A 55074-nucleotide genomic window follows, 5' to 3' on the forward strand; every position below is an offset into this window, starting at 1 on the left:
GGACGTGGTCCAGATCCCGGAGAGCTCCCCGAGCATCCTCTGCGTCGCCCATCGCACGGCCAGGGCCGGGGTGGTCCAGATCGAAAGGTTCGCTTGCCATGAAGGCAAGTTACGCAGCGACTTGCCTGTTTGGCAAGCCATACGTATGAAAGCCCAGGAGCATCCGCAAGTCTTAACGCCACGGCATGAGTCGACGCTTGTCAGGCCATACGCGGCAGATGAGTGAGGTTAGCCGAGCCACGCGAGTACGGCTCGCGCTCCAGCTTCTCCACCGTTCGCCAGTTCGAGCAGTGCGGGTCGAAGCTTTGGATTTCTTACGACGGCGACACGCAACTGATCGTTCATCGCGTCTCCACGCTGATCGTCAACGACGGCGTACGCGCCCGTGAAGAGTTCAAGTGCCCTGGTCGTGGGAAGCCCCAGGAGGCAGGCGGCTGCGCGCTCGATGACGCCGAGATCTTCGTCGTTGAGCAGCGCGCCGAGCGCGGCATCGGCTTCCACATCGTCCATCGAACCCAGTGCCTCCGCAGCGACTGCCCGGTCTTCCCACTTGCTGCTGCTAGCGGCCACCAGTGCAGCGCCCTTGTCCATGCTCGGATCGTAGTTCCCGGCGCATGGAGGCATCCGCTCCTCGGCTACTAGGAAACTTCCCGCAGGATCGGTGTCCGGCCAGACTTCGATCCAGGTGATCGGCGGGACGCTCTCTTATCGGCTGCCCACCGATGGTGTGGCTCTCATCTGGACTGCGCCTCGCCGGTCACCGTGACGAGGAGTGGCTCCAGAGGGGTCTGCCCAGCTCGTAGTAGCAATGCCCACCTCGTCGTCCTGCTGGTTCCCAGTTGCGAGGTGAGCAGATGAGCAAGACGCAGGCGGTGATCATCGGGGTCGATCCCCACAAGATGTCGGTGACGATCGAGGTCGTCGACACCCACGAGCAGCTGCTCGGCACGGGTCGTTTCGCTACAGACAGAGCCGGTCACGCAGCACTCCAGCGTTACGTGAAGCAGTGGCCCCAACGCACGTGGGCCGTCGAGGGAGCCAACGGCGCCGGTCGTCCCCTGGCCCAACGACTCGTCGCCGCCGGCGAGCGGGTGGTCGACGTGCCGGCCAAGCTCGCGGCCCGGGTGCGGCTCTTCGACACCGGCCACAACCGCAAGACCGACGCCCTGGACGCCCACTCCATCGCGGTCGTCGCGGTCCGCACCGGGGGCCTGCGGGTGTTGGTCGAGGACGGCGAGCTCGAAGCCCTGCGGATGCTCACCGACCGCCGTGATGAACTCGCCCGCCAACGGGTCCAGACGGTCAACCGGCTGCAGCGACTCCTCAGCGAACTGCTGCCTGGCCAGCGCAAACGCGACCTCTCAGCTACCCAGGCCAAGACCATGCTGGCCACCGTGCGGCCGCGTGACATCGCCGGCAAGACTCGTCGCCGGATGGCTGCCGAGGAGGTCGCCGACCTGGTCGCGGGCGATGCAAAGCTGAAGAAGATCAAGGCCGAACTGAAGGCGACGGTCCTCGCCCGCGGGTCAGGTCTGATGGACATCTACGGCATCGGCCCAGCCGGCGCCGCCCGGACCCTGGCCGACGTCGGCGACGTCACCCGCTTCGTCGACCGCAACCGGTTCGCGTCCTGGACCGGGACCGCGCCCCTGGACGCCTCATCGGGCGAGCAGACCCGACACCGCCTGTCCCGAGCGGGGAACCGGCGGATGAACCACGTCCTGCACGTCGCCGCGATCGTGCAGATCCGCCACGACACCGAGGGCCGCGCCTACTACCGCCGCAAGCTCGCCGCTGGCAAGACCCCGATGGAAGCCCTGCGGTGCCTGAAACGACGGCTGTCCGACGTCGTCTACCGACAGCTCGTCGCCGACGCCCAGAAGCACGATGGAGCGGGCCCGGGAGGGCACTGCGGGGCGACACTTCAATCCAGCGCGGCCGACTCACACCCGCTCATCGACACTTCGGATCAGCCACTTCCCGGACCCGCGCAGCCGACGCTACGCCGACCATCTCCCGGTCGGAAGACCCTCACAACGAGCACTCCTTGACACAGAGGGGTGCCAGATTCGGACGCTTCGCTACGCCGTCACGCGGCGGAAGGACGCGGTCATTGAACAGGGGTCGCACCGGCCCATCTATGCGGGCAGCAGACCTCGCGGCCGGCGAGCCCGAACTGAGGCCGACTCACCACGGTTTGTAGACCACGCGGTATCGCGTCCCGAGCTCTGTGCGAAGCCGCTCCACCAGATCGCGCGCCCGAGCGTCCATGTCACGGTATGCCTGTTCCCACTCGGCATCGGACTTCTGACCCCAACGGGTGCCGTCCAGGTGGTTCATGCGCGATCCCCAGTCGGTAAGCGCCTCTATGAGCTTGTCGCCAAGGCCCAGCTGTCTGCGTAGCCATTCCGGCTCTTCCCGTAGCAGCCCCTCGGCGTCCCACAGTGGAACGTTGACCGTGTAGTCCCACATGAAACGAATGACGTCCCCGATCGGGGGGGCGTCGTAAGCGTCCTCTTCGCCATCAGTGACGGGTTCCACTCGCACGGCCGACCAGTAGGCACCGTTCGGGTAGTCACCGAAGTGCGGACGCAGGACATGGTCGCCGGGGTCACCCATGGAATCCATTGGACCACCCACACGACTTCGTCGACACCTCGTTTGGTCGGGCGCTCTCGACGAGGCTTTCGCGGCGGAAGGACGCGCTGCGACAGCCATCACCCGGCCGTCCCCGTACGACGACTAAGGAAGTAGTTCCAACCACTCCGCCAACTGCTCTGGCTTACGTGGCAGGAAGGTCCTCATCGGCTCCAGTTCTCGTGCGATGGTCAAGGCGTTCCAGACGTGCTTGTCGCTGAACACCGCGTCGCAATATGCAACTGCAGTACTCGCTGCGTCGATGTCATGAACGTCGTTCATCGTCCACATCCGCTGCGGGTTGCGGTGGTATCTGGTCTTCATTGAGATCGCGACACGCGTCGATGGCATCGCCTCCGCGAACCTTCGCGCGCTTTGCGGCTCGTTACCCATGACGTCCTGGACCGAGGCTCCGACAGCGTGAAGTTCCTCTAGGAGAGCGTCGATCCATTCGTGCGCCATCTCGCGTGCGCTCACCGCATCTCTTAATCGTTCCTTGCGGAACTCGCCATGTTCAGGCTTCTTCAGCATCTCGACGAAGTCCGTCTCGAATTGCAGTCTTGTTCGTATCCCGACTTTGAGTTCACTCGCCGCTTGCTCAACGGATGGGGGCAGTTCGCCGTGCTCGGGAGCCAGAACACCACTCAGAACGGACCTGTTCAGGTCTAGTTCGGCCTTGGCCATTTGCCGATCGAACTCCTCGTGTCCGACCTTGGTGCGGGCAGAGGCGGTCACATCCTCGCCCGCTTCGTTCCAGACCTTGAGTCCGCCCTGCTTGCCGAAGGCACGTAATACCCCCGATCCCAATAACGGATACCGATCAAGGGACACATCCAGGCGCAACCGTTCGCGAATAGCTTCCCGCAGTTCTAGGCGCGCCAGGGTAGGTCGGTCGAGAAGCGACGCGAACGCGGTGACGGCCTCCATCATTTCGGCGACGTCGCGTCGGCGGCGGAGATCTTCAATATTCGCCACTTCGACGTAATGCACGCTTGACAACGGGAAGGTCGCCCGTCCGTCTTCCTTTGCACGGAGCACGGCAGCCAGCAACTCGCGGTAGTGTTGAAACGCCCGATGGCCGTGAGCGCACTTTGCCAGATTGATGAAGTGGTTAAGATCCAAGTACGCGATCTTTGCGCGGTGGGGACGTTCCAGTGTCGTCGGCCAGATAAGCGGTAGATCGGCGATCTTATCTCTAGGCACGATGACATCCTGCCGTACCGTTGATGCGAATCAAGCCAGAGCGGGCGTGCCCACGGACTACGAGGTGCCGATTGCTGTACTCCATATGCGAATAAGCGCGTCCTTCGCGCGCTCGTAGCGTCGATCCGCCGGCGTGTGGTCCGGCCACCCAAACCTGATGCGAATCGAGTCGGTGGTGTTGACGACGGTCAACACGACGCCGAGCAGACTGAATGCGAGGGCTGGTGGATCCAGTTGGGCGGGTTCGGGAACTATCACTCCCCCGAGGTACGGGTCAGCCGGCGAGTCGTTGGAGAAGGACTGCAGGACGCCGATCTCAGTACCGTGGACCGAGGCCGAGAGACTGCGCATGGTGAACGCCGGAATACCGCCAGCTCCTCCGGCGGTGTAGATCTCTGCGAGGCTCATGGTTGAGATCCGTCCAGGCGTTCCCTCGACTCGAGGAACTCGAATCTTCTTGCCGTTCGCGCCGAGGTTGGTGATCGTTTCACCAACGGCTGCTGCGCGTTCGTAAGCCTCGTGGAGTTGGTCGGGCAGCGGCAGACCGAGGTCGGCAGGGGTAAGCCCCGCTGTTGCGATGACGTCACTGTTGAGCAGGCCCTGCCTTCTGTGCCCAGCCTCCGTGATGGCGTACAGCCATTCGTTCAAGCGTCGCTGGATGCGCTCGCGTGATGTAGCTGTTTCGTCCAAGAGGTGATGGGTCCGCAGGAGGTGCTCCGTCGCGGTCCTAGCGAGCGTGTGCGGCAAGAGAGCTTTTCCGGCCGTGATGCTCTGTGCCGTGGCCACCACATGCTCGAGTCCTGAGTGGAGGAGGGTGAGGGCCTGCACGTCCGCTTCGGTCAAGGTCCGCGCCCGAATGTCAGTGGCGGCGGAGCGCCATGTCGCGGCCGTCTCTGATTCCCGTTCCGGGCGCCAGCGGTGCGTTTGACCGAGTGCGCGTGCCGCCTCGGCGCAGGCGCGTAGGCTTGATCCAAGTTGAGCACGAGAGGGTGAAGACTCGCTGACCGCTGAGATTGATGGCACGGTAGTCAACGTACGCATCTGATCCGACATTCGCCGATGATCTGGTTTGCCGCGGTCGATCTCTGGCGCTGCGGGACCAAGTTGGCTGGCGCTGCTACTACAACGTCCTGGCGTGCGCGCGGGCGTGGATCCCGGCCCCTATGGTTCTGGACGTGAGCGACCAACGCGAAAGTCGTGCCTGGGGAGAGGACCAGGTGCTTGAGAAGTGGCACGAGATTGGCCCTCTCATTGATGTCTTGGCACAACGAGCGGACACCCCCGGCGAGTGGCGCGCCGCCCCTGGAAGCTCCCTGGCCGGCGACGATCGAGCGTCCGCTCCCTATCAGGTGTCGCATGCGGTACACCAGTGCTTGCTCGCGGCCATCGACCATGCTCACGCAGTCAAGCGTCTGGTTTTTGACCATCAAGAGCTCCATACCTCTGCGCCGGGATCGCTGTCTCGGGGTTTTATCGAGAATGCCGCGACGGCTTACTGGATTCTTCACCCTTCGGGCCGAGCCGAAAGAGTCGCACGGACCCTTAAGTGGCACGTCAAAAACGCCAACGACCGCAGTACTGCTCTGTCCAACGTGCCGGAGATACCTCCACCTCGGCGACCGGTCGGCGAACAGATCCAGTCGATGCTCGATGTCGCGAGACGCGCACGGATCGAGGATCAGGAATACGTGCGGCGCGGCTACAGGCCAAGCCAGCCCGTCGAGTACGCCGATGTGCACGCAGGAGTGCTGGGTGTCGGCGTGCTGTTCTCATGGCAGATCTGTTCGGGGTTCGCACACGGAAGGCCATGGGCCTCAATGGGGGTGCTGGAGCGGGAGGAACTGCCGACGGCTGACCCCGGTGTCGTCGATATGCGATTGTCCAACGACTTCACAAGGACCCTGTTTCCGGTCCTAACGGGCATGCACCTGATGGAGGCAGTGCTGAAGCTTCATCGCGCCAGATCGACGGCCACGTTCACTAGTCGCTGACGTGATACAGACTGGAGTCCAAGCCCCGTCGCACCGCGGCTGGAGGCGGGTCGCGCCTCCGCCGGCTGCGAGTGGTTACCTTCGTCTGACCAATCGCGCACCCGCGTCACAGTGGGCGGTATGCACGTGCAGTCACGGTTCGACGGCGTACCTATCGGGGATTCAACCGTAGCGACAGAAACCATGATCAGGTCGGTCAAGAGCGTGACCACCACCTTCTACGCGGACGTCGTACAACACGTGCGTCCGTGGGCGGACAAGCGCTAAACCCGCGCTCCGCCCACACGGATAGTCCGACGCAGACGAGCGCCCAGCAGGAAAGCCCCCACGAGGCCACGCCTCGCGAGGGCTTTCCGTCAGGAGCTTGTGCCACTCACTCGGTGACCGTGAACTCGATGGTCTCGGTGTTCACCCGGCCGTTGCGGTCCGTGCTGGTGACCTTGGCGGTGTGCCGGCCGACCGCCAGGTCGGTGGGGAGCGCGAGCCGCCACAGGTGCATCGTGCTCTCGGCCGGGTTGCCGCCGTGGACCAGCTGCTCCTGGACTGCGACCGGGTCGGACCACTCCGCCCCCGTGTTCTTCGCCTCGCCCCTCATCTGCTGGGTGCGCTGAGCCGGCCGGGCGGCGCCACCGTCGACCGAGACGGTCACCCGGGTGCCGGTGGAGCCCAGGTAGACGTTGGCGGTGAGGTAGGTCTGCCCGGCGAGGTCAGCCCGGGAGACGCGGGTCGGGTCGGCGAAGACCGGAGCGGGGCGGTTGGTGCGGTGGGCGGCGAACCACTCGCGGTAGCGGGGCGAGTTGACACCGACGGCCATCTGGACCGAGTCGTCCTCACCGGTGATGTTGAACCGCTCGGTGTGCCCGCGGGGACCGGACTGGAAGGTCAGGACGCCGGGTCGAGCGCCGTCCTTCTGGATGGAGGTCGGGAACCCGTCGTCGGTCACCCGGCCGGAGTACCAGTCGCCCGCGATGGCGCCGGCGGTGATGTGGTCGAACGGAAGCGCGCCCACTCCCCAGGTCTGCGTCCAGCCGGCGGTCGAGTCGCCCTTGCGCATGACCTCCGTGGTGTGGCTGTGGCCGGCGAACGAGACCGCGTCGCGTCCGGCGACGATCGCGTGGACCTCCTTGACCTCCTTGACCTGGTGGCGGGTCTCGGCCTGGTCGTGGAAGTTGAGCAGCGGGATGTGGGACGCGAGCACCACCGTCTTGTGCCTCGGCACCCGCGCCAGGTCACGGCGGAGCCACTGGAGCTGCTGCTCCCCCAGCCCGCCGAAGTAGGACTGACCCTGGCGGTACTGCACCGAGTTCAGCGCCACGACGTGGAGCTTGCCGACGTCGTAGGAGTAGTAGTCGGGACCGAACGCCGCCCGGTAGGTGTCGAACCGGTGCTCGCCGGTCGGGTCGTCGTAGTCGAGGTCGTGGTTGCCGGGCAGGAATCGCGCCGGTCCGTTGAGCATGCTCGACAGCTCGCGGGTCTGGGGGTAGAGGGACAGGTCGTCTCCCACGATGTCGCCCAGGAACAGGGCGCCGCAGCCGGTGTAGTCGCTGCGTGCGGCCAGGTCGGCGAACGCACCCGAGCGGGCGTACCCGACCTCCGCCTGGTTGTAGGTCTGGACGTCGCCGCCCATGATGCAGCTCTGCCACGGCGACCAGGTCGCGATGCTGCGCGCCATCGGGAAATTCACCTGGTCCGGCAGCTCGCCGGTCGGCGCGATGCCGCCGTACCGCAGTGCCGGGGAGCCCTGCGGCAGGTGGATGTAGGAGAACTGGGCGACGTTCGCCTCATCCACCGGCACCTGGTAGCCGGCCGGCTGGGTGACGAACACGTTCATGTTGTCGTACGCCGGGAGGCGGTAGCGGCCGCTGCGGTCGGTGGTCACCACGTCCCGGCCGTTGGAGACCGTGACGCGGCTGATGCCGCGCTCGCCACGGTCCTGCCGGGAGTTCTTGTTGCGGTCGTTGAAGACCACCCCGTCGAGGGTGCGCTGGTCCTCATCTGGACCCGCGACGACCTGGACCCGGCCGCGGTACGCCGTGGCCGCCCAGTCCTGATGCGAGCCGCCGGGGCGTGCGGTGGTGTGGTCCGGGGAGGCGAGTACGGCGGTCGGCGTGATCACCGCCGCGACGGACAGGGCGAGCGCCCCTGCGCCGATGGCGGCGAGGGCCCGAGAACGCTGCTGTGGCATGGCTTCCTTCTCTCTCTGTCGTGCGGCCCCTGACTGGGCCACACCTCCACGCTGATGGCGGAAGGTGAATCCCCGGTGGCGACCAGTGCGCCCTTCGGCGACGACTCGCGGTCACCCGCCTGAATGAGCCTCACAACTTTTCGGCCCGCGGTGGCGTCTCACTCGTTGACCTGGGTACGACACCCCTCATCTGTCCAAGGAGCACCCATGCGAACTGCATCCATCACCGTGATCGGTCTCGCGCTCGCGTTGTCGGTGGTCGCGCCCGTCGGCCCCGCGGGGGCAGCACGGCAGGCCGATGAGCCTGCCACCACCTGCGACGGCAAGGTGGCCACGATCGTCGTCCCGGAGGTCGCGGGCCGGGCCCCGTGGGTGGTCGGGACGCCCGGCGACGACGTGATCGTCGGGACCGAGGGGAAGGACCGGATCGACGGCGCCGGCGGCAACGACACGATCTGCGGACTGGCGGGGGACGACGAGATCATCGGCGGACCGGGGGACGACCGACTCTTCGGCGGAGACGACTTCTGGAGCGATGACTACTGGGGGACCTGATCCAGCCGGGCCCCGGCGACGACTACGTCGACCTGGGCGCAGACACCGGCCCCGCCGGCCTCGACCCCACCGAGTGGGTGTACTCCGACAAGGTCTCCTACGCCGACGCTCCCGGTCCCGTCACCGTCGACCTGGCTGCGCTCACCGCCACCGGAGACGGCACCGACACCTTCGCCCCGACACCCGCCGACAAGTACACCGGAATCATCGGGTCTCCCTACGACGACGTCCTCATCGGAGGTCCTGCGCCTGACCAGATCTACGGCGGCGGCGGGGACGACGTCATCACCGGGGGTCCCGGTGATGACGAGCTGAACGGCGATGCCATCGCCGACCCGGCGATATCTCGGGGAGCGCCCGCACCGGTGCCGGGCAACGACGTCGTCAGCGGTGGCCCCGGCGACGACGTGGTCTCCGGCGGCTACGGCACGGACCGGCTCAGCGGCGAGGACGGCGACGACTCCGTCATCGGCCTGCCCGGGGCGATCGACACCAAGCTCCTGGGTGGCCTGGGCGATGACCTGCTCGCCACGGTCGCTGGGACGGTGGCGCGAGGCGGGCCCGGCGACGACATCCTACGCGTCGAGGTCGAGCGGAACTGGCGGGGCCAACCCACCCGGACCCTCGTCGGCGGCCGGGGCAGGGACCGGGTGGAGTTCGACAACTACGGCGGTCGCCGCCGCGCCTACGACATGGTGATCCACGTGCCGAAGCGATTCATCGAGCAGCGCGGAGCTCGCGTCGCGAGGCTGACGGGGGTCGAGGAGTTCGTGCTCGACGGCAACACCGCCCCCGGCATGGTCACCTTCCGCGGGGGTCCCAAGCCCGAGCTGTTCCAGGTGCGGCACGGGAGCGGCTTCCGGGTCCGAGCCTTCGGCGGTGGCGGGAAGGACGTCCTGATCGGCGGCGAGCACGCCGACCTCCTCGTCGGCGGCCCCGGACTCGACCGCCTCAACGGTGCCAGGGGCCGGGACCGCTGCCTGGCCGGCGAGCAGCTCAGCTCCTGCGAGCGGCGCCGCTGACCCGACGTTCGCATGGGGCAAGCGGGACTGTTCAGTCCCACCTGCCCCCACGCGTGTACTGCTCGGCGATCGTCAGCGAGTGACCCGCACGGTGACCTTCCTGGTCGCCTTGCGGGTCGACTTATTGCCGCTGTAGCCGACCTTCACCTTCTTCATGCCGGGCTTGGAGAACTTCGGCAGCACGACGGTGAGGCGGCCCTTGACGAGCTTGCCGGTGAAGCTGCGCTTACCGGCAGGGGCCACGGTGACGGTGCCCTTGGCCAGCCCTGACGGCGTGTTCACGATGACCACGAACTTCGCCCGCTGGCCGATCTTGACCTTGCCCTGGAGCTTGACGACGGAGATGGACGGGGTCGCCTTGGTCGCCTTGGGCGGGACCGGCACCGACGGGGTCGGCACCGCAGGTGTCGGCGTCGGGGTCGGGGTCGGGGTCGGGGTCGGCGTGGGCGTGGGTGTCGGTGTGGCAGGCACCTCGGGCGCCGGCTCGCTGCCCACCAGGCTCGCAACCTTGACCGAGGACGAGAACGCCGCGGCGTTGCGAGCGGAGTCCTTGGCGAGGGCCAGCACGGTGACGGTGTCGGACGGGCCGGTGTCACCGCGGTACTGGTAGCGGTCCATCACGGCGACCGCCTGGAACGTCCCGGGCTGGTCCAGCTCGGTGAGTGTCAGCTCGTCGCCGTTCACGGTGAGCCACACACTGTCGGCGGCGACGTCACCATCGGTGGTGACGGTCACCACCATGCGTGGCGTCGACCCGGTCCAGTCGACCTTCTGCACGTCCACGTCGAGCTCGGGCGCCGTCACATCGGCTCGGTTCTCGGGTCGCTGGGCGGCGTCCGTCGTCACGGTGACGACATCCTGCGGGAGTGCGGGCGTCCGCGGCGCAGGCTGCCGGTTCTTCGTGGCCTGCTCGTAGTCGTAGGCGACGGAGAGCAGCTCGTTGTCGGTGTACGGCATGCCGACGAAAGTGGCGTTCATCGGCATGTCGATGTCCGACAGCAGCCCCATCGGCACCGAGACGCTCGGCAGGCCGAAGATGCGCATGACATGGTCGGTCGCCGATCGTCCGACACCGTAGGCGTGCGCGGCGGTGTTCGAGGCGACATTGACGTCGGCGTTCGCCTTCCCGATGTCGGCCACGGACGGGAACGCGAGAAGGTCCAAGTCGTTCTTGTCCAGCCAGGAGTCGAAGTCCTCCTCCCGGGTCCGGTCCCAGCCCTCGATCGTCTCGGCCAGTCCCTCGACGGCGAACAGGTCCTTCGGCATCCGAGTCTTGATCGCGTCGATGCGGGTGGCGTACGACCTCGTTGTCGAGTCCGGGTTCGCGGGCAGGCGGCTGGGGTACGGGAAGACGGTGGCCGGATCGACGCTCGCCCACGAGGGGTAGCTGCTGTCCTGGTTCGACTTCAGGAACTTCTCCATCCAGAACGACGAGTAGTCGCCGGTCTCCAGGGTGCGCCAGGCCTCGGGCACGTAGCCGCGGGTGTACATGCTCTGGGCGCCCGGTCGATCCTCGAAGTAGTTCTCCACGAGCGGGAAGTCCACCTCGACGACGTCGGCACCTTGGGCGCGCAGGTCCGTGGCGGTGCGCTCCCACAGCTCGATCACGGACGCGCGGGTCGTGATCGGGGTCTTGGAGACCGTGTCCTTGTTGATGTACATCCGGGGGACGCCGATCCGCTTGCCCGCCAGCGCGTTGGTGTCCTTGAGGTCCTGGTAGGACTTCGGACGGACGTCCTCGACGTCGGGGAGGTCGACGAAGGGCTGGGTGAGCCAGAAGTCGCCCTCAGGCGCGACGTCCTCCTGAGCCAGGACGTCCAGGACCGTCAGGGTGTCCTCGACCGTGCGCGTGTGGGGAACGACGACGTCGCGGGTCGGCCACAACGGTGCGTTGCCGCGGATCGAGATCAGTCCGCGAGAGGGCGTGTAGGCGATCAAGCCATTGTTAGAGGCCGGCGAGCGACCCGACGAGACCGTCTCCTCACCCATCCCGAACGCCGCGAAGTTTGCAGCCGTCGAGGTCCCGGATCCGTTCGATGATCCCGAGCCCCAGGCGGCGGTGAGGAAGCGGGAGTTGTACGGGCTCTCCGCACGGCCATACACACCGCGCTGCATGCCCCCGTTGGCCAGCGGCGGCATGTTCGTCTTGCCGATCAGGAGTCCGCCCGACTTGCGGATCATCTCCACGGAGAACGCGTCCTCGTTCGCGACCAGGTTCTTGAACGCCGGCGATCCCGAGGCCACGGTCAGACCCTTGACCTTGTAGCTGTCCTTGACCGTGAACGGAATTCCGTGGAGCGGGCCCAAGATCGTGCCCTCGGCCCGCAGCTGGTCCATCCGGGCAGCCTCGGCGAGCAGCGCCTCGTTCTCCACCACCACCGAGTTCAACGTGATGCCGCCATGGTCGTACGCGGCGATCCGGTTCAGATACATCGCGGTGAGCTCGACGCTCGTCAACGTGCCGGACTCCAGTGCCGCGGTGATCTCGGCGATCGTCGCCTCGTTGACGTCGAACGAGCCGGCCGCGGCGACCCGAACCGGAACGTCGGCGGCCCCGGTCGCCGGGGTGCCCGCGAGGAGGGCGACACCCAGGCTGGCGGCGGCTCCGGTCGCCAGGAGCCTGCGCTGCACCCGCCCTCTGGTGCGGACCTTGGGACGTGTCCCTTGTCGAGACGCGCTTCGTGCTTTCTTCACAGGCTCTCCTTGGTCGAGGTGCAACGAGTTCCGGGCACGCATAGCAGGCGCCCGGTGCCGAAAGACGGCATACTCAAAATGAGGGACGCACTTACCAGGGGCGTGTCGCGTTGATTTCCAAACGATGAACGCGCCTGCTGTGCCTCTGGCCCGCGCCCGCACCGCCCTCTACCGTCGTGACATGACTCTTCGACTCGGCATGGTCAACTTCGACTCCCGCGACCCCGCGCCGCTGGCGCGCTGGTGGGCAGAGCAGGTCGGCGGCGAGGTCGCCGACCCGTACGGCGGCAGCTTCCTGCTGGTCACCGGCGGCCCGATCACGCTGGCCTTCCAGCAGGTCGGAGACCCCACGCCGGGCAAGAACAAGGTCCACCTCGACCTCACCACCGACGACCTCGACGGCGAGGTGGAGCGGCTGGTCAGCGCCGGCGCGACACTCGTCGAGCGCCGCGGCGACGACTCCTTCCGATGGGTCACGCTCACCGACCCCGACGGCAACGAGTTCTGCGTGGCCGACCAGGCCGAGGCGGAGGCTCCCGCCTCGACCTGAGCCGAACCGATCGGGGTCTCAGCGGGGCTTGGCGGCCTTGGAGATCGAGCTGGCTGAGCTCCAGCCGGCCGCGCTCTTCGCCCGGACCGCGAACTTGTAGGTCCCCGCCTTCAGCTTGAGCTGCAGCTTCGCCTTGCTCGCCTTCACGGTCTTGCGGCTCGCGACCACCCGCTTGCCCTTCTTCACCTTGTAGACGATCACCTCGTAAGTGGTGACCTTGCCGGAACCCGCCGACGCGGGCGCGGACCACGCCACGGTGACCGTCTTCGCGCCGCCCTTGGCACCCGGCTTGACCGCAGTGACCCGGGGCGCCGAGGGCGCCTTGGGCACGACCGGGACGGGCTGGGTCGGGACGGGCTGGGTGGGAACCGGTTGGGGTTCGGTCGACGGCCCCGACGGAGGAGCCGGCGGCGTGGTCGGTGAGTCGGTGGGAACGGGCGTCGGCTCGGGCGTGGGCTCCGGCGTGGGCTCGGGTCCCGGCTCCGGCACGGTCACGGCGCACACGACCGGCGGACCGCTGTGGCCGTTGCGCAGGCTCGCGGTCACCTCGATCTCCCATTCGCCCGGAGTGACGGGCTGCTGGTAGACGCCCCGCATGAAGTAGGCCAGGCCGGTCTTCCAGACGGTCCACTCGGTCTCGGGCAGCTGCCGGGCTCGCACGTTCCAGTAGTTGACGTTGTCTTCCGCCGGCCACTCCCACTCCCAGGTGAGCTGGCCGTTGGCAACCGTGTACGTCGTGGGGCAGGTGATCGCCGTGGTGTCGAAGTTGACCGTCGCCATCCCCGGCATCCACGACGGCCCGCCGGGGTTCACCGGCGTGACCGTCACGTAGTGGTTGCCGATGCTCAGGCCGGTCAGGTCGATGAACGGCTCCTCGGTGGCGTCGGCGGTCAGGGCGACGGTGGTGCCGTCGTGGCAGAGGTCGGTCCCCCGGACGGTGCCGTCGCCGAGGCCTGCGTCGCCCGGCAGGCGGATCTCACCCACCACGTCGACGCAGACGTCGTACCAGAGGATCGGGTCGTGGACCGGGTCCGCGGGGATCACCGCATCCCAGGTGACGCGCAGTGAGCCGGTGGCCTTGTCGAGCACCGTTGCCTCGATGGAGTTGCCGTTCACACCGCCCGGGTCGGGGGAGATCGGGGGCATGTCGAAGGACGTGTCGCTGCTGTTGCGCGAGCCCGAGTTGGGGTTCTGCGGCCCCCAGACGTTGGAGGCGGCGAGCAGCACGTGCTTGTGGCCGGTCTTCACCCCGCTGAAGGTGTACGACGTGGTGCCGGGCGGCAGCGTGACCGCCACCGGCTGTCCGTAGATCCCGTCGGTGAGGGTGAGGTAGATGCGCTGGATCGGTTCGCCCCCGTCGAACGGCGTCTCCCAGGTGACGGTCACCGTCCGGGCGTCCCGGTCGGTGGTGATGTCCGGGGTGATCCGCGCCGGCGGGCCCTTCAGCAGCGCCTCGAAGTCGTAGGGCGCGCCGGCCCCGTTGGCGTTCACCGCCACGATCCGGTAGTTGACCTTCTCCCCTGCGACCGGGTTGAAGCAGATGGAGACGCTGTCGTTGCCGCCGGTGGAGCGGAACTCGAACAGCTTCCACCACCCTCCCTCGTCCTCCTGCAGGAGCTCGTACCGCGTGACCGGCGTACCGCCGTTGCTGACCGGAGCGCGCCAGCTCAGCTGGATGCCGCGTACCACCTGCCCGTCGCCGAAGTTGCACGTCACGCCGTCGGTCACGACCTCCACGCCGGTGACCTGGCTCGGGACCGTGCTGGCGTTCCAGGTCGCGCTGGCGGCGGCACCGGACCCGATCGCGTTGACGGCGCGCACCTCGACCGTGACGTTGCCCGCGGCCGCACCGACGAAGGTGTGGGTGGTGACACCGGCGGCCACGTCGACCGCGTCCTGGCCGTTGAGGGTCAGCCGGTAGCCGGTCAGTGCGGAGCCGCCGTCGTTGTCCGGCGCGGTCCAGGTGGCGATCAGGTCGCCGCCCGAGGGGGTGAGCGTCAGTCCGGACGGACGGGCGGGTGCCACCTGCGGGGTGCTGCACCCCTGGACCTGGAGGTGGTAGGCGCCCATGCTGCCGTAGGCGAGGAAGTCCGTGTCGCCCTCGGCGCTGGTCAGGCCGTCGCTGCCGCGCACCTCGAGCAGCCAGGGGCCCCCCTCCGGGATGTCCAGGGCGGCGTCCAGCCCGCCGGCGCTGGAGGAGAGGTAGGAGACGCCCGCGCCGTACCAGGGCTGGTGGTCCAGGCTCGGGACCTTGGTGACCAGTGGGTTGGCGACCGTGACCGGAGAACCGCTGTTGCCGCTGGGCCTGGCGAGGGTGAGGCTCACGTCGAGGTTCGCCGGGAAGCCGGCCGTGACCGCGGCCGCCCGGGCACCGGTGGTGCACTGGTCGACCAGGTAGACGTCCCGGTCGTAGGACGCGCCGACGTAGGCGGTGCCGTCGGTGAGGCGCAGCGGGGACGACCAGCCGTCGCCGCCCTCGTCGGTCCGGTGGCCGGCAATCGCGCCGATGATCGCGACGTCGTCCTCAATGTTGGTGGCGCCGCTGTAGAAGCCGTTCGACCACTGGCTCACCGGCGCGTCGGCAGCAGCACCCATGATCGGCGCCCAGGTCCCCCGACCGGTGTAGTACTCGTCCCAGTCGGTCTCGCTGCGGGCGAAGCCGTCGTGGCTGAGGTTGAAGGTGTGACCCACCTCGTGGGAGGCGGCCTCGGCGATCGCCTTCGGCGACTGCGCGTTCAGCTCGGCGAAGACCCACGCCGGCTCGACCACGCTGGCGGGCCGGTCGATCTGTCCCATCCACGCGACCCCGCCGCACTCGCTGTTGCACAGGGACGCGCCGGCCTGGGCGCTGTCGGTGACCACCAGGCGGGTCCCGAACTCGGTGTCGCCGGGGGCGTTGACCCGCAGCGCGTCGTCCCCGGGGTCGGCGGTGGTGACGTCCACGTCGAACGGCGCGTAGTCCTCGGCCACGCGGGCCCAGATCTCCTGGATCGCGGTGCGCTCGGCGGCGGAGAAGACAGGGCCGTCGTTCATCGGGTCCCAGCCCTGGTAGGCCCCCGCTGGAAGGCCCGCGGGCCCGGACCACGAGCTCGCGGCGGGCACGTCGACCCCGTCGAAGTCGAGGTAGATCACGTGCCGCGAGCCGGGCAGGCTGTGCAGCGCGAAGGTCTGGTCCAGCGGTGCCACGCGGGCCGCGACGTCGCTGGAGAAGGACTCGCCCCAGCGCGCCTCCTCCTTCACGAAGAGCTGGCCGGACGGGGCGACCCACATCGTGGAGTCGTTGCGCAGCGTGGTGCGGAGCCGACCCGCGGTCATGTCGTGGGCTCTCGCGACCTCGGGCAGGTCGTCGCCGAGCCGGCGTACCGCCGCGTCGCCGTGCGCGGGGCTCTGCAGCGAGGTCGCGGGAAGCAGCTGCGCCTCGACCGGCTCGGCGGCCTCCGGTGCCGTGGTGGTCGCCGGCGACTCGCCCGACCCGACGCCTGCCTCGACGCCCGTCTCGACGCGGGGCGCGGCGACGGCCGACGCGACCGGTGATGCCTCGGCAGGCTCGCCGAGGGGCAACGAGGGGGTGGCGGCGAGCAGGAGGCCGGTCAGGCCCAGAGCGGTCACGCGGAGAGAAAGCACCGCCTCAGGCTAAGTAGGCTCCGCCGCCCAGGCGGCCGAATGCCGAAAGTTCGGCCGCCTGGGCGCGAGTCGCCTCAGTGCGTGGCCGGGACCGCCGGCTCCGACGCGACCGGGGCGTCCCCGGTCTTGGCGCCGCCGATGAGCAGGAACGCTGCCACCGCGCCGAGCACCATCACCCAGGCAGCGGCGAACAGGGTGTCGCCGTACGCACCGGCCAGGGCGGGCAGCTGGTCCACGCCCTGGGCCAGGGAGTCGGTCATCGAGGAGGTGTAGATGGCGGTGAAGACCGCCACCGCGATGGAGCCCCCCACGTGCAGCGAGGCGTTGGCGAGCGCCGAGGCGACCCCGGCGTCGTGCGGGTCGACGCCGGCCAGTGCCAGGTTCTGCACCGGCACCAGGATCAGGGAGAACCCGAGACCCATCACGACCACGCCGGGCAGCACCTCGGTCCAGTAGCTGCCGCTGGCGATGATCCCGCTCAGGTAGAACAGGCCGGCCGCGACCAGCAGCGGCCCGACGGTCAGCACCACGCGGGGCCCGAAGGTGGTGAAGAGAGACGTCGAGATCGGGGCGGTCACCATGATCACGACCGTCATCGCGACGCTGGCGAAGCCGGCGACGACCGGGCTCATGCCGAGCACGATCTGGAAGTGGAAGGTCAGGTAGAGCAGCGCCCCGACCATCACCACGCCCACGCAGGCCTGCAGCAGGAACGCCGCGCCGCGCACCCGGCTGCTGACCACGCGCAGCGGGAGCAGGGGGTGCGAGCACCGGGCCTGCCACCACAGGAAGACGGCCATCAGGATCGCGCCCGCGACCAGGAAGCCGACGGTGTCCGCCGAGCCCCACCCGTGCTCGGCCCGCGCGAAGCCGTAGATCAGGGAACCCAGCGACAACGCCACCAGGGCGGCCCCGACGAGGTCGTAGCGGTTGTCACCGTGCGCCCGGCTCTCGACCAGCAGGAACCGGCCGGCAACCAGGGCGAGGAGCACGAAGAAGACGTTGACCAGCAGGCACCAGCGCCAGTCGGCGTACTGGGTGAGCACCCCGCCGAGCAGGAAGCCGAAGGCAGCGCCGGTGCCGGCGACGATGCCGAACACCGCGAAGGCCACGTTGCGCTCCCGACCACTGGGGAACAGCACCGTGATCATCGCCAGCGCGGCGGGAGCCACCAGGGCAGCGAAGGCGCCCTGCAGGCCGCGGGCCGCGATGAGCTCGGTGCCCGACTGGGCCAGGCCGCCCCAGACCGAGGCGGCGCCGAAGCCGACCATGCCGACCATGAAGGTGCGCTTGCGGCCCCAGTAGTCGGCGATCCGGCCGCCGAGCAGGAGCAGCGCGGAGAACGCGACGGCGTACGCCGTCACCACCCACTGGCGCTGTCCGTCGGCGAGGCCGAGGTCGGCCTGGGCGGCAGGGAGGGCGATCGCGACGATCGTCCCGTCCAGGACCACCATCAGCTGGGCCAGCCCGAGGACGCAGAGCGCCCACCAGCGAGTGGGAGAGAGGGGAACGGGGGCAGACATGCGGGACTCCAGGTTTCCGAGGGGAATCTGAAGGTTTCCAGCCTCGGACCGACGGCGCGGAGCGCACGTTGCCTCACCCGGTTCGTCCCGGGTCAGGGAGAAAAACTAACCCGGAGGACTCTCAGATCGTTCGTGCAGGGCCGTGTGAGGTTCCCAACTCCAGCCACGCGTGCACCAGCGAGACCACCGAGGCGCCCTCCCCGGTAGCGGCCGCGACCCGCTTCATCGACGTGGAGCGGATGTCGCCGGCGGCGAACACGCCGGGCACGGTGGTCGCCAGGTCCGCGGGCGGGACGTCGCCGACCCAGAGCTCACGCGGCACGTCGCGCCCGGTGAGCACGAAGCCGTTCTCGTCGCGCACCAGCTCCGGCGGCAGCCACCCGCACTCCGGCGCCGCGCCCAGGAGCAGGAACAGCCCCCGCGCGTCCCGGCGCTCGCGTGCTCCGGTCCTCACGTCCTCCAGCTCCAGCCAGGCCAGGCTGCCGTTCTCGTCCGGCCCGCCGTCGACCACCTGGCTGGAGCCGCAGACGGTGATCCGGGGGTTCCACTCGATCTCGTTGACCAGGTACGCCGACATGGTCGCGCTCAGGTCCGGGCGGCGTACGACGATGGTCACCGAGCGGGCGAAGCGCGCCGCGTGGACCGCGGCCTGGCCCGCGGAGTTGCCGCCGCCGACCACCACCACGTCCTCGCCGGCGAGCTCGCGGGCCGCCGCCATCGCGGCGCCGTAGTTGACCCCGCGGCCCACCAGCGCCTCGATGGAGTCGACCCCGAGGCGGCGGTAGTCCACCCCGGTGGAGACCAGCACGGTCCGGGCTCGGACGTCACCGCCGTCGGTGTGCACCACGTGCGGCGTCCCGTCGCTGCCGGCGGTGAGCGCGGTGGCGGGCCAGCCGGTGTAGAACCGGGTGCCGAAGCGCAGCGCCTGCCCGCGGGCCCGGGAGGCCAGCCGCATGCCGGAGATGCCGCGCGGGAAGCCGAGGTAGTTGCGGATCATCGAGCTGGTCCCGGCCTGCCCGCCGATCGCCTCCGCCTCCAGGCAGATCGTGGAGAGCCCCTCGCTGGAGGCGTAGACGCTGGCGGCGAGCCCGGCTGGCCCGGCGCCCACCACGACCAGGTCCACCACCTCGTCGACGTCGATCTCGTCGGGTCGCCCGTAGAGCCGGACCGCGAGGTCGCGCACCGAGCCGCAGTGCCCGGCCCAGCCCTTCCACGACTCCACCACCGGCCACCGACCCTCGTCCTCGGGGATCCGGGCCAGCACCTCGCGGGCGACGTCGGAGTCGGGGTGGTGCAGCCCGGCGGGGATGCCGACCCGGTCGAGGTAGTCCAGCAGCGACAGCGTCAACGGGTCGCGCTCGGGGCTGATGACCCGCACGCTCTCGACGTACGGCGTGCCGACGGTGGCGTTCCAGTCGTTGAGCATCTCCCCCACCGCGCCGTGGAACTCCTCGTCGCGCGGACCCTGCGGCATCAGCAGCAGCGCGTCGACCTTGCCCGCAGTGACGGCGTGACGGTAGGTCTGGTTGCTCTCGAAGAACTGCGAGACGTGGGCGACCAGCAGCCGCCGCGCGGTCGGCACGATCTTGCGGGTCCCGGCCACCAGCTTGTGCAGCCGCTCCGTGGGCTGGTCGGTGTCGAAGACGAACAGCGCCACCTGGGTGCCGTCGGCGAGCAGGTCGAGCGCCACCTGCTTGGCGGCGATCTCGTCGCGCACCAGGCGTACGTCGTACTCCGCCTGGTAGCGGGCGAAGGCGCCGCCGAGCTCCTCGGCGTGCGTCGAGGAGGCGAGGATGACCGCCGGGGCTCCCATGACCCGATGGTAGAGCTCAGCCGGTGAGCTCGTGCACGTAGCACCAGCGCCAGGACTCCCCCGGCTGCGCCGACTCCATCACCGGGTGCTGCGTCTCGTGGAAGTGCGCCGTCGCGTGCCGACCGACCGAGGAGTCACAGCAGCCGACGCGCCCGCACGTCAGGCACTGCCGCAGCGACACCCAGCGGGTGCCCTCGGCCAGGCAGGTCTCGCAGGCGGGGTCCGCAACGGTGTCGGTCGCGGGGTGCTTCTGCAGGTCCATGCACTCCTCGGGGCCTGAGATACCGGTCACCGCACTGCGCACCTTCTCGCGCACCGAGCTGCCGGCGTCGAGCATCGACTCCTCGATGTCGAGCATCCCGAGCACCTGCCGGACCACCTCCGAGGGCAGGTGCCCACCGCTGCGGACCTCGAGCACCCGGGCCCGTTCGGCGTCGATCATCTCGCGCCGGATCCGGGCGTAGAGCTCGGACGGGGTCTCCTCGTCCGCGGTGGTGTCCAGCTGCTCCCAGGCCGAGAAGGTGCGCTGGTCCACCCTGGCCCGGATCCGCGCGTCCACCCCGTGGTGGTCCTCGTACTCCAGCTCGTCCAGGCGGGCCAGACCCGCGTTGGCGGCCTGCTGGAGCAGGGTGGCCCGGGCCAGCGCGTCCTCCGCGACGTCCGGCGGCGGGACGTTGAGGACGCGGGTGAGCCAGGGCAGGGTCAGGCCCTGGAGGAACAGGGTGCCGGCCACCACGGAGAACGCGACCAGCAGCATCACCTCTCGGTGCGGCGCCTCCTCGGGGATGATGAACGCCGCCGCGAGGGTCACCACGCCCCGCATCCCGGCCCAGCCGATCAGGAACGTCCAGGACGTGGGCAGCGGGTCACTGCGACGGAACATCGCCGTGACGTGCATGTAGACCAGCCGCACCACGATGACGGTGACCAGGGTGGCCAGGCACACCACCGCGATCCGGGTGTTGGACAGCGTCGACTCATGCACCTCGGCCAGGATCCAGTCGAGCTGGAGCCCGATCAGCAGGAAGACGGTGTTCTCCAGCACGAAGGCGACGGTGCGCCAGGTGATCCGCTCGGTGATGCGGGACTGGGCGGTCTGGATGATGTCGGCCTTGTGCCCGAGCAGCAGCCCGGCCACCACCACCGAGATCACCCCGGAGGCGTGCACCTCCTCGGCGGCGACGAACGCCGCGAACGGGGTCAGGAACGAGATGGCGGTGTCCATCAGCGGGTCGGTGATGCGCCTGCGCAGCCGCGCGACGAGGAGGAACAGCACCACCCCGATCAGCACCCCGCCGCCGGCCGCGACGACGAAGTCGATCCCGATGTCCAGCAGCACCACGCCGCCGGCGAGCGCGGCGACCGCGGTGCGCAGGGTGACCAGGGCGGTGGCGTCGTTGAACAGCGACTCGCCCTCGAGGATCGTCACCACCCGCCGCGGCAGGCCGATGCGCCGGGCCACGGCAGTCGCGGCGACCGCGTCCGGTGGCGCGACGACCGCCCCGACGGCGATGGCCGCAGCCCAGCCCCAGTCGGGCACCAGCAGGTGGGTGACGACCGCGACAGCGGCGGTGGTGACCAGCACCAGGAACACCGAGAGGCGCAGGATGGTCCCGCGGTTGGCGTTGAAGTCCATCAGCGAGGTCTGGATGGCCGCGGTGTACAGCAGCGGCGGCAGCAGCCCGAGCAGCACCACCTCTGACTCCAGGTGGATCGTGGGCACGGCCGGGACGAACGCCAGCCCCGCGCCGACCGCGATCAGCAGCAGGGGCGCAGGAAGGTGCAGGCGTTCGCTGACCGTCGTACCCAGCAGCACGACGGCGGCCATCGACACCAGCAGGACCGCAAGCTCCACCTGTGAATCGTCGCACGCCCCACCCACGTCTGAGCAGGGCCGACCGCGTGGGGATGGGTGCTGGGCGCCGCCGTGTGCCACGATCGCCCCGCCCGCAGCCCGAGAAGGAGTCACATCGTGTCCGACACCGCCGCACCGCCGGCACGATCCGGTCGCCGCTCGCTGCGTCGGGTGCTCGGCACCGTCCTGGTGCTCGCCGTCGTCCTGGGGGCCGGGTCGTACGTCGCCTCCCGCGCGATGGAGATCCCCGCGCCGACTCGCCTGGCCCGGATCGCGCTCAGCGAGCCCTCGCGCCAGGGCGACTTCTTCCCGGCGCACACGGTCGGGGCGTCCACCCGGCCCATCGCCTTCCCGGCCGGCGGCGGCGACCTGCCCGCCGACGTGCCGTGGAAGGGCGACCGGATCTCGCTGGAGGAGTTCCTGGAGACCACCAGCAGCAAAGCCCTGGTCGTCCTCCAGGACGGCAAGCTGGTCGAGGAGTGGTACGCCGACGGGATCGACGCCAGCACGCGGATGAGCTCGTGGTCGGTGGCGAAGTCGGTGATCTCCCTGCTCATCGGGCAGGCGATCGACCGTGGCGAGCTCAGCGAGGACGACCGGCTGGTCGACCTCGTGCCCGAGCTGAAGTCCGGCAACGAGTACGACGACATCACCGTCCACGACCTGCTGGACATGACGGCCGGGGTGGACGTCACGGAGAACTACAAGGCGTACTGGCCCTTCATCGGGACCGCGCGGATGCTGCTCACCACGGACATGCCCGGGTTCCTCGACGACAACCGCAAGGTGGAGTTCACCCCGGGATCCGAAGGCGCCTACCGCAGCGTCAACACCCAGCTGCTGGGGGCGATCCTGATGAAGATCGAGGGCAAGCCGCTCGCCGACGTGCTCTCGCGACGGCTCTGGGGACCGATGGGCGCGCAGAGCTCCGCCACCTGGAACCTCGACACGACCGGCGGGGTGGAGAAGGCGTTCTGCTGCCTGAACGCCACCGCCCTGGACTTCGCCCACCTCGGTCAGCTCGTCCTCGACGACGGACAGGTCGCGGGGCGGGAGGTCGTCCCCGCGGAGTGGATCGACCGGATCGCCACCCCCGCGGAGCATCCGGTGGGCGAGTGGGACTACTCCGCCCAGTGGTGGCACCCCTCGGGCGGCATCGGCCCGGACTACTCCGCCATCGGGGTCTACGGCCAGTTCGTCTACGTCAACCCGACGACCCGCACGGTCGTGGTCAAGCTCAGCGACCACGGCACCGAGCAGGACGAGGCGGAGACCTTCGAGGTGTTTCGCACGCTCGCCGGGCAGGACCCGACCCGACCCTGAACCGCGAGGAGCCCGTGCCCCATGACGGCCGTCGAATCGTCTGACCCTGGCACCGCGGCCTGCCCCTGCGGCGCCGACGGCATGCCGCCGTGGCGGACCCGCGACGAGCTGTTCAGCCCGGCATCGATCTTCTTCGCGGTGCCGTACTTCGTCCTGCTGCTGCTGATCTGGCCCTCACCGAAGGGCAACCTGGTCGGGCTCACCATGGCCGGCCTCGCGCTCGCCTCCGTGGTGGGGGCCACCGTGGTCGCCCTCACCAGAGGGCACCGTCCCTGGTGCGCCGTACGCCGCGGCACGTGGATCGGCATCGCGATCCTCGGGTTGCCGCTGCGGATGCTCGCCTCGCTGTCCATCTGACGCAGAAAGGCTCGGCTACCGGGCCCGCCGGTGCCGATAGTCGCCGTCCTGCTTCAGCGCAGTGTCGATGGCAAGGGCCCCGGCGATCACCAGCGAACGGAGCGGCTCTTCGAGTGGTCGGTGAATCTGCACCACGTAGTTGTCTGCCTTGGTGAAACGCTCCTTGGCCCATCCGGCCCAGGTCTTGGTGATCCGACCGATCTCGGTGGCGTTCGCGTCCTGGATGCTGAAATCCCAGGCCGCTCGGCTCTCGGCGTTGATCGAACCGAGCAGGCGACCGCCGGACTCGAGGCTGAAGCGGACATTGCCGAGGATGCCGACCGTCTTCTGGTTGATCTCCCCGTGGGTTCCCTCAGCGCCCACGACGATCATCTTGGACTTGATGAAGGTCGCCGGCCGATGGAGCGCAATGAGCACGGTGTTGTTCGGGTCGACGATCTCGAACTTGTGCGTCGCATTCTTGCCGCTTCCGCCCAGGGCCTTCCGCAGCAGAACGTTCCCGACCTCCCGCACAGACCCGAGCCTCTGGCCGTGCTGGTCGTAGACCGCGTACTCGGCAGTGACTCCCAGGAGCTTGGCCTTCTGGTTGACGACCAGGATCGACTGGTTGAAGAGGGCCGCATCGGTGGCCTGCCGGACACCGGAGAACGACTGCATCTGTCGCTGGACCTTCTTGGAAACCCTCGTGGAAGGCGCCGGTGATGGGTTCGGCGCAGGCGTCGGCGAACCATGGATGGGCGGATCGATCTCCTGCCGTCCCTGCGTGGAGACGTGATGGGTCCACTCGACCCCATCCCAGTAGCGGTGCTGGTACCGGCCGAAGGGGTCCGGATGCCAGTCGGCCGGCGTCGGTTCAGTCATGGGTCCGACGCCAGCTCATCGATCCGCGATGACGATGCCGCGGTCCCGGATCAGGGGCGCGTACTCCTCGCCGACCTGGCCGTACACGATGGCGTCTTCCACGTGCAGGAAACGCCCCAGCGTCGCGCGCGAGGTCACGACTTGTTCGGCCATGGTGGGCGGTAGACCACACACGACGCTCAGCTGCTCCGCCGTTGCGAAGTTCAGCTCCAGTAGGCCCCCGTCGTCGTATCCCTGTCTGAGCTGTGGGTTTCCGATCCCCAGCTCTCGAGCCATCATCGGGTCCTTGACGGCGAGCTTTCGTGCCTCGTCCCTCTTGCGCCGCGTCGCCTCGACACTCGCCATCGCGTCCTGATTGCCGGGGCGCGGAGCCCCGACGGTGAGTTGGTAGACCTCTCTTCGGAGCCCTACCAACAGGACAGTGGCCACCACCATGACGCTGAGCAGGATGACCGCCGCCAGGTTTGACGTCCACCCCGTCGCCGAACCAGTGCTGTCCTCAGGAGACATGGCGATCAGGGCGTACCCGAGGATGCTGCCGCCTGCTATGCCCGCGCCGACCGTGCGCAGCTGTGGTCTGTCGAGACGCGAAGCGGCGTGGAAGAAGGGCACCGCCGCGAGCAACCCGACGGTGGCGAAGGTGATGACGAAGTACCACTTGCCCGTGGCGCCCGACGCTGGTGCCGCCGGAGGTGTTGCGTGCGCTGACCGAGGCGGCGGAGGCACGGATGCCCTCGACGGAGGCGGAGGCGGCGGAGGCGGTGAGCCCTGAGGGTTGCGATGCTCGGCCCACGCACTCCCGTCCCAGTACCGCTGTTGCGACGCGTCGTATGGATCTGGATACCAGCCTGCTGGCTGCACCATCATCTGATTCCCCCGCGGCTGCAGTCCCTCGTGTGACTGGGGACACTACCGCGATAGCAGCTCCATGAATCCAGATCGCCCGGACGCAGCGCCCACTCGCGCAGCCCCGACTCGACGCAGACGGTCGTGTCAGCAGCTGCGCCCACCTGCTCCTGGCACTTCACGCTGACTAACGGCGTCTACGCCCGTAGTCCCCCTGGACCCCCGCTACTGCTCAGGTTTGTCGACCCAGCCGACGAACCGGCTGCCGATGCCCAGGATCTCCTCACGCTGCTCGCCGGGGAGCGGAGGCGGCAGGTCGGAGGGATCGTGGTGGTCGCAACTGACGTAGGTGAACGCCGGCCACCACTTCTTCGGCCGGGCCTTCTCGGCGAACCCGCAGACACTGCACACCAGATCCACCCAGACCGACTTCTTGCCGGTCCGGTTGGCACGGGACTGGACCAGCCACGGCGGTGGGCTGTCCTCGATCTCACGCAGCTGGGCTTCGGTGAGCTTCGTGGGCAGTCCGTGCCGGGTGGCCATCTCCAAGGGGATGTCCAAGCGTTGGGCAGCGTCGCGGCGAGTGATCATCGCCTTCAAGGATAGGTCCGGTGGGACCTAGTGCCGGTCGCCGGTGAACGCCTGGCTCCGGGGCACCGGGCCGACGTCGCTGTGCCGGCCTGGCACCTTCGCGGCGTGCACCTGGCCGGGTCCCGGTCCGTCGCGGCGAGCCAGCAGGTCCGCGACCAGCCCGGTCGTGAACCCGTAGACGGTCTTGTGCAGCACGTCGACCACAAGCTCGGAGCGCGGCCACGTCTGCGGCGGCGCCCCCACGCCGGTGGCGTTCTCCAGGATCTGGTCGTTGGTCAGCCGCACCACCGTGAACTTGGCCGAGGCCAAGGGGCCCCGCAGCCCGACGTGGGCCATCACGGAGCGCAGCACTCCCAGGGCGATGCCCTGGCCGAAGTGCATCGCCAGGTTGAGCGCGCGGGATTGCTGACCGGTGTGCTCCGGCAGCCCGGCGAGCCTCTCCAGCACCCGCGCCGGGACGTAGGAGTCGGGACGACCGGTGAGCCGCTGCTCGATCTTCTCCCCGGCCGTCATCACCACGACCCCGGCCGTGCCGGCCAGCAGTCCCTGCCAGATCACCTTGAGCGCCATGAACCCGACGTACCCGGCGACGGACCGCCGCACTCGCTGGGCTGATGAGTCACCAGGAGGAGGGCGTGGTCACGACTTGAGGAACACCCGCTTGTCGGCCACCGTCTTCCAGCCACACGACCGCTTGACCTTGCCGTTCTTGAGCTTGACCTTCTTGCAGACCTTGCGCTGCCCCAGCACCTTGGTGGCGTACTCCGAGTCGGTCACCAGCTCTACGGAGTAGAAGAAGCGCACCTTCTCCCCGTCGATGGACAACACCGTGCTCTTCGAGCGGGGCAGCGTCTTGCGCTTGGTGCCCGGGGCCTTGATCACCAGCCGCTGGACCTTGGGCGCGGTGGCGAAGGTGTCCCCGCTCAGGAACAGGCCCTCACCGGTCCCGGAGGAGAAGCCGTACAGGTCCAGCACCCGACGCTTGGCCACCAGCTTGCGTCCCCCCGTCGCGTGACAGCTGGTGGTCGACAACGGCTCGAAGCTCAAGGTGACGTTGTGCATCGTCGTCCGCGAGCACAGGGCGGGCTTGCCGTCGTCGGTCACCCCCGGGCCGTACTGCAAGTCGTAGGTGTAGTTGCCAAGGCTGCCGGAGGTGACCGGGTACAGGGCGCTGGGCTCGGCCGACGCGGGCACGGCGCCAACGGCTCCGAACAGGGCGGCGGTGGCGAGGGCAGCGGTGGCGCGAGCAGTACGGGTGCGCATGTCGTCTCCTGAGCGTGGGCGGGTCGGCAGCCTAGCCATTTCTGGGGACGTGATCGCGCACGTCCGCAGTTGCGACGCCCAAAGTCCGACTGTGCAGCATGTCGACGACAAGCGCGGAGCGCCCGCTCGCCGATGGGAGTAGCCGGAGAACCTTGCTCGACATATGTCGGTGCACCTTGTAATGCTGCGCACCACAGCGACAAGGGGTGGGAAGCGCGTGAAGAGATTGCTGACGTGGGTGGCGACAGGAGTGCTCCTGGTCTTGGTCGCAGTGGGAGTCATCGTGGCCCTGGACCGGATTACGGACCTCTCGATCCTGGGCACCAAGTCTGAGTCGCGAGACAGCCAGGTCATCAACTCAGTGACCCGGGAACAAGAGGTCGTGCTGCTGAGTCTGGGGATCCAGGGCATCAACGAGAAGAAGGACAACGGGACGATAGGCCCGCTGGACATCCCGTTGTCCGAACGCGTCTCCTTCCTGGAGTACGGGTTCGATGCGAAGCTCGGAATCGACGGGCAGGACGTGAAGATCGAGCAGTCCGGCGAGGACGAGTACGTCGTCACCATTCCGGAGTTCGAGTTCCTGGGGCATGCCAACGAGACCTTTCGCGTCGTCGTCGAGGACGAGGGCTCCCTGAGCTGGACGACTCCGGAGATCGACACCGCCCAGACCATCACCGAGATCCTCAACGACGAGGCGCAGCAGGAGTACGTCGACCGCAACCTGGAGATCTTGCGGGACCAGGCGCAGGTCTTCTACACGGGCATCATCAAGGGGATCGACCCGAACCTCAACGTGACCTTCGAGTTCCCGGCGTGAACGGGGCGGCCCACATGCGGGCGAGTGACGCCGTGATCGGCCCGCCGGGGTCAGTCCTCCGCGGTGAGGATCTCCAGTGCCGCTTCGGCGTCGATACGGCGCTGGCCGGTTAGTACGGTCCAAGCGATGTCGTCGGGAGTGAGTCGGGTGCGCAACGTGAGGAGTCGGGATCGGTCTGAGCCGGTGAAGCCCTCGCGCTCGGCGAACGGGTCGTCGATGCAGGCAAGCAGGACAACGGCGTCGCGCAGGTGGCGCTCGGGGTCGCGGGAGTTGGTTTTGTAGGCGGCGGCCTTCAAGATGAGTGCCCCGAACGCGCCAGGCACCGAGACGGTCGTGATGGTTCCCGGCTCGACCTCCAAGCGGGCGTTGATGGTGCGGCGCAGCGCCTGTGTACCGCCCTCGATGCGGATCATCTCGCGTCCGGCGAGCCGTTCGGTGACCTTCGGAGCGTGGTGGTCGGAGATCAAGACGTCGACTACCTCTTCCGTGTCCTCGTCGGATCGGTTGACGGCCAGGTCAATCTTGCTGGTGCCGCGAAAGAAGCGGTGTGCCGTGTTGTCGCGGGGATCGACGGCTGGGCGGAGCTCGTAGCCGAGGGAACGCAGGGCGGCCGCGGTCTCGGAGGCAACACCGCGGGAGGTCTCGATGTGCAGCACGATGTCGACGTCGTTGGTCGGGCGCACGATGCCCAGGCCGTGGTGGATGGAATGCAGCTGGGTCATGAGTCCACCGACCAAGGTCCACCTGTCGGTCGGTAGCACTGCTGCGATTTCGGCGACGTTCGGCCACGGGTCGGGCCAGCCGCCAGTGACGGCGGCGATGTCGATGGTGGGGCGCCTGACGCCCAGATTCTTACCTTCGGGCATTTTCGCGGAACAACTCCAGTCGCTGGACCAAGGCGTGCTCTCCCACCCCGCGTTCGCGCGGGTCGAGGGAGGTGGCGGCGTCGACGGCGGCGAGCGTCCTGTTGGACGCTGCCAGGTGCTTGACGAAGTCGATGTTCATGGAGGTGTAGCGCAGGGTGATGGATCCGGTGGTGTCCTCGCGCAGCCGGCAGCGGCGCACGAGGTCCGCGATCCGGTCGGTGTGGATGTAGCCGTCGACGATGGCGTCGTCCTCGACGAGGCCGAGCCGCTGGCGGCCGGGGATGACGATCTCCTCTCGGACGCGGTCGCTGACCGAGCGGTGGCCGGACCAGGTGGTGACGGTTGCGCGGTCGCGCAACCTGATGGCCAGCTCGGTCGGGTCGGTGATCTCGAGAAGAGTGGCGCGCAACCGGTATCTCTGGGTGTCACCGAGGCCCACCGGGGCCGTGCCCGCGAGCAATGCGATAGCTCCCCAGGCGGTGTGCTCTGCCCAGGTCCGAGTCCGGCCCGTGCCGCGTTCGGCGCGGTACCGCTCCACCGAGGTGCGGTCGAAGATGCCGCGGGCCACACGGGTGATGGCCCCCGTCTCGGCGAGAACGCGGACGCGACGCGCCTCGACGCCCAAGACGTCGGATGCCTCTTGGGTCGTCAGGAAGTCACCCCGGAACGCCATAACAGAATACTGCCTCTTCCGGTAGTTATCTGTAAAGCGGAGTGCGGTCGGATGCTGACTACTCAGACTCCTGCGACGCGGCCCCTTGGTTTGCTGACCTCGGCCCCGGGCGCCCCTGTTCCTCGACGTCGTCTTGCGGGCCTCATCGGTCGGCGGACGGTGTGCCAAAATCTCCAGTCATGACCTCTTGGCGCGACACTGCATCGGCTTCAGCCCAGGACGACCTGGACGGTCTCCTCAACCTCGTGCTGCCTCGGGCTCAGGAGCTGCTCGGCAAGAACGGGCAGTTCTACCCCTTCGGCGCCTCGGTCTCGACCGACGGGGAGGCGTCGCTCACCGCGTCCGACGCGGGATTGGGAGAACACCCGCAGCCGGAGCGGGTCCTGGCCGGCGTGTACGACAACGCACGTGCGACCGCGGGCGAGAACCGGGCAGTGGCGTTCGTCTCCGACGTCCTCATCGAAGGGTCCGACGCAGTCCAGGTCGAGCTCGAGCACCGGGACGGCATCGCGCTCGTCGTGCTGGTGCCGTACAAGCCCGCAACCCTCAAGAGGGTCCCGACCTTCAGTGACATGACTGTCGCCCCGGGAGAGCCTCGGGTCTGGATCGCCAGCTAGGCGCCACCGGGCGATATGTAGACGTCCCTGCCAAATATCGTCCTCCGCCTGGACGCTGTCCGTGCTCCGCGGCGGTAGTCTGCGTCCGCCCGAACGCCGGGCGACGTTCGCACTGGTGGGGGAACCATGCGCCGAGCTGTTGCTGTCGCCGTCCTGTCGATGACTCTCGCGCTGGTCACGGCGCTGCTGGTCCCAGCCGCCGTCGGTCCGGGCGGCTCCCGGGCCGACGCCGCCGCCGCACCCCTCCCCCCGGCCAAGCGAGTGGACCGGGCGTACGGCGAGGGCCCGGTGAGGCTCGCCCCGCGCCAGTTCGGCGCGGTGACCTTTCCGGCCCGTCGCGGCGACGAGCTCACCCTGCGCGTGAAGCCCGCCGACGGCGGCGGGTGTGACGGCAGCCTGGTGCTTGAGGACCGGCGCGGGACCCGGACGAAGGGATTGGACCGGGTCTTCCGGGTGCGGGCGACCGGCAAGGCGACGATCTGGTTCAAGGGACGCTGTCGTGCCTGGGGGAAGCCGAGCGCCGCGGTCGCGCAACTGGTGAAGGTGCGCAGCCGGGAGGTCGAGATGGACGGCCGCCCGGTGCGGGTCGGCCCCTCCAACAAACGGTTCGTGAACGTCGCGTGGGTCAGGGTTCCGCGTACCGGCCGCGTGAAGCTCACCGGCCGCAACGCCCAGGGAGGGCGCGTCAGCAGCCACACCGTGCTCGAGGGGGACTGGCTCCACAGGGTCTACAAAGCCGAGGGCGCATCTGCCGAGCACGGACAGCCCCCGATGTACGAGCTGGAGCCGGACGAAGGCGACCGCGTGCTGCGCCGGGGCCAGCGCATCGGGCTGACCTTCGCCAGGGGCGCGCGGGTGGAGGCCCGGAGCGCGCTGCAGCACACCGTCGAGCTCGGGGGACCGCCCCTGACCCTGGCGTCCACCGGGGGCCGCGAGCACGTCATCTCCGTCCAGGTCCCTGCGGGAACCCGCACCTACCTCGACTGGGGAACGGGGACAGAGCACGGCTGGGCCCGGCAGTACTGGCTGGAGCCCAAGGGCGACCTCACGACCAAGGACGGTGTCTACCGTCTGGTCGTCGCCTCGGACGACAACTCCCGAGTCCCCCGCGAGCGGACCCTGCGCATCCGGTCGATCCTGCAGTCCCCCGACCTGGTGGTCGGCGGAGCACCCGTCCGCTTCGAGTCCGCCGAAGCGGGCCAGTGGCTCCTCGCCGATGTGCCCGCCGCGCGCACGGGGACCGTCCAGTTCGAGGCCAGCGACGTCGCCGTCACCGGTGGCGGATGGGCCGCGGACCTGTTCGTGCCGTGCTACCGCGACTGCTTCGGTGGGGCGAGCATCCGCTCCGGGGAGACGGTCAGGCCCGGGTCGCTGCCCTACGCCGAGCCCAACAGGGTCCTGTTCAAGTTCGACCCCGGCGCGAGCGGCGGCGTCACCCTGCGCCTGGTGCGTTGAGTCCTCACCGACTGCCGGGGTCCTGCAGCGACGGCTCGCGGAAGTTCCGGTAGCTGTAGACGATCAAGGCGAAGGCGATGATGCCGGAGGCGATCAGGGTCCCGCCGGTCCCCCAGCCGCCCCGCAACCACCACTTGTCGGCCACGGGCCACCACGAGGGTGCCTCGACGCCGATCCCCCAGAAGAGGCCGATGCCGATCAGCACCAGGACACCGAGGAGCGACAGCAGGATCCGGGGCCAGCTCTTGACGCTGTCGGCCGCCGTGCGCAGGGCAGCCTTCTTGACCGGCTCGAGGCGCCGTTCCGCCCATTCGTACTGGGTGGCCAGGATGGCCATCCCCCCGAACAGGGCGAGCAGGCCCGGCCCCGGCAGCACCAGGGCTGCGAGACCGAGGATGACCAGGATCCAGCCGGCGCCTTGGAGCAGGACGTGCTTTCCGGTGCTCTTGACGCTCACAGCAGGTCCTTTGTCGAGTGCGTCAGGCGCCGCAGGAAGCTCTCGTCGCGGGTGCCCGTACGCCCGAGCCTAGGGCCGGTCGTCAACACCCGTCCCGCGACGCGGCAGCTCACAGCCCCAGCACGCCCGGGTTCAGCACCCCCGCCGGGTCCAGCGCCCGCTTGGCCGCCGCGAGCCCGAGTGCGAACGGCTCCGGTCGCTGGACGGCGTACCAGGGAGCGTGGTCCCGACCCACCGCGTGGTGGTGGGTGATCGTCCCGCCGTGCGTCGAGATCGCCTCGGAGACACCAGCCTTGATCTCGTCCCACATCGCCACCAGAGAGCCCCAGCGACCGGGGGCGTAGATCCCGTAGTACGGCGCCGGCCCGTCGGGATAGACGTGGGTGAAGCGGCAGGTCACCACGCCCTCGCCGCCGATCCGGGCCATCACCTCGTACGCCGCGGAGGTGATCGCCGCGTGCAGCTCGGCGAACCGGTCCCAGGTGCACGCGGTCTCGAAGGTCTCCGCGATCAGGCTGCGCCGGGTCACCGCGTCGCGCTGGTACGGCATCCGCAGGAACGACGAGCGCCAGGCGCTGCCCGCGTCCGCAGGCGCGGCAGCCTCGCCCGCCGACCGGTCGCTGCGCGGACCCGGCCGACCGCCGTGGTCCCGGACGATCTCGACCGCCCGGTCCAGCCAGGCGTCGACGGGGTGGTCGGCCGACTCGAAGGCCAGCACCAGCAGCCCGCCGGTGGTCGAGGTGCCGGCATTGACCAGCGCCTCCATCGGGTCCAGCAGCCGGCAGTTCGACGGGTGCAGCCCGCTCTGGGCCACCGCCCGGGTCGCTGCCACCGCGGCGTCGAAGGTGTCGAAGTCAACCGTGGTGCTCTGCTGCCACCGCGGCCGGTCCTGGAGCCGCATCCACGCCTCGGTGATCACCCCGAGGGTGCCCTCGGAGCCCAGGAACATCCGGTCCGGCGAGGGCCCGGCGCCCGAGCCCGGCAGCCGCCGCGACTCGCTCACCCCCACCGGGGTGACCACGCGCAGGCTCTCGGTGAGGTCGTCGACGTGGGTGAGCAGCGTCGCGTAGTGCCCGCCCGCCCGGGTCGCCAGCCAGCCGCCGAGGGTGGAGAACTCGAAGGACTGCGGGAAGTGCCGCAGCGTCAGCCCGTGCGGGCGCAGCTGGTCCTCCAAGTGCGGTCCGAGCACCCCGGCCTGGATCCGCGCCGCACGGCTGGTGCGGTCGATCTCCAGCACCCGGTCCAGGGCGCGCAGGTCCAGGCTGACCGCCGGCCCGTCGAACCGGGGCTCCACCCCGCCCACCACCGACGTACCGCCGCCGAAGGGCACCACCGCGACCTGCGCGGACGACGCCCAGTCCAGCACCGCGACCACGTCGGCCTCGGCCTCCGGGCGCAGCACCAGGTCCGGGGCGTGGGCGACCTCGCCGGCCAGGTTGCGTACGACGTCACGGTAGGCCCGGCCGTGGGCGTGGCTGGCGCGGTCCTCGGGGGTGCTGCTGGCCAGGTGCGCCAGGCTGCCCGGCACCGAGACCCGCGGCTGCGGCAGGCCCAGGTCCTCAGGCGAGGGCGGGTCGTGCGGGGTGAAGTCGTGGTCCGGCATGAACGCCGCCACCCGGGCCACCAGTTCCTCGGCCTCCGCGCCGGTCACGGCGTCCTCGACGTTTCCCCAACCCCACCACGACCTGGTCACCGGGCCGACCCTAGGCGCAATCGGCAGCCGTGTCCGGGGGTTGGCCGGTCCCCCTAGGCTCACGGGATGAAGCTGCCGTCACTGCTCTCGCCCGTGCTCACCCCCGTCCTGCGGCGGGTGCCGCTGACCTCGAAGGCCGCCGATCAGGTGCTGCTCGAGCTCGATCTGGGCCGGGGGGTGGCCGAGAACCCGCCGGGCAGCCCGATCGAGGCGCTGCGGTCCCTGCACACCCCGCTGCTGCGCAGCATCGTGGACCACCTGCGCAAGGCCGAGCGCGACAAGGACGTGGTGGGCCTGATCGCCGCCATCGGCGACGCCCCGCTGACCCTGGCCCAGTCCGCGGAGCTGCGCGCCGCCGTGGCCTCCTTCCGGGCCGCCGGCAAGGCGACCCTGGCGTGGAGCCCGTCGTTCGGCGAGCTCGGTCCCGGGAACACCGGCTACCACCTGGCGACCGCGTTCGAGGAGGTGTGGCTGCAGCCGAGCGGGGCCGTGGGGCTTGTCGGTTTCGCCGGGGAAGCGGTGTTCCTGCGCGCCGCCCTGGACAAGATCGGCGTCCAGCCGCAGCTCGGGCAGCGGCATGAGTACAAGACCGCCGCCGACCTCTTCATGCGCAGCGAGATGAGCGAGCCGCACCGGGAGATGATCACCCGGCTGCTGGAGTCCAGCACCGAGACCCTGGTGAGCGACGTCGCCGCCGACCGCGGCCTGGAGGTCGCCGCCGTACGCGCGGTGCTGGCCGACGCCCCGGTGCACGCCGCCGACGCGGTGACCCGCGGGCTGGTCGACACCCTGGGCTACCGCGACCAGGCGTACGCCGCGATGCGCACCCGCGTCGGTGCCGACCCCACCCTGCGGTACGTCGAGCGGCACGGCGCCAGCAAGCTCGAGGCGGTGCTCGGCCCGATGACCCGGATGCCGGGCCACAAGTCGGTGATCGGGCTGATCCAGGCCTCGGGAGCGATCCACCTGGGCCGCGGCGACGGCGGCTCGCCGCTCTCAGGCAGCGGGGTCGGCTCCGACGCGCTCTGCGCCGCGCTGCGCGCCGCCGGGCGCGACGAGCACGTCAAGGCCGTGGTGCTGCGCATCGACTCCCCCGGCGGCTCCTACGTCGCCTCGGACGCGATCCGCCGCGAGATCCAGGTGCTGCGCGAGGGCGGCACCCCGGTGGTCGCCTCGATGGCCTCGGTCGCCGCCTCGGGGGGCTACTTCATCGCGATGCCGTGCGACACCATCCTGGCCAGCCCCGGCACCGTCACCGGGTCCATCGGGGTGCTGGCCGGCAAGAACGTGCTCCGCGAGGGGCTGCAGCGCATCGGGGTCAACCGCGAGACCGTCGCCGTGGCGCCCCGGGCGGCGATGTTCTCCAGCAACCAGCCGTTCTCCGACGACGAGCTCGCGGTGCTGGAGGGGTGGCTCGACGAGGTGTACGCCGACTTCACCGCCAAGGCGGCCGCCGACCGCAAGATGGGGGTGGAGGAGCTGCGTGCGGTGGCCAAGGGTCGGGTCTGGACCGGCGCGGACGCCGCCGAGCGCGGTCTCGTCGACACCCTCGGCGGCCTCGATGAGGCCATCGCCGAGGCCTGCCGCCTGGGCCGGGTGGACCGCGACAAGGCCGAGGTGCGGACCATCCCGCGGCACCGTCCCCTCCAGGGCCTGATGCCCCGGGAGAGCTCCGAGGCGGTGGAGGCGCGGATCGCGTCCTCGACGCTGCTCGGCGTGGCCGAGGGTCCGGCACTGTGGCGCCGGGTGCTGCCCGAGCTCACCGGCCTGTTCGGCACGCCGTACGCCGGGGTGCTGAGCCTGCCGCCGCTACGGCTCCCGGGTCTCCTCCCGCTCTGACGCGGCACGCTTGCGGGCGTCCTGGTCGCGGCGGCGCTTGATCTCCGCACGGGCCAGGACGACCGCCAGCAGCACCGGCCAGACGTACTTGAGGCTGTCCAAGACCGTGCGCACCCAGCCGGGCAGGCTCCAGTCCGGCCACGGGATGGACGGCAGGTCGGGCAGCGGGATCGAGGGCCACGGGATCGACGGCAGGTCCGGCAGGTCCCAGTCGGGCAGGTTCACGTCCGGCCAGGGGATCGCCGGCAACGCGAAGCGGCCCAGCAGCCAGATCAGCAGCAGCGGCACCACGACCCCGGCGACCGCGGCGGCGGTGCGGCGTACGGCGTACTGCTGGGGGTGCTCGCGGATCCAGGCCTCGCGGGCGGCCGCCTTGGAGCCGGCCTCGGGGTCGAGGTCGAGCCCGCCGAGGCCGGTCTGCGCGGCAGCCACCGCTCCCAGCTTGGACTCGGGACCCCACCAGGTGACCCGGCGGGCGGGCCCGGTGAAGGTGGGCAGCCGCAGCCCGATCGCGCCGTGGTCGCCGCCGTCGAGCGTCACCTTCTCGTCCGAGCTCTTCCTGGCCGCGATCTCCTCACCGTCGAGGGTCCAGGTGATCCGCCAGCCGAGCCCGGCGTCGAGGATCGCCACGACGTGCCGCCGCCCCTCGTAGGTCAGCTGCCAGCGTTCCGGGTCCTTGGCCATGCACCTATCCTAGAGTGACCACTCCAGTAATGCCACCCGTTAGGTTCAGCCCATGGCACGCACCGTCGACCCCGCCCGGCACGAGGCCCGACGACTGGCCATCATCGACGCGGCGCTCACCTGCTTCGCCCGCGACGGGTACAACCGCGCCACCACCGCCGCGATCTGCCGGGAGGCCGGCATCGGCTCGGGCACCTTCTTCCACTACTTCCCGACCAAGCTCGAGGTCCTGCTCGCGATGCTGGAGCTCGGCACCCGGGAGGAGTCACAGTGGTTCGCCGCGCAGGCCGGCCGCGACGACGCGCGGGCCGTGCTGGAGGACTACGTCGTCCACACCGCCGAGGAGATGGCCGACGTGCGCGTGGCCGGGCTGGTCCGCGCCGTCGGCGCGGTGATGACCGAGACCGAGGTAGCCGCCGCCCTCGAGCGCGACACCACGGCGATCCGCGCCGGGCTGCTGCCCTGGGTGCGGGCCGCCATGGCCGCCGGCGACGTGCGCACCGATCTGCCACCCGAGCGGCTGGTCGTCTGGCTGCAGGCGCTGCTCGACGGCTACCTCGGCGTGGTGGTCACCGAGCCCGGGTTCGACGCGACCGCCGAGAGCGCCACGCTGCTGGACGCCGTACGCCGGCTGCTCAGGGCTTGAGCACCACTTTGGTGCAGCTGTGCTCCTTGTGCTTGAACATGTCGTAGCCCTTGGCCGCCTCAGCCAGCGGCAGGTGGTGGCTGATGATGAACGTCGGGTCGATCTCGCGCTTGCGGATCTTGTCCAGCAGCGGCCGCATGTAGCGGTGCACGTGGGCCTGGCCGGTGCGCACGGTGATCGAGCGGTTCATCAGCGAGCCGATCGGGAACTTGTCAACCAGCCCGCCGTAGACGCCCACGATGGAGACGGTGCCGCCGTTGGCCACCGAGAGGATCGCCTCACGCAGGGCTTGCGGGCGCTCGGTGGAGAGCTTGGCGACCTGCTTGGCCTTGTCGTAGGCGTGGATCGCGGTGACGTCGGTGTGCGCCTCCATGCCGACCGCGTCGATCACCCGGTCCGGGCCGCGCCCGGCGGTGAGCTCGCGCAACTCCTTGAGCACCGAGGTGCCCTCGTAGTTGAGCGGGTGGGCGCCGGTGTGCTTGGCGGCCAGCTCCAGCCGCTCCGGCACCCGGTCGATCACGATCACCTTGGCCGCGCCCATCTGGGTCGCGGCGAGGCAGGCGAACTGGCCCACCGGGCCGGCACCCCACACCGCGACCACGTCGCCGCGCTGGATGTCGCACATGTCCGCGGCCATCCACCCCGTCGGCAGCACGTCGGTGAGGAAGAGGACCTGGTCGTCGCTGAGCTCCTCGGGCACCTTGAGCGGGCCGACGTCGGCGAACGGGACCCGCACGTACTCGGCCTGTCCGCCCGGGTAGCCGCCGAGCATGTGGGAGTAGCCGAAGATGCCGGACGGCGAGTGGCCCATCACCTTCTCGGCCTCCCCCGCGTTGGGGTTGGAGTTCTCGCACAGCGAGGTCAGGCCGCGCTGGCAGGGCGAGCAGGCCCCGCAGGCGATCGGGAAGGGGACGACCACCCGGTCGCCGACCCGCAGGCCGTCCGGGTTGGCGCTGCTGCCGGAGCCCGCGTCCCGGCCGAGCTCGACGACCTCGCCCATGAACTCGTGGCCGAAGATGTCACCGGGCATGAAGGTCGGGATGTAGCCGTCGTACAGGTGCAGGTCGGAGCCGCAGATCGCGGTCGAGGTCACCTTGATGATGGCGTCGCGGTGGTTGAGCAGCGCCGGGTCCGGCACGTCCTTGACCGCGACCTTGGTCGGGCCCTCCCACACCACGGCCTTCATCGGCTACTCCCGTCGTTGCTGGTCTGTGCGGACGCTTGGGCCGGTCCCTGCAGGAACTGGCGCTTGGCCTCGGTGCCGCGCGGCAGGATCTCGCTGCGCACGATGTCGCCGGTCTCCATCACCTGCTTGAAGCGCCGCAGGTCGTCGCGGACCTGCTGCTCCGGCTCCTCGCCGAAGAGCCGGGCCACCGCACGCCCGGCCAGGCCGCCGGGCACGTCGTAGTGCAGGACCACCCGCACCTCGGTGCCGCGGTCCCCCGGGGCCGGGGCGAAGTGCACGGTGCCGGCGTTGTCCACGTCGGCGCCCTTGAGCGAGCGCCAGGCCAGCCGGCGGCCCGGGTCCTCGCCGGTGATCTCGGCATCCCAGGAGACCTTCTTGCCCAGCGGTCCGCGGGCCACCCAGTGGCTGGTGTCGTCGCCCTTGGGCGTGACCTCCTCCAGGTGCTGCATGAACGAGGGCAGGTTGCCCAGGTCGCGCCAGAAGGCGTAGACGTCCTCGGGCGACCGGTTGACCGTGGTCGAGGCCTCCAGCGTCAGCGGGCCGGGCTTGCCGCGGCCGTGCTGAGAGCGGGCGGTTCGCACCGAGGCGTACACGTCGGCCAGCGCGATCCCGGCGACCGCCGCCGTGGCCACGTTGACCCGGGTACGGCGTTCGCCCGAGCGCCCGTCCATCGCGGCGGCCAGCACCGCCAGGTCCATCGCGTCGCCGAGCACCCGGGTCCACACCGAGCGCTGGGGCCCGACGAGGCAGAGCGCGGCGTGGATCAGCTCACGCGCCCCGACCACCCGGATCAGGGCCGGTGCCGAGGCGCTGTCGTCGACGCCGGCGAAGCGGGCGACGCTGTCGGGCCGGAGCAGCATGGGGACGCCGAGGCCGAGGCTGGCCACGCCGAGGCCGCGCACCAGGCGGCCGGTGCCACGTTCAGGGTTCTGGGTCGACTTCATGCCACGCGTCGTACCCCGGTCGCGGTGGACCATGCCACCGAGGCACGACGTGCGCGGTCAGTGCTTGCGTGCCCGCTTGGCCTTCACCTGCTCGACGGCGTTCTTGATCTTGGCCTGGTTGTGGGGCTTGCGCGCCTCGTCGTAGACCTTCTTGGCCACGCCCGCGAACGCGGCTGTCTTCAGGATCTTCTTCATGCCCCTCTGTGCCCCGCGCATGGTCGCGGTATGCGCGGCGAGGGGGACCTAACGCAGCAGCAGCTCGGCCTCGAGGCCGAGGAACTCGCCGTACCTCTCGGCGGCGTCCCCCAGCGCCACGACCTCGGCCGGGGTCAGCCTCCGGTAGCCGGTGACCTCGAACCGGACCCGCGCGCCGAGGGTGCGTTTCATCGACCCCACCAGCTGGGCGTCGACGAGCGCCATCCCGGTGCTGGCCTCCCGGCCGCGCGGAGCCAGACCCGCGGCGTCCAGCAGCATCCGGCTGTCCTGGTAGCCGCGGTAGGTCTCGTCCAGGATCTGCAGCAGGTGCCCGGCCGGCTCCGGGTCCTTGGTCGGCGGCTCTGCGTCCGGGGCGTGCCAGAAGGTGCGGCCCTGGTGCTCGAACGACGCGAGCCCGTCGCCGGCCCCGGCCAGCCCCCGGCGTACGTCGGTGGGCGTCAGCGTGGCCCAGTAGGCCAGGTCGCCAGCGGTGGCGGGGCCGTGGCCGGTGAAGTAGCGCCGGGCGATCTCGGCCAGCGCCTCGTCCCGGTCGAGCCGGACCGGGTCGGGGATCCGGTCCGCGAAGAGCGCGTAGGTGTGGACGCCGTCGGCGGGTCGGCCGCTGCAGACCAGCCGGTCCGCCTCGGTCAGGCCCAGCAAGAACATCATCGCCCGACCTGTCGCCGGCAGGCCGCGGCCGACGAGGTCCTCGAGCAGCTGGTCCCGGGTCTGGTCGGGCCGGGCACCCAGGGACTCCAGCACGGCGGCGACGGCGCGGTCCACGGTGTCGCTGGTCCAGCCGGGCAGCTCGGTGAGCTGACGCAGGTAGAGCGGACGGATCCTGGGTGCCGTCAGCTCCAGCAGCCAGCCGATGTCGGCGGCAGCAACGAAGTGCCAGGTGGGGCGCAGCACGTGGGTCCGGACCACCTGGCCGCCGTCCAGCAGCGCGGCCAGGTCGGCCGGATCCCGGCCTACGGTGCGGGTGGCCACCGCCCACTCGGCCTGGCTGCGGTTCTCGGCCTGGACGCCCAGCAGGTCACTGACCACCTGGGCCGCCGAGGCCGCGTGCGGTGCCGACAGGTGCTGGGTCGCCAGCCGCCACCGCACGATGTCGTGGGGGTCATCGGCTCCGCACGCGTCAGCCGGTGAAGGGGGTGGCCTTGCGGATCGCCTTCTTCGAGCTCTTCACGCCCGACTTGGTGGCCCCGGCGATGCCCTGGGTGAGCAGCGTCAGTCCGGCGCCCACGAGCCACACGTCCTTGGCCAGCGCAATGCCCTCCTGGCTGGGACGGACACCGTCGTCCAGGGTCATCGACGGCGTCCGGAAGTACATGCCCATCAGGCTGGCACCGAAGCCGGTGAGTGCGGCGCCGGCCACGGTCGCCGGCACCTTGGGGACGAGCAGGGCGGCGCCGACGGCGATCTCGCTGTAGGCGAGGAGCTTGGTGAACTTCGTGGGCTCCATGTCCTTGAAGGCCGCCGGGTAGGTGGACGCGGCAGCGCTGTGCAGGTACTGCGCGGTGCCCTCGTCGACGCGGAGCTTCCCGACGCCGGAGTTGAGGATGTAGGCACCGGTGGCGACACGGAGCGGGGCGTGGGTCAGGTGCATGGTGACTCCTGGAATAGGGGGACGAAGCGATATCGACCCTAGTGGACACCGGGTTGCCCAGATCACGCCTCGATAGGGTGGAGCTCCTGTCCCGCGCGCGTCTCGAGCTCCACAGACGCCCGCGTCCCCGCCCAACGAGAGGGCTGCCCGTGCCTGAGGAAGACCCGTTCTCCGCACTCATGTCGTCGCTGGACACGCCCCTGATCGTGGTCACCACCGGCAACGAGACCGACGGCGTGCTGGAGCGGGGCGGCTGCCTGGTCGGCTTCCACACCCAGTCCAGCATCGGGCCCGAGCGCTACTGCGTGTGGCTGTCCAAGGCCAACCACACCGCCCGCGTCGCCCAGCGCTCCTCGCACCTGGCGGTGCACTTCCTGACCGCCGACGATCTCGCGCTGGCGGAGCGGTTCGGCACGCTGACCGGTGACCGGGACGACAAGTTCGCCGGGCTCCGCACCGAGGCCGGCCCGGACGGGGTGCCGATCCTGCTGGACTGCCCCAACCGCCTCGTCGTACGCCGTACCAGCCTGCTGGACGAGGGCGGGGACCACCTGTGCCTGTCGGCGGAGACCGTCTCGGTGAGCAGCGGCGGGCCGTTCACCCCGCTCCGGCTCTCCGACGCGGAACACCTGACGCCAGGCCACGAGGCGGAGGAGCGGCACGCCCCGCCCACCGAGCGCGCCGCGGGCTGAACCCGCTCACATGCACGACCGGCGCCGACCCCGTGGGGGTCGACGCCGGTCTGGTTTGGTGCAGTGCTCAGCTCACGGCGTCGAGGGCGTCGACCATGCCCTCACCGAAGTAGCTGTTGTTCGCGTCCGTGCCGACGCACGGAGCGCCGGCGGTGGTGGTGCCGCACGGCTTGTCGTCGGCCTGGGCGCGCAGCCGCTCGATCATCTGGGCCGGCGACCAGCCCGGGTGGGCGGACTTCATCAGGGCCAGCACGCCGGCGACGTGCGGGGACGCCATCGAGGTGCCGTTCTTCAGGCCGTAGCCGTTGTCGCGGACGATCGTCGACAGGATGCTCGAGCCGGGGGCGGCGACGTCGATCACGCCGAGACCGCGGTTGGAGAAGCTCGACAGGCGGCTGTCCATGGTGCCGGCGGGGAACCGCTGGGCCGAGGAGACCGCGACGACGCCGTCGAGCTCAGCGGGGATGTCCTGGCAGCCGTTGTTGATCGTCCGGGCGATGGGCGTGGAGTCGTTCGGGCTGGCGGTGTCGGTGGTCTTGTTCGCCAGGTCGTACGACGCGTTGCCGGCGGCCGCGGCGTGCACGACCCCCTGGTCGGTGGACCACTCGACAGCGCGACGCACCGACTCCTTGACCGCCGCCTGGTCGGGCTGGTCGCCGCACCAGAACTGGAACGGGTCGATGTAGTAGCTGTTGTTCGTCACGTCCATGTGGCGCATGCCGGCCCACACGAAGCCGCACACGGCGTACTCGGGGTAGATGAAGCCGTCGTCGCTGACCACCTTGACCGAGGCGAGCCGGACGTTGGGGGCGACGCCGACGATGCCGACCCCGTTGCGGGCCGCCGCGATGGTGCCGGCGACGTGGGTGCCGTGGTCGCTGGTGGTCGGGTGCCAGCCGGTGGCCGACTGGTCCGGACGCCCGGCGTCGGAGCAGTTGACGGACTCGTCGACGTCGATGTTGGCGACCAGGTCCGGGTGGTCGGGGTCGATGCCGCTGTCCAGGACGCCGACGAGGACGTTGCGGTTGCCCTCGGTGATCTTGTGGGCCTGGTCGGCCTTGATCATCTGCAGGTCCCACTGCTCGCCCTCGCGCGGGTCGGCGGCGGTGGCGACCGTGGCCTCCGAGCCGATGTCGCCGTTGGCGGGCTTCTTGGCGCCCTTCTTGTAGCCGGACGCGCCGGGACCCCAGGTGGCGCCGAGGCCGGCGGGGGTGCCCTCGGTGACACCGACGGTCCGGGTGGCGCCGACGGAGGCCAGCTTGTTGCCGGCGGCCTTGGTCACCGCGGAGCGGAACGTGGAGACGTCGGAGTGGGCGACCACGACGCCGATCTGGGGCCAGCTCTGCACGACGACGCCGCCGGCCTGCTCGACCGCGCGCTCCACGAGCCGGGTCTGGCCGGGGTTCGCGATCCGGGCGTTCAGCAGGTAGCTGGAGACCACACCGTCGGGCGTGGTGAACGGCACCGGAGTGGAGACCGGGGTGGCGGCGGTGGGAGCGGCGACCGCTCCCGTGACGGAGACCAGCGCGGCGGCGACGACCCCGGAGGTGGCGGCGGCGAGCGGAGCCCAGCGCTTCATGGACCTGTGGACCATTGAGATTCCTTCCCGAAAAGAAACACGCCCAACATGGGCGTGGGCGACATCTTCTCCCGAGAATCCGGCTCTGAACAGAGGCACGTCCTGCTCTTGGGACGGGCTCAGCTGGCGCTCGCGACTCCGCGGGCGATCAGGCCCTGACCCACGGTGTACGTCGACATGACGACCGACTCCAGGATCGGGTGCGGCTCGGTCAGGAGGAACTTCTGCGCGGCCAGCACGCTGTCGGAGAGCAGGAACAGGGCGGTGCCGGCCTGCAGGGTGCGGCGTGCGCCGGGCGGCAGCTCCGGGTCGAGCATCCGCGAGCTGGCGAACATCGCACAGAGCACCGTCGCGTAGGCGGCCACCGGGGCCCGGAGTGCGGGGTCCTGGCGCCCGGCCGCGATGCCCATCACCGGAGCGGTGGTCAGCCACAGGCCCAGCGCGACCTTGAGACCCGCGTTGTCGTAGTCCGCGCGCTCGCCGCGCACGGAGGTGAAGGCGGCGATGTAGGCCAGGTGCGCGCCGAAGAACGAGCCGACGCCGGTGAGGAAGGACTTCTCGCTGCTGCCGAGCAGGGCCACGTCGCCGCCCCAGGACAGCGCCTGCGCCGCGGCCGTCCCGGTGTGCAGCAGGCTGGTGTCGGAGGAGGCCCGGCGCTCGCGCGTGCCGTCGAGGAAGGCGGTCGCCAGGGCGGGCATCAACGCCGGCTTGAGGACGTAGCGCAGGCGGCGGGCCGAGGTGCTGGTGCTCGTCTTGCCCGCGGCCACGGTGTCGGCGATCGCGAGGGCGGCGTACACGGCAGTGGGCAGCAACTTCTTGGCGAGGGGCATGCCGCTCATCCTGAGGCCTCCCGGACGTGGAGCGCAGCCCTTTGCCGACCCGACTGCGAGTCGTCGACCATGGAAACCTAGCTCTGGGCCGCGGTGTCCATCGTGTCCGCGTAGCTGGTGGCCCACCCGAAGGCCATGGCGGCGATCAGGGTGACCTCGTCGTGGTCCTCGCCGCGCGGGCCGGCGGTGCCGAGCGACTGCTCGTGCGCCTCGACCCTGTTGATCAGCTGACCCACGGCACCGTGCCGGCCGAACGCCGCATCCGTCAGCTCCTCGCCCACCTTGATCTGCTCCTCGATCTCGGCGACCGGCACCCCCAGCAGGATGTGCAGGGCGGACAGCAGACCGGCGGTGAACGCGAAGGGTCCGTCGACGCCGCGGCTGCGCGCCAGCAGCTCGCACATCCGGGCGCGCACCAGCGTGGTGATCAGCGCGTCGGTCTCCCGCTGGCCGTGACGGCTCAGGATCACCAGCGCCGCCCACTGCCGGAGCCGGGCGGTGCCCATGACGACCAGCGCCTCGCGCAGGCTGCGCACCTGCCGCCGCAGCCCGCCTCCGGCACCCGCCGAGGTCATGTTGAGCAGCTGCACGATGAGCGCCGGGTCGCCGCGCAGGACGTCCTCGATGCGGTCGAAGTCGAGGTCCTGGCTGAGCAGCTCCATGCCGAGCTGCAGCTGCGAGAGCGGCAGCGGGGCGGTGGCGGAGTCGCTGCTGGTCTCGGGCACCTGGACGGCGCGTCCCCCGAACAGCTCGAACCCGGACGCCTGGGCCCAGGCGAGGGCGGCCTCGGTGTCGCAGCCGGAGGCCACCAGCCTGACGGGCAGGTCCCGGTAGCCGGCGACGACGTCGAGGACGTCCTCCGGGGCGACGGTGGCGAAGTCGACCTTGACCAGGTGGACCAGGGCGAGCAGGGCGTCGTACTTCTCGGTCCGCTCACCGTGCTCCACCATCAGGGTGAAGCCGGCCTGCTGGTGCGCCCGGACGGCGGCCAGGAGCTCGGCGTCGACGTCGGTGGTGGGCAGCTGGAGGACGGTCCTGCGCGGCGGCAGGCTCAGCCGCGACTCACTGACGAGGACCGCTCGGTCCACGGTGCAGAAGAGCAGCTTGTCGCCCACCACGGCGGAGAGGTCGAGGTCGACCGAGCCCAGCAGGCTGGAGACGGTCACCACCGGCTCCTGGCGGGCGTCGCCCGCAGGTTGTACGTCGGGGTCCTGCATGGAGCGGGTGACGAGCTCGAAGCCCACGATCATCCGGGTGGTGTCCACGACGGGGACGCGCGCCACGACCACCGGGGCAGCCACAGGCGCCTCGGACCTCAAGTCAGTCATCAGTGATCAGTGTTCCTCTCAACGCGTTACCCGTCCCGCCGGCCGATCGTATGTCGGTGTGGCCGCGTGCGCAGGCGAATGAACGGCGGCACTGGGCCGCGACGCGAAGACCTCCGGCTCGGGTGCGGGCACGGCTGAGGTTGGATCGAGCCATGAGCATCGAGATGACCACGCCACGCGTTCAGGATCTCGATGACGTTGCCGCGGTCCTCAGTGGTTGGCAGCACGACGCAGGTCCACTGCATCTGCACCCCGGCGACCTGGGCTGGCACTCCTCGCGAGGTGCTGCCCGGACGGCCGCCTCGCTGCGGGCCTGGTCACGCAACGGCAGGACTCTCGCGCTCGGGCTGCTGGACGGCCCCGACGGGCTGCTGCGCATGGCCCTCGACCCCGACCTACGGGACGACGAAGAGCTCTGCCGGCAGCTCGTCGCCGACGTTGACGACCCGTCGCGCGGAGTCCTGGATGCTGGTGCGGCCATCGTCGAGGCTCGCGGCGCCGAGCGGTTCTCGCAGCTGCTGTCGGAGGAAGGGTGGCAGCCCGCTGAGCCTTGGACTCCGTTGCATCGCGACCTCTCCAGCGGAGTGGACGCCGAGCGCGTGCGGGGGGCCGGGGTGCGGGTGCGCATCGAGGTCATCGATCCGGACGGCGCCGATGCGTGGGTGGCCGTCCACTGGTCTGCGTTCAAGGGAACGCCGCTCGGCGAGGAGGAACGGCGTGAGGTCCGCCAGCGGTGGCTGACCATGGCGGACGGGCCGTTCTACCACCGGGCACGGAGCCTGGCCGCGTTCGACTCCGACGGCAACGCTGTCGCCGTCACCACGGTGTGGTCGGCCGGTCCGGGGCGCCCCGGCCTCGTGGAGCCGATGGGAGTGCATCGAGACCACCGGGGTCTCGGCTACGGCGTGGCCATCTCGGTGGCCGCGGCGTCTGCCCTGCGTGAGATGGGCTCGTCCAGCGCCCTGGTGTGCGCCGAGAGCTCCAACTCAGCGGCTGTGTCCACCTACGTCGCAGCCGGTTTCACCGCACGCGAGCAGGTGGCCGACCTCCAGCGGGGCGCCTGAGACGACGAGCGATCCGGCGCCGCGGCCCACCCTGGGGTGCAGATGCGCCCTCGGGGTGGCGCCTTTGCCCGCCGAACCGCCGTACGGGCGCAGATGCACGGTTGGGGTGGCGACGACCCACCGCGACTACAGGTGCTTCGTCATGAAGACGCTGTTCGGGTCCTCCCGGTAGGACCCGAACGGCGGACAGCTCTGGAAGCCGGGCATCGGCGCAGCAGGTGCTCCAGCAGTTGACGGGCGACTCCACGCCCGCGGCAGCGCGGCTCGGTGCGCATGCTCTTCACTTCCCCATGCCCCGCCCGCATCGCAGCCAGCGCTAAGTCGGCGCGCTGGATCCTCCCCGCAGGGCGCAGGTCGCTCATATCCCGATGCAAGCAGAGCCCGTGGGTGCGGCGGGTGCATGACCTCCCGGAAGAACTGCGCGATGTCGTCGAAGGTGACGTTCAGCCGTCCCCGTCAGCAGGCGTGCACCGGCTACCAGGCCAGCTCGCCGGCCTCGTCCTGCAGGGTGCCGGTGGGTCCGCCGGGTCCGACCGTCGCCAGACGTACGACGACCCGCGCGCTCTCCTGGACCGGACGGCCGCCGTCCATCGCGGCGGTCATGTCGGTGTCGGTGAAGCCCGGTTCCACCGCGTTGAACCGGATCCCGGGCTCGGCCTTGGAGTACTGCAGGGTGAGCATCGTCGCGGCCGCCTTGGAGGCGGCGTACAGCGCGGCGGGAATCCCGAACTCGGGCCGCTCCGGGTTGGTCACCGCCCAGAACGAGCCCATGCTGCTGGAGATCGTGACGACGACCGCGTGCCGGGACCTGCGCAGCAGCGGCAGCGCCGCCTCGGTGACCCGGACGACGCCGACGGCGTTGGTGTCGAACATCTGCAGCGCGGTCGGACCGTCCACGGTCCCGTCGCCGAGGACTCCGGCGTTGTTGACCAGCACGTCGAGGCGACCCTCGCCGTCCTCGATCCTCGCCAGTGCGGCGGCGACCGAGGCGTCGTCGGTCACGTCCAGCTGGACGAAGCCGGCGCCAAGCTCGGCGGCGGCCTTCTCCCCGCGCTCGACGTCGCGAGCCCCGACGTACACGGTGTGACCCAGCTCGATCAGCTGGCGGGCGGTCTCGAAGCCGATGCCCTTGTTGGCGCCGGTGATGAGGGTGACTGTCATGGGGTTCCTATCGCTCGGAGCCCCGAGTGGGCTCGTCACAGACGCTAGGCAGCACGCGGCCGCTGCGGCAGGTCCCTCCGGAGCCGGGGGTGTGGCAGGACCCCCGGTGATCGGCGGGGAGCGTCTTACGGTGGTGCCATGACAAAAGAGCCCAACACCCTGGGCGAGTACCTGCGGGCACGGCGCGGACTCGTGACGCCCCAGCAGGCGGGCATCCCGGAGGTCGGGGTGCGGCGGGTGCCGGGGCTGCGCCGCGAGGAGGTCGCGATGCTGGCCGGCCTCAGCGCCGACTACTACCTGCGTCTGGAGCGCGGGCGCGACCGCAACCCCTCGGTGCAGGTGCTGGAGTCCATCGCCCGAGTGCTGCGCCTCGACGACGACCACGTCGCCTACCTCATGACCCTGGTCGGTGACCGGAAGCGGCGCAGCCGGCGGCAGGCACGCACCGAGACGGTGCCGCCGGGCGTCGCCAAGCTCGTGGCGGGCCTCCCGCACCCCGCCTTCATCGAGGGCCGCTACTTCGACGTCCTGGTCTCCAACGCCTTGGCCGTGGCTCTCTCCCCGCGTCTGGCTGTCGGTCGCAACCAGCTCAAGGACATGTTCCTGGACCCCGAGGAGCAGGCCTTCCACCCCAACTGGCAGGGCTCGACGGAGTGCCTGATCGGCAACCTGCGCCAGTCCGTGGGCACCGACATCGACGACCCGCGGTTCATCGAGCTCACCGGCGAGCTGTCGCTGGCCAGTCCTCGTTTCCGCGAGCTGTGGGCCCGTCACGACGTGAAGGGCCAGTGGGGCGCGCCCATGGAGTTCGACCATCCGCAGGTGGGCGAGATGACGCTGAACCGCGAGCGGCTCGCGGTCGGCGGCACCGACGGCCTCCACCTGGTGGTCTATCACCCGGACGCCGGGAGCGAGGCCGCCGACAAGCTGGCGCTGCTCGCCTCCGCCGCCCTACCCACGGTCGAGGCGGAGCCCATGCCAGAGCGGCACAACCCGACCCCACCAGGGCGACGCTGACCCGTCCGATCTCCCGGGACGGTCAGCCCTGGCGGATCCGCTCGCGGGCCCGGCTCACGAGGTCGGCGAGCACCAGCCCGTACGTCGGCCCGCCACTGAGGCCGTAGGCGTCCAGGCGTCCGGCGGCCCGCTCGACCAGGCGCTCGGCGCCGACCTGGTTGCCGCGAGCCGCATGGGTCAGTCCGACGCAGAGCTGGGCGAGCCCTTGCCACAGCTCACGTTCCTCGGCCGGGCAGCTCTTCCACCGGACCTCCAGCGCCTCGTGCGCGGCGAAGGGCCGACCCTCCTGCAGCAGCGAGCGGGCCAGGTCCAGGGTCTCGTCGGGAGGCAGGGGCGTCTCGTCGATGGGCTCGACGCCCTGCTCGCCGTAGGGCAGCGGACGGCCCAGGGCGTCACGCGGACGGGCCTGCCGGGCGCGGCCCTCCTCGTCGCGGTCCCGGTCACCGGACGGCGTGGGCGCGAACGGGTCCTCAGGCATGCCGTCACCCTACGGGGGGCCGCGCGCATCAGCGCCTGCCGGTTTCACCTCAGTAGGGTGACCGGGTGACCGGGCTGCCGATCAGGGTTCTGCTCGATGTCGACACCGGCATCGACGACGCGTTGGCGCTGCTGTACGCGACGGCGACGCCGCGGCTCGACGTTGTCGGGGTGTCCGCAGTCGTGGGAAACGTGCCGGTCGACGTGGGTGCTCGCAACGCCGCCAAGGTGTTGGCGGCGGTCGGCGAGACAGAAGTCCCCGTGGTGCAAGGGGCGGCCTTCACGACCCAGGGACGTGGTGCCCGGCGCGGGCCGACGAACCACGGTCCCGACGGCCTGGGGGGTGTGAGTCTGGCCGGCCCGTTCCGCGAGCCGGGCAGCGACCCCCTGGCCCTGCTCGATCGGCTGACGTCTGATCATCCGATCACGGTGGCGGCGTGCGCGCCCCTGACGAACGTCGCCCAGCTCGCCCGCCGCAAGGGGGTGGGACGGATCGTCCTGGTCGGTGGTGAGCTGCTCGTCGAGGACGAGCTCGAGTTCAACATCGGGCACGATCCGGTGGCTGCCGCCGCGGTGCTCGCCACCGAGGTGCCGACCACGGTCTATCCGGTGGACCTGTTCGACCGGATCGTCGTCTCACCGTCGCTCGTCAGGCGGCTGCAGGATGCGACCACCGCTGCGGCCCAGCTGGCTGGCGAACTGCTCCGCGTCCGGCGCGACCACATGCTGGGGGACGCCGGAGCGTTGGTGTTCCTGGCTCATCCTGAGCTGTTCGAGGTCACCAGGGCTCGGATGGCGGTCACGGCTGGACGCTTGACTCCGGTGGAGCAACCGGAGCTCGGGTCCGTCGTCGACGTGGTCACGTCGGCCGACGCCGACGCCGTGGTGGCGGCGTTCGTCGAGGCCGTCGTACAGCCACGTCACTGCCCTGAATGACGCGAGGCAGGGCCGCACGGGTGGCCCTGGACGGGAGACAGACCATGACCAAGTACGCCATCTACTTCCACCAGCAATGGGTCGGTGACCACTCCGAGGAGTGGTTTCGCAGCCGCGTCCAGCCGTCCACAGCTGTCGTCGAGGAGATGAAGGAGGCAGGGGTCTTGTTGTTTGCCGGTGGCCTGGTGGAGGACATGTCGCAGGCGTTCAGCGCCGATGGCACCAGCGGCACCATGGTGGTGACTGACGGCCCCTACACCGAGACCACGGAGCATCTCGGCGGGCTGACCATCATCGAGGTTCCGGACGTCGAGGAGGCGCGGAAGTGGGCTGCCAAGATCGCCGAGGGGTGTGGATGGCCCCAAGAGGTCCGCGAGGTCATGTAGCGGGGTGCCTTCCGCTTCGCGGCGCTCTCCGGATCCACGCGTCCGGCTCGCGGCGCTAAGACGCACCCGCCACAACGATGGCTCTGGTGGTCGCGATGGGGTTCGTGAATGCTGGGTGGATGCTCGTCATCGGAGTCGTGTGCTCGTGGTGATGGCACTCGCGTTGGCTGTCGCCGGCCTCGCCGGCCTCGGGGATCGCCGGCGCGGGCATGGCTTCTCCTGCGTCGTTCTGGCCGGGATCTTCTTCCCGATGACCTGGACCGTCCGGTATGTGATGGATGAGCGCCCGTATCAGCGGTGTCGTCGCGCGACGGCCGGGCGTTCGCGGCGGGAAGGCCGGGCCAAAGGGTTCTGCCGGGTGGTCTACTCGGCGTTGGCGTCGTAGCTGGCCTGGTTTCGCTCGATCTCCGGGTTATGGTCCACGGCCCACTCGGCGAGGGTCACGGCGGGCTCGATCAGCGTCCGGCCGGTCGCGGTGAGCTCGTACTCAACCCGCGGCGGGACTTCGGCGTAGACAGTGCGGGACACCAGGCCGTCGCGCTCCAGGCTACGGACGGTCCGGGTCAGCATCCGCTGCGAAATGCCCGGGATCCGGGTCTGCAGCTCGGAGAACCGCAGTGCCGGTCCGTCCAACGTGGCCACGACCAGCAAGGACCACTTGTCCCCGATCCGATCGAGGACTCCGCGGATCGCCCGTCCGCCGTCGCCCCGGATCAGGCAGGTCTTCTCGTACTTCGACACGGACTTCCCTGTTCCTCACTCACACCGGTGTGCCTTTTGTAGGCGATCCTGAAGTTACCCATGATGGGGCCTGTTACCGACGATAACCAAGGAGTCCGTCATGGAGACCGCGTACTGGATCATCGCTGTGCTGCTCGCCGCGTTCTATGCGTACGCCGGGTCGCTGAAGATCGTTCGTAGCCAGGAGCAGTTGCAGCCAATGATGGGCTGGGCCGGGACCGACGTATCGATGGGAGTCGTGCGGTTCATCGGCACCGTCGAGGTCCTCGGCGCCCTCGGCCTCGTGCTGCCGCCGCTCACCGGCGTGGCGCCCGGGCTTGCGATGGCGGCCGCGATCGGGCTGACGGTGCTCCAGGTGCTGGCCATGCGCGTGCACCTGGGCCGAGGCGAGAAGCGGGAGTCGGTGATGAACGTGGTGTTGGTCGGCCTCGGCGCCGTCGCAGCGTGGCTGGCGACCTCGCTCTGACTCCGGCCAGGAGGAGTCCTCGGCTCATCGATCCCGCGAGATCGACGTCCGCTCGCGACGGTAAGACGCACATTTACAAGGCGCAGAAGTTGGGCCGCCCCTAACATCGATCGATGTCAAAGAGACAGATCATCGTGCATCTGCCAGCGGATATACCGGATGACGACCACGCGGAACTCGCGAACGCTCTGTGGGCGGTTGCAGCTGGAGCGTCTTCGATCGAGGTTGTGGCTCCAGACGCCGACGCCGTCAACGAGGCAATGGATCGCATCTGGAAGTCTGCTCCGGAGTTCACCTCCAAGGGATGGACCCGAGGCTCCCAGCACCCCCGCCGCTAACGCGGGGGATGACGTGTCCGGTCTTCGCGCGCATCGCGGCAGATCCGGATGCTTGCGATCAGTCGCCCTCGACCGTGACAGTTCCGTCCCACGTCGCCCGACGCAGGCGTGCCACCAGGTAGTCGGTGAGGGACTGGGCCAACTCGATAATCAACGGATCGTCGAGGAGACCGGACACAACCTCGATCTCGTCGACGACGGCCTCGCACCGAGGACGGTTGAGCACAACTGGCTCGGGATCGTCCAGCAGTGGCAACGCGTGCAGTTCGTACGCCCGCGCGATGTAGGTGAGCCGCTGAAACAGCCTGTCTGAAATCCACAGTGCGTCATCGTCGTCCGGGCTGACCTCGAAGACCCCGACGACTCCGTCGTCGTGCGAGTAGGTGTCCGGGTCGAGGCGATCAGCGAAGCGGTCGATGGGCACCTTGGCATCATTGCAGCGCGGGTGCCATCCATCCGCTCATCGGCAGATGAGTGCGTCCCACTGGCGGGGGAGTGACGCAGACTTCGCGTGCTGAACGGCCATGCCTGCGTCCGCCGAGGGGAGACTGGCTACCGCCCCACGTCACCACGATTCGGGAGCGCACTCCTCCTCACTTCATGCCACTATGAGGCGCCCGTCCAGCCGAGGAACTCGAGGTCCCCATGGCGCGCTACGAGGTCAACGAAGCAGCGGTCGCGAAGGCGCGCGACCTGATCGCCGCCCGGCAGTACGTGCTCGACAACGAGTGGGGCGACGTACAACCGGACGCGGACGCCAGCAACGCCTTCCTCGAGCGGCACGGGTGGGAGGACTACGCCGCCTGGCACCTCGGCCTCAAGGTCGGCGCCAAGGACGGGACGAAGGCGCGCTACGCGTTCGTCTACGGCGACCTCCGCCGCGTCCACCGCAGCGGCCTGATCGCCTGCATCTACCGAGCGGCGGAGTGGCGGCACAAGCAGGTCGAGACCGCGGCCAACGACCTGCTCCAGGAGCTCGACAAGGCCGCGGGCATCGAATAGTCAGCCGTTGGCCGCCTCCCCCGATCGCGTCCAGCTCGGTGACGCAAGGCGTCACGGCCTCCGCCACCGGCGATCGAGACGTCACCCTCGCCCGCGGCCTCGCGCGCCTGGTCGAGCGAGACCGCGATGTCAGCGGTGACGATTCCCATGACCGAACGCTAGGCAAGTACGGCGGCCGGCACCAGACCGATTCCCGCCGCCTTGCGATGCACCTGCGCCCCTGGGGAGCGCCCTACCGATCTGCGGGTCAGGCGGTGACGTTCGGATCGGCGTCCGACGAGACGTCGTCCTGCGGGCTGGTGTTGTCGACGCCACCGAGCTCACGCAGGAGCTCGTGGCACCGCATCGCCCGCTGTGAGTCCTGCTCCATCACCTCGGCGAAGAACTGAGCGATGTCGTCCCGTCCGGCGTTCTTGGCGTCGCGGACGTACTGGCCGTAGTCGTGACCAGCCTTGAGGGAGTGGTACTGCAGCGAGATGAGGTCGTAGGTGACGTCGTCGAACCCGGTCTCTCCAGTAGCCATCTCGAAGTCCTTTCTCCTCGGGGAATCGTCCCGCTTCCGTACCCCGCATCCGGGCACACATTCGTCGCAGAAGGCGACGTTCAGTCGCCCCGGTCAGCAGGCGGGCACCGTCCACCAGGCCGGCGCCCCGGCGGCGCGTCCGCAGTCAGCCAGGATCCACGGCGCGTAGCGCACCTTGGGCGAACACCACCGACGCCTCCACCGGGAGCGCGGTCGAGGTGACGATCGACAGGTCGCCGCCTGCCGGGTCCCAGGCCACCAGTCGGAAGCCGTCGACCCGGCGTCCGATGGCGGCGACCCGCAGCAGGACCGTCCCGTCGTCGGCCAGCGCGACGGGGCCCAGCCCCCAGTTGCTGTAGTTGCCCTCGTAGTCCAGCACCGGGAGTCGGAACTGCGGGGTCAGCGTCTGGCGGTCGGCGACCACCACCGAGAACGCCTGATCGTCGTCCGTCGTGCCGACCACGGTGTCCTCGTCGGCCTGGATCCGCAGGAGGCGGCCGGTCCGGTCCATGCTCACCTCGCGTGGAGTGCCTCCGGCGTAGTCAGTAAGCACGTTGGGCTCGGCGAAGTCGGCGCTGGACAGCCAGTCGCCGGCGGGGTCCAGCGTCGTGGACATCCCCGTGGGGAGGGACATCTCCTCCGCCTCGCCGGAGTCGATCGCCACGGCGTAGGTCTGCGGGCCGCTGCTGAACAGCAGCGTCTCCTCGTCGAGCAACATCCACCCGGCGTCGTCCCGGGGCTCGAACCCCGCGGGCGGCTCCAGCGTCCGGCTGCTGCCGGTGGCGAGGTCGTGCACCGTCACGCCGATGTCGTACACCCCGACCCTGTCGTCGTAGCCGTAGTAGACCGCGAGCCGGGTGCCCTGGGGGCTGAGGGACACCACGGGGAACCTTCCGTCGATCGGCACCGTGCGCCACTCGCCGCCAGTGCCGAGCACCTGGGCCAGGCCGTCCTGCTCGACCGCCAGGACCGCGGAGCCGACCGGGTCGTCACTCAGGGCCGGGGACGAGGTGGGCGGGTCGATCACCTCCGGGAGCGCGGGAGCGATCCGGTCCGGAGCAGCGGGCAGCTGGTCGACGTCGCGTGGGTCCCACTGCGGCCACACCTTCTCCTGCGGGCCGCTGGCCTCGGCCGACGGCGCACTCGTCGGGTTCTGGGCGGTCGGTGGGGCAGGTGCAACCCTGTCCCCGCGGTCGGCGACCTGGATGCCGACGACGACCGTCGCGACCAGGGCTGAGGTGACGACCGCGGCGGCCGCCCCCCGACGGCGGGTACGGCGACGTCGCGCGGTCTGTAGCGCCGCGTGCTCGAGGCGAGGACTCTCGATGCGGTCCGTGGCGCGGGTCAACAGCTCGTGGAACTCACTCATGGGGTCCTCCGGTCAGGTCGAGCAGCTCCGGCGCGCCGGTGCGCAGGCGGGCCAGGGCGGCGGCGTTCTGGCTCTTGACGGTGCCGATGCTGACGCCGAGGATCTCGGCCGTCTCGCGCTCGGACAGGTCGTCGAGGTGCCGCAGCACCAGCACCGCCCGCTGGGCCGGGGTGAGCCGCATCAGGGCCCGCCGGATGACCAGACCTGTGACCGGATCGCTGCTGACCTCCTCGTGCGCCGAGTCGTCGGGCACCGCGCCGGTCGTCTCGCGGCGCCGCCGCCACCAGCTCACGTTGTCGTGCACGACGATCCTGCGGGCGTACGCCGTCGGGTTGCCGTTCCGGAGCCTGGCCAGCGCAGCGCCACTTTCACCAGCGCCTCCTGGACCAGGTCCTGCGCGCAGTGCAGGTCCCCGGTCAACAGGTACGCCGAGCGCAGCAGGGACCGCTGGCACCCGGCCGCCCACTCGGTGAACTCCTGATCATCCACGCGCTGCTCCGCCTCGGTCGGGACCCCTGTCCGTGGAACCTGTCACCTTCGGAACGCTTCTGCTACCCGCCTAGGTTGGCGCGACCTCCACGGCTAGAA

The 55074-nt window shown here is 69.9% G+C and carries 58 protein-coding genes and 1 pseudogene (2 of these 59 only partly in view); 19 read left to right on the forward strand and 40 right to left on the reverse strand.

Going from position 1 to position 55074, the window contains the following annotated elements; all coding sequences use genetic code 11:
* On the reverse strand, positions 1–100 hold the start of the coding sequence (locus C0R66_RS17620; protein ID WP_158648110.1) for a hypothetical protein. 422 nt of this gene lie to the left of the window's left edge; only the first 100 of its 522 coding nucleotides appear in the window; the start codon lies at positions 98–100; its stop codon lies off the left edge, out of view.
* Positions 101–228: 128 nt separating this feature from the next.
* Positions 229–591 carry a hypothetical protein gene (locus C0R66_RS18805; protein WP_158648111.1) on the reverse strand — a complete coding sequence of 121 codons (363 nt, stop codon included), beginning with the start codon at positions 589–591 and terminating at the stop codon, positions 229–231.
* Positions 592–854: 263 nt separating this feature from the next.
* Between C0R66_RS18805 and C0R66_RS17630 the strand changes: the two genes are divergently transcribed.
* A complete protein-coding gene (locus C0R66_RS17630; RefSeq protein WP_101525802.1) occupies positions 855–2051 on the forward strand; it encodes an IS110 family RNA-guided transposase in 1197 nt (398 codons plus the stop codon).
* A gap of 136 nt (positions 2052–2187) precedes the next feature.
* On the opposite strand, the gene C0R66_RS17635 is transcribed toward C0R66_RS17630, so the two are convergent.
* The 3 genes from C0R66_RS17635 to C0R66_RS17645 all read right to left on the reverse strand — a co-directional run bounded on the left by C0R66_RS17635 (position 2188) and on the right by C0R66_RS17645 (position 4683).
* Complete coding sequence (locus tag C0R66_RS17635) at positions 2188–2619, reverse strand: hypothetical protein (RefSeq protein ID WP_158648112.1); 432 nt, start codon at positions 2617–2619, stop codon at positions 2188–2190.
* A gap of 123 nt (positions 2620–2742) precedes the next feature.
* Positions 2743–3840, reverse strand: coding sequence for a hypothetical protein (locus C0R66_RS17640; RefSeq protein ID WP_158648113.1), 1098 nt, complete (start codon positions 3838–3840; stop codon positions 2743–2745).
* A 57-nt stretch (positions 3841–3897) separates the two neighbouring features.
* On the reverse strand, positions 3898–4683 hold the full coding sequence (locus C0R66_RS17645; protein ID WP_158648114.1) for a hypothetical protein: 786 nt from the start codon (positions 4681–4683) through the stop codon (positions 3898–3900).
* A gap of 332 nt (positions 4684–5015) precedes the next feature.
* Here C0R66_RS17645 and C0R66_RS18810 point away from each other — a divergent pair, with 332 nt between their 5' ends.
* A complete protein-coding gene (locus C0R66_RS18810; protein ID WP_158648115.1) occupies positions 5016–5831 on the forward strand; it encodes a hypothetical protein in 816 nt (271 codons plus the stop codon).
* Between the two features lie 373 nt (positions 5832–6204).
* Here the strand turns inward: C0R66_RS18810 and C0R66_RS17655 are convergent, their stop codons facing one another.
* Positions 6205–8016, reverse strand: coding sequence for a calcineurin-like phosphoesterase C-terminal domain-containing protein (locus C0R66_RS17655; protein WP_101525807.1), 1812 nt, complete (start codon positions 8014–8016; stop codon positions 6205–6207).
* 207 nt (positions 8017–8223) lie between these two features.
* Between C0R66_RS17655 and C0R66_RS17660 the strand changes: the two genes are divergently transcribed.
* Both C0R66_RS17660 and C0R66_RS17665 read left to right on the forward strand, forming a co-directional pair.
* Positions 8224–8571 carry a hypothetical protein gene (locus C0R66_RS17660; protein ID WP_101525808.1) on the forward strand — a complete coding sequence of 116 codons (348 nt, stop codon included), beginning with the start codon at positions 8224–8226 and terminating at the stop codon, positions 8569–8571.
* A gap of 77 nt (positions 8572–8648) precedes the next feature.
* A complete protein-coding gene (locus C0R66_RS17665; protein WP_101525809.1) occupies positions 8649–9593 on the forward strand; it encodes a calcium-binding protein in 945 nt (314 codons plus the stop codon).
* Between the two features lie 72 nt (positions 9594–9665).
* On the opposite strand, the gene C0R66_RS17670 is transcribed toward C0R66_RS17665, so the two are convergent.
* A complete protein-coding gene (locus C0R66_RS17670) occupies positions 9666–12224 on the reverse strand; it encodes an amidase (RefSeq protein ID WP_158648116.1) in 2559 nt (852 codons plus the stop codon).
* Positions 12225–12468: 244 nt separating this feature from the next.
* Here C0R66_RS17670 and C0R66_RS17675 point away from each other — a divergent pair, with 244 nt between their 5' ends.
* The gene (locus tag C0R66_RS17675) at positions 12469–12837 is read left to right on the forward strand and encodes a VOC family protein (protein WP_101526354.1); all 369 of its coding nucleotides are present in this window, start codon (positions 12469–12471) and stop codon (positions 12835–12837) included.
* Positions 12838–12855: 18 nt separating this feature from the next.
* Here C0R66_RS17675 and C0R66_RS17680 read toward each other — a convergent pair whose 3' ends face one another.
* The 4 genes from C0R66_RS17680 to C0R66_RS17695 form a co-directional block, all read right to left on the reverse strand.
* Positions 12856–16461: a fibronectin type III domain-containing protein gene (locus tag C0R66_RS17680; RefSeq protein WP_158648117.1), complete on the reverse strand. Its 3606-nt coding sequence runs from the start codon at positions 16459–16461 to the stop codon at positions 12856–12858.
* 74 nt (positions 16462–16535) lie between these two features.
* Positions 16536–17984: an MFS transporter gene (locus C0R66_RS17685; protein ID WP_101525812.1), complete on the reverse strand. Its 1449-nt coding sequence runs from the start codon at positions 17982–17984 to the stop codon at positions 16536–16538.
* A 121-nt stretch (positions 17985–18105) separates the two neighbouring features.
* On the reverse strand, positions 18106–19797 hold the full coding sequence (locus C0R66_RS17690; RefSeq protein ID WP_101525813.1) for an NAD(P)/FAD-dependent oxidoreductase: 1692 nt from the start codon (positions 19795–19797) through the stop codon (positions 18106–18108).
* A gap of 16 nt (positions 19798–19813) precedes the next feature.
* A complete protein-coding gene (locus C0R66_RS17695) occupies positions 19814–21652 on the reverse strand; it encodes a Na+/H+ antiporter (RefSeq protein WP_101525814.1) in 1839 nt (612 codons plus the stop codon).
* 117 nt (positions 21653–21769) lie between these two features.
* Between C0R66_RS17695 and C0R66_RS17700 the strand changes: the two genes are divergently transcribed.
* The gene (locus C0R66_RS17700; protein ID WP_199286736.1) at positions 21770–22975 is read left to right on the forward strand and encodes a serine hydrolase domain-containing protein; all 1206 of its coding nucleotides are present in this window, start codon (positions 21770–21772) and stop codon (positions 22973–22975) included.
* A 21-nt stretch (positions 22976–22996) separates the two neighbouring features.
* Positions 22997–23332, forward strand: a complete 336-nt coding sequence (locus tag C0R66_RS17705; protein WP_101525815.1) for a hypothetical protein — start codon at positions 22997–22999, stop codon at positions 23330–23332.
* Between the two features lie 15 nt (positions 23333–23347).
* Here C0R66_RS17705 and C0R66_RS17710 read toward each other — a convergent pair whose 3' ends face one another.
* The 6 genes and pseudogenes from C0R66_RS17710 to C0R66_RS17730 form a co-directional block, all read right to left on the reverse strand.
* Positions 23348–24193, reverse strand: coding sequence for a phospholipid scramblase-related protein (locus C0R66_RS17710; protein WP_101525816.1), 846 nt, complete (start codon positions 24191–24193; stop codon positions 23348–23350).
* Between the two features lie 15 nt (positions 24194–24208).
* Entirely contained in the window at positions 24209–24805 is a 597-nt protein-coding gene (locus tag C0R66_RS17715) for a ComEA family DNA-binding protein (protein ID WP_199286976.1), read from the reverse strand.
* Between the two features lie 153 nt (positions 24806–24958).
* Positions 24959–25060: pseudogene (locus C0R66_RS20355) on the reverse strand (DUF2510 domain-containing protein); the annotation flags it as partial.
* Positions 25061–25264: 204 nt separating this feature from the next.
* Positions 25265–25630 (reverse strand): hypothetical protein, encoded by a 366-nt coding sequence (locus C0R66_RS17720; protein WP_101525817.1) that lies wholly within the window; start codon positions 25628–25630, stop codon positions 25265–25267.
* Positions 25631–25657: 27 nt separating this feature from the next.
* Positions 25658–26200 carry a hypothetical protein gene (locus C0R66_RS17725; RefSeq protein ID WP_101526357.1) on the reverse strand — a complete coding sequence of 181 codons (543 nt, stop codon included), beginning with the start codon at positions 26198–26200 and terminating at the stop codon, positions 25658–25660.
* A 69-nt stretch (positions 26201–26269) separates the two neighbouring features.
* Complete coding sequence (locus tag C0R66_RS17730; RefSeq protein ID WP_101525818.1) at positions 26270–26893, reverse strand: hypothetical protein; 624 nt, start codon at positions 26891–26893, stop codon at positions 26270–26272.
* Between the two features lie 217 nt (positions 26894–27110).
* Between C0R66_RS17730 and C0R66_RS17735 the strand changes: the two genes are divergently transcribed.
* Complete coding sequence (locus tag C0R66_RS17735) at positions 27111–27713, forward strand: hypothetical protein (RefSeq protein WP_158648119.1); 603 nt, start codon at positions 27111–27113, stop codon at positions 27711–27713.
* 50 nt (positions 27714–27763) lie between these two features.
* Here the strand turns inward: C0R66_RS17735 and C0R66_RS17740 are convergent, their stop codons facing one another.
* Positions 27764–28579 (reverse strand): hypothetical protein, encoded by an 816-nt coding sequence (locus C0R66_RS17740; protein ID WP_101525820.1) that lies wholly within the window; start codon positions 28577–28579, stop codon positions 27764–27766.
* Positions 28566–29252: a hypothetical protein gene (locus C0R66_RS18815; protein WP_158648120.1), complete on the reverse strand. Its 687-nt coding sequence runs from the start codon at positions 29250–29252 to the stop codon at positions 28566–28568. Before C0R66_RS18815 ends, C0R66_RS17740 begins: the two co-directional genes overlap by 14 nt.
* Before the next feature lie 179 nt (positions 29253–29431).
* Here C0R66_RS18815 and C0R66_RS17750 point away from each other — a divergent pair, with 179 nt between their 5' ends.
* Both C0R66_RS17750 and C0R66_RS17755 read left to right on the forward strand, forming a co-directional pair.
* Positions 29432–29869, forward strand: coding sequence for a hypothetical protein (locus tag C0R66_RS17750; RefSeq protein WP_158648121.1), 438 nt, complete (start codon positions 29432–29434; stop codon positions 29867–29869).
* Positions 29870–30028: 159 nt separating this feature from the next.
* Positions 30029–31324: a hypothetical protein gene (locus C0R66_RS17755; RefSeq protein WP_101525822.1), complete on the forward strand. Its 1296-nt coding sequence runs from the start codon at positions 30029–30031 to the stop codon at positions 31322–31324.
* 4 nt (positions 31325–31328) lie between these two features.
* Here C0R66_RS17755 and C0R66_RS17760 read toward each other — a convergent pair whose 3' ends face one another.
* Both C0R66_RS17760 and C0R66_RS17765 read right to left on the reverse strand, forming a co-directional pair.
* On the reverse strand, positions 31329–31781 hold the full coding sequence (locus tag C0R66_RS17760; protein ID WP_101525823.1) for a PGPGW domain-containing protein: 453 nt from the start codon (positions 31779–31781) through the stop codon (positions 31329–31331).
* Positions 31782–31890: 109 nt separating this feature from the next.
* Complete coding sequence (locus C0R66_RS17765) at positions 31891–33474, reverse strand: FAD-binding oxidoreductase (RefSeq protein WP_199286737.1); 1584 nt, start codon at positions 33472–33474, stop codon at positions 31891–31893.
* 66 nt (positions 33475–33540) lie between these two features.
* Here C0R66_RS17765 and sppA point away from each other — a divergent pair, with 66 nt between their 5' ends.
* The gene (gene sppA, locus C0R66_RS17770) at positions 33541–35313 is read left to right on the forward strand and encodes a signal peptide peptidase SppA (RefSeq protein WP_101525824.1); all 1773 of its coding nucleotides are present in this window, start codon (positions 33541–33543) and stop codon (positions 35311–35313) included.
* On the opposite strand, the gene C0R66_RS17775 is transcribed toward sppA, so the two are convergent.
* Entirely contained in the window at positions 35284–35997 is a 714-nt protein-coding gene (locus C0R66_RS17775) for a hypothetical protein (RefSeq protein WP_101525825.1), read from the reverse strand. The two genes, sppA and C0R66_RS17775, sit on opposite strands and share 30 nt — an antisense overlap.
* A gap of 52 nt (positions 35998–36049) precedes the next feature.
* Between C0R66_RS17775 and C0R66_RS17780 the strand changes: the two genes are divergently transcribed.
* Positions 36050–36643: a TetR/AcrR family transcriptional regulator gene (locus tag C0R66_RS17780; RefSeq protein ID WP_101525826.1), complete on the forward strand. Its 594-nt coding sequence runs from the start codon at positions 36050–36052 to the stop codon at positions 36641–36643.
* Here the strand turns inward: C0R66_RS17780 and C0R66_RS17785 are convergent.
* Genes C0R66_RS17785 through C0R66_RS17800 form a run of 5 tightly spaced genes read right to left on the reverse strand, consistent with a single transcriptional unit; the run spans position 36633 to position 40577 of the window.
* Positions 36633–37829: a zinc-dependent alcohol dehydrogenase gene (locus tag C0R66_RS17785; RefSeq protein WP_101525827.1), complete on the reverse strand. Its 1197-nt coding sequence runs from the start codon at positions 37827–37829 to the stop codon at positions 36633–36635. The genes C0R66_RS17780 and C0R66_RS17785 overlap by 11 nt on opposite strands.
* A complete protein-coding gene (locus C0R66_RS17790; protein ID WP_101525828.1) occupies positions 37826–38773 on the reverse strand; it encodes an SRPBCC family protein in 948 nt (315 codons plus the stop codon). Before C0R66_RS17790 ends, C0R66_RS17785 begins: the two co-directional genes overlap by 4 nt.
* A gap of 57 nt (positions 38774–38830) precedes the next feature.
* The gene (locus C0R66_RS18820) at positions 38831–38968 is read right to left on the reverse strand and encodes a hypothetical protein (RefSeq protein ID WP_158648122.1); all 138 of its coding nucleotides are present in this window, start codon (positions 38966–38968) and stop codon (positions 38831–38833) included.
* Between the two features lie 48 nt (positions 38969–39016).
* Positions 39017–40075, reverse strand: a complete 1059-nt coding sequence (locus C0R66_RS17795) for a winged helix DNA-binding domain-containing protein (protein WP_158648123.1) — start codon at positions 40073–40075, stop codon at positions 39017–39019.
* 31 nt (positions 40076–40106) lie between these two features.
* Complete coding sequence (locus C0R66_RS17800) at positions 40107–40577, reverse strand: hypothetical protein (RefSeq protein WP_101525830.1); 471 nt, start codon at positions 40575–40577, stop codon at positions 40107–40109.
* Between the two features lie 149 nt (positions 40578–40726).
* On the opposite strand from C0R66_RS17800, the gene C0R66_RS17805 reads away from it, so the two are divergent.
* Positions 40727–41269, forward strand: coding sequence for a flavin reductase family protein (locus C0R66_RS17805; RefSeq protein ID WP_199286738.1), 543 nt, complete (start codon positions 40727–40729; stop codon positions 41267–41269).
* Between the two features lie 67 nt (positions 41270–41336).
* Here the strand turns inward: C0R66_RS17805 and C0R66_RS17810 are convergent, their stop codons facing one another.
* From C0R66_RS17810 to C0R66_RS17820, 3 genes are all read right to left on the reverse strand, one after another.
* Positions 41337–42863, reverse strand: a complete 1527-nt coding sequence (locus C0R66_RS17810; protein WP_101525832.1) for a S8 family peptidase — start codon at positions 42861–42863, stop codon at positions 41337–41339.
* Positions 42864–42967: 104 nt separating this feature from the next.
* The gene (locus tag C0R66_RS17815) at positions 42968–43678 is read right to left on the reverse strand and encodes a lysoplasmalogenase (RefSeq protein WP_158648124.1); all 711 of its coding nucleotides are present in this window, start codon (positions 43676–43678) and stop codon (positions 42968–42970) included.
* A gap of 77 nt (positions 43679–43755) precedes the next feature.
* Entirely contained in the window at positions 43756–45006 is a 1251-nt protein-coding gene (locus C0R66_RS17820) for an EAL and HDOD domain-containing protein (protein WP_158648125.1), read from the reverse strand.
* Between the two features lie 152 nt (positions 45007–45158).
* On the opposite strand from C0R66_RS17820, the gene C0R66_RS17825 reads away from it, so the two are divergent.
* Complete coding sequence (locus C0R66_RS17825; protein WP_101525835.1) at positions 45159–46070, forward strand: GNAT family N-acetyltransferase; 912 nt, start codon at positions 45159–45161, stop codon at positions 46068–46070.
* 140 nt (positions 46071–46210) lie between these two features.
* Here the strand turns inward: C0R66_RS17825 and C0R66_RS20360 are convergent, their stop codons facing one another.
* Both C0R66_RS20360 and C0R66_RS17830 read right to left on the reverse strand, forming a co-directional pair.
* Positions 46211–46432 carry a GNAT family N-acetyltransferase gene (locus C0R66_RS20360; protein WP_199286739.1) on the reverse strand — a complete coding sequence of 74 codons (222 nt, stop codon included), beginning with the start codon at positions 46430–46432 and terminating at the stop codon, positions 46211–46213.
* 112 nt (positions 46433–46544) lie between these two features.
* Positions 46545–47231, reverse strand: a complete 687-nt coding sequence (locus C0R66_RS17830; RefSeq protein ID WP_101525836.1) for an SDR family NAD(P)-dependent oxidoreductase — start codon at positions 47229–47231, stop codon at positions 46545–46547.
* Between the two features lie 138 nt (positions 47232–47369).
* On the opposite strand from C0R66_RS17830, the gene C0R66_RS17835 reads away from it, so the two are divergent.
* On the forward strand, positions 47370–48248 hold the full coding sequence (locus C0R66_RS17835; RefSeq protein ID WP_101525837.1) for a helix-turn-helix domain-containing protein: 879 nt from the start codon (positions 47370–47372) through the stop codon (positions 48246–48248).
* Positions 48249–48270: 22 nt separating this feature from the next.
* Here the strand turns inward: C0R66_RS17835 and C0R66_RS17840 are convergent, their stop codons facing one another.
* The gene (locus C0R66_RS17840) at positions 48271–48726 is read right to left on the reverse strand and encodes a DUF309 domain-containing protein (protein ID WP_101525838.1); all 456 of its coding nucleotides are present in this window, start codon (positions 48724–48726) and stop codon (positions 48271–48273) included.
* A gap of 65 nt (positions 48727–48791) precedes the next feature.
* Here C0R66_RS17840 and C0R66_RS17845 point away from each other — a divergent pair, with 65 nt between their 5' ends.
* A complete protein-coding gene (locus C0R66_RS17845) occupies positions 48792–49661 on the forward strand; it encodes a nucleoside hydrolase (RefSeq protein WP_101525839.1) in 870 nt (289 codons plus the stop codon).
* Positions 49658–50047: a YciI family protein gene (locus tag C0R66_RS17850; protein ID WP_241901509.1), complete on the forward strand. Its 390-nt coding sequence runs from the start codon at positions 49658–49660 to the stop codon at positions 50045–50047. The genes C0R66_RS17845 and C0R66_RS17850 overlap by 4 nt, the downstream gene beginning before the upstream one ends.
* Positions 50048–50410: 363 nt before the next feature.
* On the opposite strand, the gene C0R66_RS17860 is transcribed toward C0R66_RS17850, so the two are convergent.
* Positions 50411–50788, reverse strand: a complete 378-nt coding sequence (locus tag C0R66_RS17860; RefSeq protein ID WP_101525841.1) for a winged helix-turn-helix transcriptional regulator — start codon at positions 50786–50788, stop codon at positions 50411–50413.
* A 100-nt stretch (positions 50789–50888) separates the two neighbouring features.
* On the opposite strand from C0R66_RS17860, the gene C0R66_RS17865 reads away from it, so the two are divergent.
* Positions 50889–51254 (forward strand): DoxX family protein, encoded by a 366-nt coding sequence (locus C0R66_RS17865; RefSeq protein ID WP_101525842.1) that lies wholly within the window; start codon positions 50889–50891, stop codon positions 51252–51254.
* Between the two features lie 396 nt (positions 51255–51650).
* Here C0R66_RS17865 and C0R66_RS17870 read toward each other — a convergent pair whose 3' ends face one another.
* A complete protein-coding gene (locus tag C0R66_RS17870) occupies positions 51651–52016 on the reverse strand; it encodes a hypothetical protein (protein WP_101525843.1) in 366 nt (121 codons plus the stop codon).
* Between the two features lie 221 nt (positions 52017–52237).
* Between C0R66_RS17870 and C0R66_RS17875 the strand changes: the two genes are divergently transcribed.
* Positions 52238–52594 (forward strand): hypothetical protein, encoded by a 357-nt coding sequence (locus tag C0R66_RS17875; RefSeq protein WP_101525844.1) that lies wholly within the window; start codon positions 52238–52240, stop codon positions 52592–52594.
* A 247-nt stretch (positions 52595–52841) separates the two neighbouring features.
* Here the strand turns inward: C0R66_RS17875 and C0R66_RS17880 are convergent, their stop codons facing one another.
* The 5 genes from C0R66_RS17880 to C0R66_RS17895 all read right to left on the reverse strand — a co-directional run.
* Positions 52842–53117, reverse strand: a complete 276-nt coding sequence (locus C0R66_RS17880; protein ID WP_101525845.1) for an acyl carrier protein — start codon at positions 53115–53117, stop codon at positions 52842–52844.
* A 145-nt stretch (positions 53118–53262) separates the two neighbouring features.
* Positions 53263–54486, reverse strand: coding sequence for a protein kinase family protein (locus tag C0R66_RS17885; protein ID WP_101525846.1), 1224 nt, complete (start codon positions 54484–54486; stop codon positions 53263–53265).
* Positions 54479–54790, reverse strand: a complete 312-nt coding sequence (locus C0R66_RS19745; RefSeq protein ID WP_241901510.1) for a sigma-70 family RNA polymerase sigma factor — start codon at positions 54788–54790, stop codon at positions 54479–54481. The genes C0R66_RS17885 and C0R66_RS19745 overlap by 8 nt, the downstream gene beginning before the upstream one ends.
* Positions 54775–54975 (reverse strand): SigE family RNA polymerase sigma factor, encoded by a 201-nt coding sequence (locus C0R66_RS19750; RefSeq protein ID WP_241901511.1) that lies wholly within the window; start codon positions 54973–54975, stop codon positions 54775–54777. Before C0R66_RS19750 ends, C0R66_RS19745 begins: the two co-directional genes overlap by 16 nt.
* Before the next feature lie 93 nt (positions 54976–55068).
* Positions 55069–55074, reverse strand: the end of a protein-coding gene (locus C0R66_RS17895; protein ID WP_101525847.1) for a GNAT family N-acetyltransferase. The gene runs 594 nt beyond the window's last position; the window shows 6 of its 600 coding nt (coding positions 595–600); its start codon lies off the right edge, out of view; it ends in the stop codon at positions 55069–55071.

Origin of the sequence: Nocardioides houyundeii, from assembly GCF_002865585.1 — a bacterium.
GTDB classification, from domain to species: Bacteria; Actinomycetota; Actinomycetes; order Propionibacteriales; family Nocardioidaceae; genus Nocardioides; species Nocardioides houyundeii.

What these genes read in the sequence shown, in the direction of transcription:
- C0R66_RS18805 (WP_158648111.1), bottom strand. Translation starts at nt 591, where the DNA reads ATGGACAAGGGCGCTGCACTGGTGGCCGCTAGCAGCAGCAAGTGGGAA.
- C0R66_RS17630 (WP_101525802.1), top strand. Translation starts at nt 855, where the DNA reads ATGAGCAAGACGCAGGCGGTGATCATCGGGGTCGATCCCCACAAGATG.
- C0R66_RS17635 (WP_158648112.1), bottom strand. Translation starts at nt 2,619, where the DNA reads ATGGGTGACCCCGGCGACCATGTCCTGCGTCCGCACTTCGGTGACTAC.
- C0R66_RS17655 (WP_101525807.1), bottom strand. Translation starts at nt 8,016, where the DNA reads ATGCCACAGCAGCGTTCTCGGGCCCTCGCCGCCATCGGCGCAGGGGCG.
- C0R66_RS17660 (WP_101525808.1), top strand. Translation starts at nt 8,224, where the DNA reads ATGCGAACTGCATCCATCACCGTGATCGGTCTCGCGCTCGCGTTGTCG.
- C0R66_RS17675 (WP_101526354.1), top strand. Translation starts at nt 12,469, where the DNA reads ATGACTCTTCGACTCGGCATGGTCAACTTCGACTCCCGCGACCCCGCG.
- C0R66_RS17685 (WP_101525812.1), bottom strand. Translation starts at nt 17,984, where the DNA reads ATGTCTGCCCCCGTTCCCCTCTCTCCCACTCGCTGGTGGGCGCTCTGC.
- C0R66_RS17690 (WP_101525813.1), bottom strand. Translation starts at nt 19,797, where the DNA reads ATGGGAGCCCCGGCGGTCATCCTCGCCTCCTCGACGCACGCCGAGGAG.
- C0R66_RS17705 (WP_101525815.1), top strand. Translation starts at nt 22,997, where the DNA reads ATGACGGCCGTCGAATCGTCTGACCCTGGCACCGCGGCCTGCCCCTGC.
- C0R66_RS17710 (WP_101525816.1), bottom strand. Translation starts at nt 24,193, where the DNA reads ATGACTGAACCGACGCCGGCCGACTGGCATCCGGACCCCTTCGGCCGG.
- C0R66_RS17720 (WP_101525817.1), bottom strand. Translation starts at nt 25,630, where the DNA reads ATGATCACTCGCCGCGACGCTGCCCAACGCTTGGACATCCCCTTGGAG.
- C0R66_RS17725 (WP_101526357.1), bottom strand. Translation starts at nt 26,200, where the DNA reads ATGGCGCTCAAGGTGATCTGGCAGGGACTGCTGGCCGGCACGGCCGGG.
- C0R66_RS17730 (WP_101525818.1), bottom strand. Translation starts at nt 26,893, where the DNA reads ATGCGCACCCGTACTGCTCGCGCCACCGCTGCCCTCGCCACCGCCGCC.
- C0R66_RS17740 (WP_101525820.1), bottom strand. Translation starts at nt 28,579, where the DNA reads ATGCCCGAAGGTAAGAATCTGGGCGTCAGGCGCCCCACCATCGACATC.
- C0R66_RS18815 (WP_158648120.1), bottom strand. Translation starts at nt 29,252, where the DNA reads ATGGCGTTCCGGGGTGACTTCCTGACGACCCAAGAGGCATCCGACGTC.
- C0R66_RS17750 (WP_158648121.1), top strand. Translation starts at nt 29,432, where the DNA reads ATGACCTCTTGGCGCGACACTGCATCGGCTTCAGCCCAGGACGACCTG.
- C0R66_RS17755 (WP_101525822.1), top strand. Translation starts at nt 30,029, where the DNA reads ATGACTCTCGCGCTGGTCACGGCGCTGCTGGTCCCAGCCGCCGTCGGT.
- sppA (WP_101525824.1), top strand. Translation starts at nt 33,541, where the DNA reads ATGAAGCTGCCGTCACTGCTCTCGCCCGTGCTCACCCCCGTCCTGCGG.
- C0R66_RS17775 (WP_101525825.1), bottom strand. Translation starts at nt 35,997, where the DNA reads ATGGCCAAGGACCCGGAACGCTGGCAGCTGACCTACGAGGGGCGGCGG.
- C0R66_RS17780 (WP_101525826.1), top strand. Translation starts at nt 36,050, where the DNA reads ATGGCACGCACCGTCGACCCCGCCCGGCACGAGGCCCGACGACTGGCC.
- C0R66_RS17785 (WP_101525827.1), bottom strand. Translation starts at nt 37,829, where the DNA reads ATGAAGGCCGTGGTGTGGGAGGGCCCGACCAAGGTCGCGGTCAAGGAC.
- C0R66_RS17790 (WP_101525828.1), bottom strand. Translation starts at nt 38,773, where the DNA reads ATGAAGTCGACCCAGAACCCTGAACGTGGCACCGGCCGCCTGGTGCGC.
- C0R66_RS18820 (WP_158648122.1), bottom strand. Translation starts at nt 38,968, where the DNA reads ATGAAGAAGATCCTGAAGACAGCCGCGTTCGCGGGCGTGGCCAAGAAG.
- C0R66_RS17800 (WP_101525830.1), bottom strand. Translation starts at nt 40,577, where the DNA reads ATGCACCTGACCCACGCCCCGCTCCGTGTCGCCACCGGTGCCTACATC.
- C0R66_RS17810 (WP_101525832.1), bottom strand. Translation starts at nt 42,863, where the DNA reads ATGGTCCACAGGTCCATGAAGCGCTGGGCTCCGCTCGCCGCCGCCACC.
- C0R66_RS17815 (WP_158648124.1), bottom strand. Translation starts at nt 43,678, where the DNA reads ATGCCCCTCGCCAAGAAGTTGCTGCCCACTGCCGTGTACGCCGCCCTC.
- C0R66_RS17820 (WP_158648125.1), bottom strand. Translation starts at nt 45,006, where the DNA reads ATGACTGACTTGAGGTCCGAGGCGCCTGTGGCTGCCCCGGTGGTCGTG.
- C0R66_RS17825 (WP_101525835.1), top strand. Translation starts at nt 45,159, where the DNA reads ATGAGCATCGAGATGACCACGCCACGCGTTCAGGATCTCGATGACGTT.
- C0R66_RS20360 (WP_199286739.1), bottom strand. Translation starts at nt 46,432, where the DNA reads ATGAGCGACCTGCGCCCTGCGGGGAGGATCCAGCGCGCCGACTTAGCG.
- C0R66_RS17830 (WP_101525836.1), bottom strand. Translation starts at nt 47,231, where the DNA reads ATGACAGTCACCCTCATCACCGGCGCCAACAAGGGCATCGGCTTCGAG.
- C0R66_RS17835 (WP_101525837.1), top strand. Translation starts at nt 47,370, where the DNA reads ATGACAAAAGAGCCCAACACCCTGGGCGAGTACCTGCGGGCACGGCGC.
- C0R66_RS17840 (WP_101525838.1), bottom strand. Translation starts at nt 48,726, where the DNA reads ATGCCTGAGGACCCGTTCGCGCCCACGCCGTCCGGTGACCGGGACCGC.
- C0R66_RS17850 (WP_241901509.1), top strand. Translation starts at nt 49,658, where the DNA reads ATGACGCGAGGCAGGGCCGCACGGGTGGCCCTGGACGGGAGACAGACC.
- C0R66_RS17865 (WP_101525842.1), top strand. Translation starts at nt 50,889, where the DNA reads ATGGAGACCGCGTACTGGATCATCGCTGTGCTGCTCGCCGCGTTCTAT.
- C0R66_RS17875 (WP_101525844.1), top strand. Translation starts at nt 52,238, where the DNA reads ATGGCGCGCTACGAGGTCAACGAAGCAGCGGTCGCGAAGGCGCGCGAC.
- C0R66_RS17880 (WP_101525845.1), bottom strand. Translation starts at nt 53,117, where the DNA reads ATGGCTACTGGAGAGACCGGGTTCGACGACGTCACCTACGACCTCATC.
- C0R66_RS17885 (WP_101525846.1), bottom strand. Translation starts at nt 54,486, where the DNA reads ATGAGTGAGTTCCACGAGCTGTTGACCCGCGCCACGGACCGCATCGAG.